The organism is Furfurilactobacillus entadae, assembly GCF_045862745.1.
In the GTDB taxonomy this organism is placed as follows: Bacteria; Bacillota; Bacilli; order Lactobacillales; family Lactobacillaceae; genus Furfurilactobacillus; species Furfurilactobacillus entadae.
The window spans coordinates 84,203-130,155 of the sequence record NZ_BQXN01000004.1 but is presented as its reverse complement, the minus strand read 5'-3'; the positions used below and the strand labels follow the sequence as shown (position 1 = coordinate 130,155).

Annotated in this window: 42 protein-coding genes and 1 rRNA gene (2 of these 43 running past the window's edge); 10 read left to right on the top strand and 33 right to left on the bottom strand. The window is 48.0% G+C overall.

The features are described 5' to 3' along the window. The 13 genes from ACKTR5_RS03295 to pth form a co-directional block, all read right to left on the bottom strand. Positions 1-29 (bottom strand): 16S ribosomal RNA (locus ACKTR5_RS03295) (its annotated part extends 212 nt beyond the left edge of the window); the annotation flags it as partial. Between the two features lie 591 nt (positions 30-620). Further along, positions 621-2,105 (bottom strand): lysine--tRNA ligase, encoded by a 1,485-nt coding sequence (lysS, locus tag ACKTR5_RS03290; RefSeq protein ID WP_407879160.1) that lies wholly within the window; start codon positions 2,103-2,105, stop codon positions 621-623. Between the two features lie 82 nt (positions 2,106-2,187). After that, the gene (gene dusB / locus ACKTR5_RS03285) at positions 2,188-3,198 is read right to left on the bottom strand and encodes a tRNA dihydrouridine synthase DusB (RefSeq protein ID WP_407879154.1); all 1,011 of its coding nucleotides are present in this window, start codon (positions 3,196-3,198) and stop codon (positions 2,188-2,190) included. Between the two features lie 36 nt (positions 3,199-3,234). Further along, positions 3,235-4,119, bottom strand: a complete 885-nt coding sequence (gene hslO / locus ACKTR5_RS03280) for an Hsp33 family molecular chaperone HslO (protein WP_407879153.1) — start codon at positions 4,117-4,119, stop codon at positions 3,235-3,237. Between the two features lie 137 nt (positions 4,120-4,256). After that, complete coding sequence (gene ftsH, locus ACKTR5_RS03275) at positions 4,257-6,371, bottom strand: ATP-dependent zinc metalloprotease FtsH (protein ID WP_407879152.1); 2,115 nt, start codon at positions 6,369-6,371, stop codon at positions 4,257-4,259. Between the two features lie 216 nt (positions 6,372-6,587). After that, positions 6,588-7,133, bottom strand: coding sequence for a hypoxanthine phosphoribosyltransferase (hpt, locus tag ACKTR5_RS03270; protein ID WP_407879150.1), 546 nt, complete (start codon positions 7,131-7,133; stop codon positions 6,588-6,590). Then, the gene (tilS, locus tag ACKTR5_RS03265) at positions 7,126-8,502 is read right to left on the bottom strand and encodes a tRNA lysidine(34) synthetase TilS (protein WP_407879149.1); all 1,377 of its coding nucleotides are present in this window, start codon (positions 8,500-8,502) and stop codon (positions 7,126-7,128) included. The genes hpt and tilS overlap by 8 nt, the downstream gene beginning before the upstream one ends. 88 nt (positions 8,503-8,590) lie before the next feature. Further along, complete coding sequence (locus tag ACKTR5_RS03260; RefSeq protein ID WP_407879147.1) at positions 8,591-9,064, bottom strand: S1 domain-containing RNA-binding protein; 474 nt, start codon at positions 9,062-9,064, stop codon at positions 8,591-8,593. Positions 9,065-9,171: 107 nt separating this feature from the next. Beyond that, positions 9,172-9,555, bottom strand: a complete 384-nt coding sequence (locus ACKTR5_RS03255; RefSeq protein ID WP_407879145.1) for an FtsB family cell division protein — start codon at positions 9,553-9,555, stop codon at positions 9,172-9,174. Between the two features lie 170 nt (positions 9,556-9,725). Further along, positions 9,726-10,010, bottom strand: a complete 285-nt coding sequence (locus ACKTR5_RS03250; RefSeq protein WP_407879143.1) for an RNA-binding S4 domain-containing protein — start codon at positions 10,008-10,010, stop codon at positions 9,726-9,728. Between the two features lie 20 nt (positions 10,011-10,030). Next, positions 10,031-11,644: a putative polysaccharide biosynthesis protein gene (locus ACKTR5_RS03245; protein WP_407879141.1), complete on the bottom strand. Its 1,614-nt coding sequence runs from the start codon at positions 11,642-11,644 to the stop codon at positions 10,031-10,033. Between the two features lie 2 nt (positions 11,645-11,646). After that, complete coding sequence (gene mfd, locus ACKTR5_RS03240; RefSeq protein ID WP_407879139.1) at positions 11,647-15,186, bottom strand: transcription-repair coupling factor; 3,540 nt, start codon at positions 15,184-15,186, stop codon at positions 11,647-11,649. 73 nt (positions 15,187-15,259) lie between these two features. Then, positions 15,260-15,817: an aminoacyl-tRNA hydrolase gene (gene pth / locus ACKTR5_RS03235; protein ID WP_407879137.1), complete on the bottom strand. Its 558-nt coding sequence runs from the start codon at positions 15,815-15,817 to the stop codon at positions 15,260-15,262. Between the two features lie 273 nt (positions 15,818-16,090). Here pth and ACKTR5_RS03230 point away from each other — a divergent pair, with 273 nt between their 5' ends. Beyond that, positions 16,091-17,053, top strand: coding sequence for an L-lactate dehydrogenase (locus ACKTR5_RS03230; protein ID WP_407879135.1), 963 nt, complete (start codon positions 16,091-16,093; stop codon positions 17,051-17,053). 209 nt (positions 17,054-17,262) lie between these two features. Next, positions 17,263-17,901, top strand: a complete 639-nt coding sequence (gene cbpA / locus ACKTR5_RS03225; protein ID WP_407879134.1) for a cyclic di-AMP binding protein CbpA — start codon at positions 17,263-17,265, stop codon at positions 17,899-17,901. Between the two features lie 77 nt (positions 17,902-17,978). Here the strand turns inward: cbpA and ACKTR5_RS03220 are convergent, their stop codons facing one another. From ACKTR5_RS03220 to ACKTR5_RS03195, 6 genes are all read right to left on the bottom strand, one after another. Continuing rightward, positions 17,979-18,350, bottom strand: a complete 372-nt coding sequence (locus ACKTR5_RS03220; protein ID WP_407879132.1) for a type II toxin-antitoxin system PemK/MazF family toxin — start codon at positions 18,348-18,350, stop codon at positions 17,979-17,981. Positions 18,351-18,420: 70 nt separating this feature from the next. After that, on the bottom strand, positions 18,421-18,675 hold the full coding sequence (locus tag ACKTR5_RS03215) for a hypothetical protein (protein ID WP_407879130.1): 255 nt from the start codon (positions 18,673-18,675) through the stop codon (positions 18,421-18,423). Positions 18,676-18,794: 119 nt separating this feature from the next. Further along, on the bottom strand, positions 18,795-19,922 hold the full coding sequence (gene alr, locus ACKTR5_RS03210; RefSeq protein WP_407879128.1) for an alanine racemase: 1,128 nt from the start codon (positions 19,920-19,922) through the stop codon (positions 18,795-18,797). Between the two features lie 16 nt (positions 19,923-19,938). Beyond that, on the bottom strand, positions 19,939-20,301 hold the full coding sequence (gene acpS, locus ACKTR5_RS03205; RefSeq protein WP_407879127.1) for a holo-ACP synthase: 363 nt from the start codon (positions 20,299-20,301) through the stop codon (positions 19,939-19,941). A 255-nt stretch (positions 20,302-20,556) separates the two neighbouring features. Then, complete coding sequence (locus ACKTR5_RS03200) at positions 20,557-22,134, bottom strand: DEAD/DEAH box helicase (RefSeq protein ID WP_407879125.1); 1,578 nt, start codon at positions 22,132-22,134, stop codon at positions 20,557-20,559. Positions 22,135-22,405: 271 nt separating this feature from the next. Next, a complete protein-coding gene (locus tag ACKTR5_RS03195) occupies positions 22,406-23,791 on the bottom strand; it encodes a UDP-N-acetylmuramoyl-tripeptide--D-alanyl-D-alanine ligase (RefSeq protein WP_407879124.1) in 1,386 nt (461 codons plus the stop codon). Positions 23,792-24,034: 243 nt separating this feature from the next. Between ACKTR5_RS03195 and ACKTR5_RS03190 the strand changes: the two genes are divergently transcribed. Next, positions 24,035-24,502 carry a low molecular weight protein-tyrosine-phosphatase gene (locus ACKTR5_RS03190; RefSeq protein WP_407879122.1) on the top strand — a complete coding sequence of 156 codons (468 nt, stop codon included), beginning with the start codon at positions 24,035-24,037 and terminating at the stop codon, positions 24,500-24,502. Positions 24,503-24,714: 212 nt separating this feature from the next. Then, positions 24,715-25,947 carry a multidrug efflux MFS transporter gene (locus ACKTR5_RS03185; RefSeq protein WP_407879120.1) on the top strand — a complete coding sequence of 411 codons (1,233 nt, stop codon included), beginning with the start codon at positions 24,715-24,717 and terminating at the stop codon, positions 25,945-25,947. Between the two features lie 39 nt (positions 25,948-25,986). Here the strand turns inward: ACKTR5_RS03185 and ACKTR5_RS03180 are convergent, their stop codons facing one another. From ACKTR5_RS03180 to ACKTR5_RS03150, 7 genes are all read right to left on the bottom strand, one after another. Then, complete coding sequence (locus ACKTR5_RS03180) at positions 25,987-26,157, bottom strand: hypothetical protein (RefSeq protein WP_407879118.1); 171 nt, start codon at positions 26,155-26,157, stop codon at positions 25,987-25,989. Further along, positions 26,145-27,386, bottom strand: a complete 1,242-nt coding sequence (locus tag ACKTR5_RS03175) for an MFS transporter (protein ID WP_407879116.1) — start codon at positions 27,384-27,386, stop codon at positions 26,145-26,147. Before ACKTR5_RS03175 ends, ACKTR5_RS03180 begins: the two co-directional genes overlap by 13 nt. 104 nt (positions 27,387-27,490) lie before the next feature. Then, complete coding sequence (locus ACKTR5_RS03170) at positions 27,491-27,736, bottom strand: type B 50S ribosomal protein L31 (RefSeq protein WP_407879115.1); 246 nt, start codon at positions 27,734-27,736, stop codon at positions 27,491-27,493. Positions 27,737-27,848: 112 nt separating this feature from the next. After that, entirely contained in the window at positions 27,849-29,132 is a 1,284-nt protein-coding gene (locus ACKTR5_RS03165; protein ID WP_407879113.1) for a UDP-N-acetylglucosamine 1-carboxyvinyltransferase, read from the bottom strand. A 245-nt stretch (positions 29,133-29,377) separates the two neighbouring features. Then, positions 29,378-30,991 carry a CTP synthase gene (locus ACKTR5_RS03160; RefSeq protein WP_407879111.1) on the bottom strand — a complete coding sequence of 538 codons (1,614 nt, stop codon included), beginning with the start codon at positions 30,989-30,991 and terminating at the stop codon, positions 29,378-29,380. A gap of 180 nt (positions 30,992-31,171) precedes the next feature. Next, positions 31,172-31,771, bottom strand: a complete 600-nt coding sequence (gene rpoE / locus ACKTR5_RS03155; RefSeq protein ID WP_407879110.1) for a DNA-directed RNA polymerase subunit delta — start codon at positions 31,769-31,771, stop codon at positions 31,172-31,174. Positions 31,772-31,815: 44 nt separating this feature from the next. Beyond that, positions 31,816-32,385 carry a DUF1934 domain-containing protein gene (locus tag ACKTR5_RS03150; RefSeq protein WP_407879109.1) on the bottom strand — a complete coding sequence of 190 codons (570 nt, stop codon included), beginning with the start codon at positions 32,383-32,385 and terminating at the stop codon, positions 31,816-31,818. Positions 32,386-32,498: 113 nt separating this feature from the next. Between ACKTR5_RS03150 and ACKTR5_RS03145 the strand changes: the two genes are divergently transcribed. Genes ACKTR5_RS03145 through yidA form a run of 3 tightly spaced genes read left to right on the top strand, consistent with a single transcriptional unit; the run spans position 32,499 to position 35,551 of the window. After that, positions 32,499-33,335, top strand: coding sequence for a lipoate--protein ligase family protein (locus ACKTR5_RS03145; protein ID WP_407879107.1), 837 nt, complete (start codon positions 32,499-32,501; stop codon positions 33,333-33,335). A gap of 43 nt (positions 33,336-33,378) precedes the next feature. Beyond that, positions 33,379-34,752 (top strand): HD domain-containing protein, encoded by a 1,374-nt coding sequence (locus tag ACKTR5_RS03140; RefSeq protein WP_407879105.1) that lies wholly within the window; start codon positions 33,379-33,381, stop codon positions 34,750-34,752. Continuing rightward, positions 34,742-35,551 carry a sugar-phosphatase gene (gene yidA / locus ACKTR5_RS03135; RefSeq protein ID WP_407879103.1) on the top strand — a complete coding sequence of 270 codons (810 nt, stop codon included), beginning with the start codon at positions 34,742-34,744 and terminating at the stop codon, positions 35,549-35,551. The genes ACKTR5_RS03140 and yidA overlap by 11 nt, the downstream gene beginning before the upstream one ends. 88 nt (positions 35,552-35,639) lie before the next feature. Here yidA and ACKTR5_RS03130 read toward each other — a convergent pair whose 3' ends face one another. Next, positions 35,640-37,151: a helix-turn-helix domain-containing protein gene (locus ACKTR5_RS03130; RefSeq protein ID WP_407879101.1), complete on the bottom strand. Its 1,512-nt coding sequence runs from the start codon at positions 37,149-37,151 to the stop codon at positions 35,640-35,642. An 836-nt stretch (positions 37,152-37,987) separates the two neighbouring features. Here ACKTR5_RS03130 and ACKTR5_RS03125 point away from each other — a divergent pair. Further along, entirely contained in the window at positions 37,988-38,356 is a 369-nt protein-coding gene (locus tag ACKTR5_RS03125; RefSeq protein ID WP_407879100.1) for a hypothetical protein, read from the top strand. 60 nt (positions 38,357-38,416) lie between these two features. Here the strand turns inward: ACKTR5_RS03125 and ACKTR5_RS03120 are convergent, their stop codons facing one another. The 6 genes from ACKTR5_RS03120 to ACKTR5_RS03095 form a co-directional block, all read right to left on the bottom strand. Further along, a complete protein-coding gene (locus ACKTR5_RS03120; RefSeq protein ID WP_407879098.1) occupies positions 38,417-39,940 on the bottom strand; it encodes a hypothetical protein in 1,524 nt (507 codons plus the stop codon). Positions 39,941-40,141: 201 nt separating this feature from the next. After that, a complete protein-coding gene (locus ACKTR5_RS03115) occupies positions 40,142-41,644 on the bottom strand; it encodes an autotransporter outer membrane beta-barrel domain-containing protein (protein ID WP_407879096.1) in 1,503 nt (500 codons plus the stop codon). Between the two features lie 313 nt (positions 41,645-41,957). After that, positions 41,958-42,344, bottom strand: a complete 387-nt coding sequence (locus ACKTR5_RS03110; RefSeq protein ID WP_407879094.1) for a hypothetical protein — start codon at positions 42,342-42,344, stop codon at positions 41,958-41,960. A gap of 54 nt (positions 42,345-42,398) precedes the next feature. Then, a complete protein-coding gene (locus ACKTR5_RS03105) occupies positions 42,399-43,454 on the bottom strand; it encodes a DUF916 and DUF3324 domain-containing protein (protein ID WP_407879092.1) in 1,056 nt (351 codons plus the stop codon). A gap of 123 nt (positions 43,455-43,577) precedes the next feature. Further along, the gene (locus tag ACKTR5_RS03100) at positions 43,578-43,727 is read right to left on the bottom strand and encodes a WxL domain-containing protein (protein ID WP_407879090.1); all 150 of its coding nucleotides are present in this window, start codon (positions 43,725-43,727) and stop codon (positions 43,578-43,580) included. Beyond that, complete coding sequence (locus ACKTR5_RS03095; protein ID WP_407879088.1) at positions 43,714-44,280, bottom strand: WxL domain-containing protein; 567 nt, start codon at positions 44,278-44,280, stop codon at positions 43,714-43,716. Before ACKTR5_RS03095 ends, ACKTR5_RS03100 begins: the two co-directional genes overlap by 14 nt. A 743-nt stretch (positions 44,281-45,023) precedes the next feature. Here ACKTR5_RS03095 and ACKTR5_RS03090 point away from each other — a divergent pair. Continuing rightward, positions 45,024-45,542 carry an HdeD family acid-resistance protein gene (locus ACKTR5_RS03090; RefSeq protein WP_407879087.1) on the top strand — a complete coding sequence of 173 codons (519 nt, stop codon included), beginning with the start codon at positions 45,024-45,026 and terminating at the stop codon, positions 45,540-45,542. 56 nt (positions 45,543-45,598) lie between these two features. Beyond that, positions 45,599-45,953, top strand: partial view of a universal stress protein gene (locus tag ACKTR5_RS03085; protein WP_407879086.1) — the 5' portion only. The gene runs 110 nt beyond the window's last position; 355 of the gene's 465 nt are visible here — the first part of the coding sequence; the start codon lies at positions 45,599-45,601; the stop codon falls past the right edge of the window.

Here is a 45,953-nt window from a genome sequence, read left to right as displayed (position 1 = left end):
TCCTGAGCCAGGATCAAACTCTCAAATTAATGAGTTAGTTGAACGAACTCTTGTTTTTGTTACTTGGTTATAAAGTGAATTGACTTCACAAGTGTATTGTTTTGAACTTTCGTTCAAAGACCCTACACATTTGATTCGTCGAAACGTTGTTCAGTTTTCAAAGATCTACCACCGTCAGAACAAATTGGTTTGTATCAGACGACTTAATTAGAATACCAATCTTTCCTTGCTATGTCAACAACTAATTTCAATTAATTGTCGGCGAAAATTGAATTGGTATAGCTGTGAAAACAACTTGTTCAAAAGTGATAAGCTGTTTTGACAACGTTATTAAGAATAACAGGTTAGTCGGCTTCGGTCAAGGAAGAATTATCATTTTAACGATTTTCTCATTTGACGGCCAACTGTTCGTCGTCTGCTCCGTTGCATAAGCATTCAGAACCATCACGACGTCTGTTTTCAAACCGGTCAATCAAACAACCGGAATTACATCATACCATGTTAGGGTGTATTTGCAAGGGCTAATAAACGCTTTTCTTAAATCAATTTCACTAACGACCAAAGAAAGAGCCACCCCCCGGCGTAAACACCGGGGGGTGGCTCTTTCTTCATTTCAAAAACTAATCAGTTACATTGTCTTCTGCACGCATTGTTGGGAACAATAAGACATCACGAATTGATGCCGCATCGGTCAGTAGCATGACTAACCGATCGATCCCCACGCCAAGACCACCAGTTGGTGGCATGCCGTACTCCAATGATTCAACGAAGTCTTCATCGATCAACTGCGCTTCGTCATCACCGGCAGCACGTTCTGCGGCCTGTTGTTCAAAACGTTCCCGTTGATCAATTGGATCGTTTAATTCAGAGAAGGCGTTGGCAAATTCATTTCCAACGATGTACAGTTCAAACCGGTCTGTAAACCGGGCGTCATCTTCATTCTTCTTTGCAAGTGGTGAAATCTCCACTGGGTGCCCATAAATAAACGTTGGCTGCACCAATGTGTCCTCGACCTTATCTTCAAAGAACTGGTTAATGATGTGCCCCACTGACCAGAAGTCTTCGTAGTGAATACCATTGTCAGTAGCCAACTGCCGAGCTTCTTCAAGCGTCTTCGGCTCCCAGAAGTCAACACCAGTCTCCGCCTTAATTGCATCCACCATGTGGACCCGCTTGAATGGCTTAGCTAAATCTAGTGTGGTCCCCTGGTACGTTACAACGGCATCAGGTGCAACCGCCTTAGCGGCTGCCTTAAAGATTCCTTCAGTTTCATCCATGACATCATGAAAGTCCCAGTAGGCAACATATGACTCCAGCATGGTAAATTCAGGGTTATGTTTTGTATCCAACCCTTCATTACGGAAGACACGCCCGATTTCGTACACGCGTTCCATCCCACCGACGATCAGCCGCTTCAAGTGTAACTCAAGCGCGATCCGCAGGTACAATTCAATGTTCAGCGCATTATGGTGCGTAATGAATGGCCGGGCAGCAGCACCACCAGGGATGTTATGCAATACAGGCGTTTCCACTTCCTGGAAGTCTAAGCCATCCAAGTAGCGGCGAACGGCCGTAATGATCTTCGTCCGTTGTTGGAACCGTTTAAAGCTGTCATCATTAGCAATCAGGTCCAGATACCGTTGCCGATAAATCTGTTCCTGGTTTGTTAATCCATGGTACTTATCTGGTAATGGCCGTAATGCCTTACTCAAAAACGTCAACTTTTGGGCCCGAACCGTCAGTTCACCCATGTCTGTCTTAATGACGTCTCCGGTAATCCCGATGAAGTCCCCAAGGTCAGACCGTTTGAAGACGTGATACATTTCTTCGCCGACGACATCTTTTCGCACATAGATTTGAATCCGACCACTCCGGTCCTTCAGGTCAGCAAACCCAACCTTACCCTTACCACGTTTTGACATCATCCGCCCAGCAATGGTCACAACGTTCGCCTGTTCTTCCAGGGTCTCTTTGTCTTCATCACCAAACTGTTCACGGATTTGATCTGCTAAATGGGTCCGGTCAAACCGGTGACCAAACGGTTCAACGCCGTCTTCACGCAGTTCCTGCAACTTATCACGACGAACCTTCATCTGGTCGTTCATGCTTGCTTCTTGCTTTGCCAATTTAATCCCTCACTTCTGTCAATTTCTCACATTCACCATTTTACACTAAAACAGTGCCTGTTTAACGAACAACTTCTGAACTTTCCCGTTCACCGCGTTTTGCCAATTGGTCCAAGAACCCGTCAAAGATGTCGATCATCTCCTGTTGGGTCTCGGCATTGTTCAACGCAACTTTTGTCCGAGCAGAGTGTGAAATCCCCTTCAGGTAGTAAGTCGCTTGCCCACGGAATTCGTGAGAGCCAACGTGTTCACCCTTCAAGTCAACCAACCGCTGTAAGTGTTCCTTGGCCGTAGCCACCTTTTCTGCTGCCGTTGGTTCGGGGAGTAAGTCCCCTGTTTCGAGGTAATGAGCCATCTGCCCCAGAACCCACGGATTTCCTTCAGCGGCGCGACCAACCATGGCAGCGTCTGCGCCCACTTCGTCGATCATCTTCTTTGCGTCTTGTGGTGTCTGAACGTCCCCATTTCCCATAAACGGAATGTGGATTTGCTCAGCGACCTGATGAAGTACGTCCCAGTCTGAGTGACCCTCGTAAAATTGGAACCGGGTCCGGCCATGCATCGCTAGCGCGGCAGCACCACCACGTTCTGCGGCAAGTGCGTTTTCAACCGCGTACACATGGTCAGGATCCCAACCAGTCCGCATCTTGACCGTCACCGGCTTTTTAACGGCGTCTGTGACGTAAGAAACCATTTCATAGACCTTGTTAGGATCTAACAGCCACCGTGCACCAGCGTCCGTTTTAACCACCTTGTTTACGGGGCAACCCATGTTAATGTCAATGATATCTGCTTCAGTGTGTTGATCAACATACTGAGCTGCTTGAACCAATGTTTCCTTTGTTCCCCCAAAAATCTGGATGCTCATCGGGTGTTCTACTTCTTCCACCTTCATCATGGACAACGTCTTCTTGTTTTTGTACAGGATGCCACGGTCAGAAATCATTTCACAAACGACTAGGCCGGCACCAAACTCTTTACATATCACCCGAAACGCGGAGTTCGTAACTCCCGCCATCGGTGCGACAACGATCTGATTGGGAATTTCAATTCCGCCAATGTTCCACTTCATGTTTACTCCTCCAATGGGGCGTCTCTTACCAAAACGTTAGGCTTCACGATCAACTAACAGTTGCTTTAAGTCCGCTTCGCTAAACTGATATTTGTTTCCACAGAACCGGCAGACCGCTTCCGCACCATGACCTTCATCGATCATTTCTTGAATGTCGGCAGTTGGTAAACTGACCAAGTCACCGGCAAACTTTTCCTTTGAACAGTTACATTCAAAACTAACGGGAACCCGTTCCAAAATTTTCACCCGGTCCTCGCCAAACAGGTCGTTCAAAATGTCTTCTGGCGTCTTACCATCCCGTAACAGTTGGGAAACCAACGGCATTTCTTTCAACGTTGCTTCCAATTTTGTGATTGCTTCATCGGAAGCACCAGGAAGGACTTGGATCATAAAGCCACCAGCAACGCCAATGGTGTTGTCGTTTTCAACAAACACAGACACCCCAACGGCTGACGGAATTTGTTCGGATTGTGCCAGGTAGTACGTGAAATCATCACCGATCTCACCACTAACAAGGCCAACCTGACCCGTGTACGGTTGGTCTAAACCAAGGTTCTTAGTCACCGACAGGGCCCCGTTTTTACCCACGGCCCCACTAACATCAATGTGCCCCTGTTCGTTCAGTGGCAAATGCACGTGGGGGTTCATAATGTAGCCCTTTACGTGCCCTTGTGCATCCGCGTCCACAACGATCCCCTTGGCCGGGCCATCACCCTGCACCTTGACCGTCATGGTTTCTTGACCCTTCATCAGGGATGTTGCCAACAGGATGGCACCAGTCATGGTCCGTCCTAAGGCCGCAGATGAGGCACTCCACGTGTCGTGGCGCCGTTGCGCTTCCGCCACAACGTTTGTTGTATCCACTGCGTATGCCCGAAAGTTACCGTCATCAATAATACTTTTCACTAAATAATTCGCCATGTCATACTCCTCAAAAATTCTGAAAGCTAGTATACCGCATTTACCGGAAAAACGTTAGCCAAAGCTAACGTTTGCGTCATCATGTAAAGAAAAACACACCGTTTCGACGTAACCGCCAACGGTGTGTTTCGTAAAGACTAATCTTGATGTGAATCAGTTGAATCTGCTGCTTCACTCGCCGAACTAGCAGCGCTAGTTGCTTGGCTCGTTGTGTCAGCGCTTGTCTGACTTGCCGCAGATGTTGCTGGTTCATGTTCAGCAGCCCGCTGTGCTTCACGTTGTTCCAAAGCACTCTTCGCTTGTTCAAAGGTTGCTGCCTGTGGGTCAGCTTCAGGAGCTGCACTTTCAGGCATCTTTCCAGTCTTGAATAAACTTAAGATCTGCTTTTCATCCAACGTTTCGTACTTCAAGAGGGCTTCCGCAATCAACTTGTGTTGTTCACGGTGACTTTGAATAATGTTTTGTGCGTCTGTGTAACCTTCAGCAGTTAAACGACGAACTTCTTCATCAATCAAAGCAGCTGTTTCTTGTGAGTATGGTGGTTGTTGGCCATACTGAGCACCCAAGAATGGTTGGCCATCACTTTCCAGTGAAACCATGCCCAGTTTGTCACTCATCCCGTACTGCGTCACCATTGAACGGGCAATTTGTGTTGCCTGTTCAAAGTCATTTGAAGCACCAGATGATTCTGAATCAAAGATGATCTGTTCAGCAGCACGACCACCCATTAACCCGGCAATCTGTTCCTTCGCATCCTTCTTACTCATCAGCATCTGGTCTTCACGTGGCAACATGATGGCGTAACCGCCGGCACGACCACGAGGCACAATGGTTACTTTGTGGACCACCCGGGCGTCGTTAAGCACAAGCCCAACGATGGTATGCCCAGCTTCATGGTACGCCACGGTTTGCCGTTCATGATCAGAAATAACCCGATCATGCTTGGCAGGCCCGGCAATAACCCGGTCTTCCGCTTCATCTAAGTCGGCAGCGTCAATTTGCGTCTTCCCACGACGAGCAGCTAATAATGCGGCTTCATTCAACAGGTTCGCTAAATCAGCACCCACAAACCCAGGTGTTTGCTTGGCAATTTCCTTAAGGTCAACACTGGCAGCCAATGGCTTGCCTTCTGCATGAACCTTCAAAATTGCTTCACGGCCCTTAACGTCAGGACGACCCACAAGGATCTTCCGGTCAAACCGGCCTGGACGTAACAGGGCTGGGTCAAGGACATCAGACCGGTTAGTTGCGGCCATCACGATGACCCCTTCGTTTCCAGTAAATCCATCCATTTCAACCAGCAACTGGTTCAGTGTTTGTTCACGTTCATCGTGACCACCACCCATGCCAGTGCCACGTTGACGACCAACGGCATCAATTTCATCAATGAAGATAATTGATGGTGCACTCTTCTTGGCTTGATCGAACAAGTCACGAACCCGGCTAGCCCCAACCCCGACGAACATTTCGACGAAATCAGACCCAGACATGGAGAAGAATGGTACGCCAGCTTCACCAGCAACTGCCTTGGCAAGTAATGTCTTACCAGTACCTGGCGGGCCCTCGAGCAGAACACCGGCTGGAATGTGTGCGCCCAGCGTCGTGAACTTCTGCGGATCCTTTAAGAATTCAACAACTTCAACCAGTTCCTGCTTTTCTTCTTCTTCACCGGCCACGTCGCTAAAACGAACGGTGTTGGTCTTAGGATCTGCAGGCTTTGCTTTAGATTTCCCAAAGCTCGTGACACCGCCACGACCGCCGCCACCTTGACCAGCTTGGCCCATCATCATGTAGAAGAAGAAGATGATTAGAACAACTGGCAGGATCAAACTAATTAAGTTGATCCAGAAGCCACTTGATTCTTCTGCCTTTGTGTCCATCTTGACGCTGTGCTTGCTAGCTGCGTCAGTGATTTGCTTCACGCTGGCATCATTTTCCAGAACAGAAGTGGTAAAACTCTTCACCTTTGTGGATTGGCTTCCGCCTAGTCCTAGTGAAGAATTTCCTGTACTGGAGGCCTTTTGAGCAGTCCGGTAGTCCCCGGTGATCTTATAGACCCCACCGGATGGCTGAACCTGGAAGCTCTTGACCTTGTTTTGATTTAATTCCTGGACAAATTCGCTCGAGCGAATGTTTTGGGTCTGTGAGCCCGTGTTATTGCCAAAGAAGAAATACAAGATTCCCATAAATGACAAAAAGATCACGATCCAGAACAAACTGTTACGAACCGGCCCGTTACGGCGTGTGTTCATACAGTGCCTCCTGACAGTGTATTTCATTTCTTCATCCCATTAAAACGGGATAAAGCGGGGTTACCCCCTGCTAATGAATCATATAATAGCACAATTGACCTATCTTGACCAAACAAAAATGACGCCCACAACGGATTTTTTCAATCGCCCAGTAAAACGGGCGTGAAACCCGTTACAGTAACGCACCAATTTTCTGATTGCTCAGGCCGTGACTGCCTACTTGTCCTCTTCGTAAACGGACGGTTTTAACACCCCAACATACGGAAGGTTTCGATAAAACTCCTTGTAATCAAGCCCATAGCCCACCACAAATTCCTTTGGGAGTTGGAAACCAACGTAATCCGCCTTAGCAGGGACAACCCGGCCTTCTGGTTTATCAAGCAGCGTGCAGACTTTGATGTCCTTTGCGTGTCGCTTCTTTAACAGGTCGATCAAGTATTGTAGGGTCCGGCCCGTGTCGATAATGTCTTCCATGATGATGATATTTCGATCTGTCACATCAACGCTTAGATCATGGATCAGCTCAATTTCACCGGCAGAAGCAACCCCACCGTGATAACTTGAAACATCAACAAAGTCCATCTCTGCCATGATGTCCATTTCACGCATGACATCCACCGTCCATAAAATGGCACCCTTTAACACGGACACCATGATCGGCTTTTTATCCCGATAGTCCTCGGTTAGTTGCATTCCCAACCGGTGGGCTGCTTCTTTGATTTCTTCCGCACTGTACAACGTTTTTTCAATATCGTTATCCATACTCTACTCCTTGCATTGGTTTTAAACATAGTTCAATGACCTGACCGGACACGGCGGTTGCCGCCACTTTACGTCCAACCAACCATAACGGTGTTCCGGTTACTGTCGTCACCAGCAATTGCTGTGAGCGCTCTGCCGTCGCGACCTTTTGGTTGATCATAATCCGCCGAACACTTTGGTGACCGCCGTTTGCCAAGGCAAGCCGATCATCCCCTCGTGCTGGCCGAATAATTAACGGCCAGTCAGTTGGTGAAACTCGGACATGAACGCTTCGAAACGCCGGCCACATTGTGACGGTTTGCTCAGCTGACCACGCACCGATAGCACCCACTTCTGTCACTGACTGCCATTTGTTCAATGGTACCATAGTTTGTTGGTCTGGTAGCGTTTGAGCACGGATTTTTTGAGGACCAGATTCCCGTTTAACAAACATAATTTGATCGTAATGACGCTGCAATTGCCACCCGCGACCTAAATCAATGGTTGCTTGGGGGCGCATCGTCGGCAAGTTAACTGCAAGTCGCCGCCACACACTTGCACTAACAGAGACCTCTGGTGCACATTCACTAAACGCTGTTTTCAGTAATAAACTGGTCGGGAGTGCGTCACTCATCAACGCTTGTAAGCTCCCGTTAGCATGACTGACGACTTCATGGGCCTGTTTTCCCATAACCGCCATCATTTCTGCTAAGTCTGCTGCGTTCGCCACAAGGTCGTCATCAAACCGCGGATTTTCTGCCCGGAGCTGTGGCAGCACCTGGTGTCTCGTTCGGTTACGTAGAACCGTCAGCGACATGTTCGTTTCATCCTCAAAGCTCATCACCTGGTGATCATCCGCATACGCGCGAATGGCGGCTTTGCTGATTCCTAACAATGGCCGCACTAATCGTCCGGGGCCAAACGGGCGCTGCCACGCGATTCCAAGTGGTTCGGTAAAACTTCGGCCTTCGATCACCCGCATCATGATTGTTTCGGCCTGTTCATCCTGCTGGTGTGCGGTCATCAACACCGTTGCCCCATACTTTCTCATCACCCGCTCAAAAAAATCATAGCGAAACGCCCGTGCCGCTGCTTCGACACCCATTTGTGGGTGGTCTTCTTTGGGCCAGCTGGTCACCACTAACGGCACATCCGTTGACGCCAGCTGTGCCCGCAAACTAGCCTCTTCAACGTCGCTTTGAGCCCGCAATTGATGGTTAACATGTGCAACCACAAGCGTCGGGCGCTCACTTTTTGGAAGGTGGCGGAGCACATCCAGTAACACCATCGAGTCCACGCCCGTCGAGACCGCCACGACAACCGTGTCACTTGCCTGCCATAATCCGTGCATTTGGTTAGCTGCCCGGAGTTGCTGTCTAACTTCGTTCATGTTCGTTACCAGGTTCCACCTTTCTTTGGATTATAAAACGCCTGCCGCTCCTTAATTAGATAGAAGTGACAGGCGCTTTTAGTTCAATTTAACTTCGCCGGCCACCACGACCGCCACGTTTTCCTTCAGTATTATGCTTAATGGTCGCTAACCGTTGTTCACTATCCTTTAAGAAACTTGCCATCATCCCATCAAAACTGTTATCAACAGCATGGGGTTTCCGACCTGCGCCACGGTTGCTGCTTCTGTGTTCAGCCCGCGGTTCACGGTTCACTTCATGATGGTCATTGCTATGCCCATGGTGTTCACGTGCACTTGGTGCCGTCGCATTGTCAGCGGCTTGCTTGATGGATAAAGCAATTTTGCCATTTTCAATCGATAGCACTTTAACCGTAACTTCATCGCCCACGGTGAGTACATCGTGAATGTCCTTAACGTATTCATTGGAGACCTGGCTAATGTGAACTAAACCACTCTGGTGCTCGCCTAGATCAATGAACGCACCAAACCCAGTAATGCCTGTCACCTTACCCGAAACTTTGCTACCGATTGCCACTGCCATAAAAAGATTTATCCTCCTGAAGATTGCGTTGTTAACGCTTTAAAACATCATGATTGTACCATAAAACAGCCGCGGGCACCGCCCACGGCTGTTAATTGCTTAATTCTTTACTTCGCATCTGTCGGTAAATTATAAACGGTTTCCCCGTCTTTCGTGTACAGATATTTATCGCGAATTAATTTTTCTAAATAATCATCATTATTCAACTGACCCACCTGTTGGTTCAGCTTCGAATTTTTCTGCTTCGCCGTCTGCAACTGGGTGGTTGCTTGTGCGTTTTCGTGGTTCAGCTTCTTTAAGCTGGCCACATTCCGACCGTACGCCCAAAAACATAACACCATGGCCACAGCAAATGCCAGCAAAATCCGCCACATCCGCCCGCGGCGCCGTCGTGATAACTGTGCCTGCGTTTGGTTATGCGCAACTTCACTTGCCCGAAGCCGCTTCACATAATCATTATTCAGTTGATGAATCGAATGCTCATCTTGCATGCTATTTACACCTCAACTAGACGGGTCCGCAACTTTTGATAATCAACGTTATCCATTTAATGATTTCACCTAAAGTATAACAACGTCAATTTTAGATGTAAATGTCAAATACGTTACAGCTGTAAGGATTAACACTCTTTTAATGCGAACGTATTTTCGCATTTCAATCACTAATTATTTAGATCTTGATTCCGATAATCCTTAGCGTAGTCTTCCGAAACGATTTTATACATCTTTTCGGCATCCTCTTTTTTGGTCGTCTCTAACAGCTGCAAGACCTGAACCGTCAACGTTTTGTTCCCAAATGAAATAACAAGTTCATCGTTAACGTTCACGTTGCTGGATGATTTTCCCTTTGTCCCGTTAATGGTGATTCGGCCCTGGTCAGCAATTTCTTTGGCAACTGGCCGGCGTTTAATAATCCGTGAAATTTTTAAAAATTTATCTAATCGCATTTTATTATCCTCATTTTCACTTAATGAACTGATGGCCACTTCATCTTGGCCACCACTTTTAGTAACGTCTTACCACCTGGAAGCGTCAGCCACTCACGCGGCGTAAACAACCGGGTCCACAATGCGGCGCCAATGAACACGGCTACGCCGACACAGACACCGCCAGTTGTCACCACGACTGCTGCACCACGGCCCAGTCCCAACCACAACTGGATCTGTGTGCTGGCGGCCACGGCGCCAATGGCCATTAACGTCGTCACAAACCCAAGTTTACGGATAAACATTCCCCGCGTCAGGGCTTCTCGCATCGCTTCCGGACTTCCTAGCCACAATACACCTAACATGACGGCAAGGCTGACCACCGTTATGAAACTGGCCCCGTTGATGCCCCAGCGAACGACCGCACCGTAGTTTAATAGCCCCTTTACCGCCACCCCGCTGACCAACGCAACTAACGATAAGCGGTACTGGTTCATACTCTGCAAAATGCTGTTGTAGGTGCTGATCAAACTTGCAAACACGATGCTCAAACAGTAGATTGCCAACGCTAAACTCCCCGTTGAACTTCCAAATAAAACGTGGTTGATACTGGGCATCAACACCACAAGTCCTGCCGTCGCAGCCACTGATAATGCAAAGCTGACGTGAATCAGCATCGTCAACGTGGCTTGCACGGTGTGGGCCCGCCGGTTGGCAATGGCAGCGCTGAGTGTCGGCAATAACGTTGCCGAAAAACTGGTGGCCACGACCAACCCCAACTGAATTAAGGGTTGGGCCCGGTCGTAGACCCCCTTTAGTGACTTCGCATCATCTTGCGAGAGCCCCATGGTCACAAGGCCCCGTTTGACGGTGAATGAGTCCACCAACTGTAACAAAATGACCACGGCGGCAAACAGACAAATCGTGCCCCCCTCGCGCCACAGTCGTTTAACTAAAATCGGCCAATCGTAGGCCTGAGAAACGGCAACGGTCGGTGCTGAAAAGAGTTCTTGGTAGAACACCGCAAAAACAGCAACGGCAACCACAGCACCGAACAAAGCCCCACTCATTGCCCATGCACCCATTTTGTAAACGGGCCATGCGTGATGAGCAGCCCACCACGCCACCGCCACAATGATGGCGACCCGGACGACCTGCTCTAACACCTGAGAAATTGCGGTTGGTCGCATATCGAATTGCCCCTGGGCGAACCCCCGACCGACCGCCAGAAACGGCATGAACAGGTCCATGCCTGCCACAACTTGAATTAACGGGGTAAGGCCGCTATCACCCATTGCCCGGGCAATCAACTGAGCCCCGCCAAACAAACCAACGAACAACAGCACGCTGACGACAGCAAGGATCACAAAAATTCGTTTGGCCACCGTTTGTTGTTTTGCCCGATCGTCAATTTCCGCAATGAGCTTTGAAATAAAGACAGGCAACCCACTGAGCGCAAACGTCATCGCAATTCCATACAGCGGGTAAACCTGCTGATAAACATAAAATCCGGTGTTTCCGACCAAGTTTTGTAGTGGGATTCGGTAAACAGCACTCAGCACCTTAGCCACAAGTGCCGCCACAGACATCATTAACGCGCCGTTAATGAGCCCCCGTCGTTGACTTCCTTTTGGGCGCTGGGGCTTTGTGTTCATGGTTACTCCTTTCGACCCGTTTCTGTTGTGGCCATTGATGCATCCACAACCTGATCAGCTAACGCCGCCACAAAAGCGGACAGATCTGTTAACCAATCGGTCTCGGTCATTTTTGGCTGAATCACCAATTTGACCACCATTTTACCAGCGTTCGTTCCCACTGTCGCCCGTAACTTTGTTTTTGATAACGCCTTAAAGATTTCTTCACCGGAAAATTGCGCTGTCCCCTGCGTTGACAAGGTGACGCTGATAATGTCATCCTCACGCCGGATCTTGCTGACCAAGGCGGCATCCGCACTCATCTTCAAGTGCCCCACTGCCAATAAATTAGCCACTTCACGTGGGTAGTCACCGAACCGATCTAAGAGATCCTCGTCGACCTCAACGTACTGATCTTCATTTTCCAGCTCCCGAAGCCGTTTGTAAATTTCGATTTTTTGCCGTTGATCCTGAATGTAGGTCTCTGGCAAGTATGCTTCAACGCCCAGTTCCATTTCAGCATCAGACCGCACTTGAACCGTTTGTCCCCGCTTCTTAGCCACCGCTTGGGACAGCATCTGGGTGTATAGATCGTACCCCACAGAATCAATGAAACCGTGCTGTTGTTGCCCGAGCAGGTTCCCGGCACCACGAATGGACAGGTCCCGCATGGCGATCTTGAAGCCAGATCCTAACTCTGTAAAGTCACGAATGGCCTCCAACCGTTTCTCACTTTCTTCGGTCAGCACCTTGTTTGGCTGGTACGTAAAGTACGCGTATGCCACCCGGTTGCTTCGGCCAATTCGGCCCCGGAGTTGGTACAACTGGGAAAGACCCATGTGATCCGCATTTTCCACAAACAGGGTGTTGACATTGGGAATGTCGACCCCGGTTTCAATAATGGTCGTCGTTACCAGCACGTCGTATTCACCACGAATGAAATCGTAGAGAATAGTCTCTAACTGACTTTCTCCCATCTTACCGTGAATGTATCCGACACGCGCATCTGGAACCAGTTCACGAATCTGATCGACCACGTGTTCAATGTCATCCACCCGGTTGTGCAGATAAAAGACCTGACCACCGCGCGCCATTTCCCGTGCGATGCCGTCTTGTAAGGCTACCGGACTTGCTTCCATAACGTACGTTTGGATTGGATACCGGTTTGCTGGTGGCGTTTCGATCACCGACAGGTCCCGGACACCGATCATGGACATGTTCAACGTCCGTGGAATCGGTGTCGCCGTTAGTGTCAACACGTCAACGGATTCACGCATCTGCTTGATTCGTTCCTTATGTTTGACCCCAAACCGTTGTTCCTCATCGACCATCAGTAAGCCAAGGTCTTTAAACTCAACGTCTTTCGATAGCAGGCGGTGTGTCCCAACCACAATGTCAATTTCACCGGACTTTAACCCCGCGACCGTTTCCTTCACTTGTGCCGGTGTATCAAACCGGGATAAAATCCCGATCTTAACCGGAAAGCCCTCAAACCGGGCCGTCATCGTGTCGTAATGTTGCTGGGCCAAAATCGTGGTTGGCACTAGAAAGGCCACCTGCTTTTGGTCTTCAATGGCCTTAAATGCTGCGCGTAACGCCACTTCCGTTTTCCCAAACCCAACGTCACCCACTAACAGCCGGTCCATTGGCTTCGCCTTTTCCATGTCATGCTTAATTTCGTCCACACTGCGTAACTGATCCGGTGTTTCGACGTATGGAAAGGCCCCCTCAAACTCAGCTTGATAGCTATCATCCTTCGGGAACGCGTGACCCGTCTGGGATTCACGGGCAGCGTACAGTTCTACCAGTTCGTCAGCGATGTCTTCAATTCGTTTTTCAACGTTACGTTTGGTCTTCGCCCATTCGGTCCCGCCAAGTTTGTTGACCTTCGGCTTTTTATCCTCCGAGGACACATACTTTTGAATCAAGTTCAGCTGAGTCACCGGAATAAAGATCTTCGCGTTGTTTTGGTAATCAATCGTGATGTAGTCCTGGTGCACGCCATCCACTTCCATGGTCTGCATGCCTTCAAACCGACCGATCCCATGATTGACGTGGACCACAAAGTCGCCGGGTTTCAACTCCGTATAACTCCGCAGCCGTTCAGCATTAGCCAGTGTTTGCCGCCGGGCGCGCTTTTTGGTCACCTTCGCAAACATTTCTGCTTCAGTGATGACCACCAGTTTTCCGCTCGGCAGTTCAAACCCGTTTTGCAACGTGGCCGGAACGACCTGCACCGTGCCAGCCGTTAAATTCGTGACCTTATCCAAACCAGCCTGAATTTCAAAATCATGCAGGGTATCATTAACCTTACTGATCCGTTCTTCGTTGTTGACCATAATCACAACGGTTTGATCCTGCTTTTGCCACCGATCAACCTCCGTTTTCAATACGGGCAGTTGGCCAAAGAACTTCTGCATGTCTCGGACAGCAACGTTTGTCAGCTGATTAAACCGAACGTTTCCCATGCCCTTTTGGAACAGTGAAAAGAACAGTTGTGGTTGCTTGATGGCCCGCACCACATCACGAAAATCATGGCCAAACGTTTGCTCAGCCAGCATTTCGTTGGTTCGCAACCGATCAGTCACCCACCCAGCTTCATCTTCGTTGATTCGCCGATCAGTCTCTAACAACCTGGTGTAATCATCGATCAACACCAGCCCATCAGAATCAAGGTAATCAATCAAACCAGCCGCTTCTTGATAAAAGTGGCTGGCATACAAACTTAGTTCTGGTGTTGCACTGGGGGTGGCATCCGCCGCTGTCAGTGCGTCAAAGTGTGCCATAAAACTGGCCCGATCGTCCCCCGTCAGTGTTTCTGCCTGCGCCTTGACCAGTGCGCCTAACCGCGCTTTTCCGGCAGCCAGTTCGTCATCGGACACCACAAATTCTGTTGCAGGCAACACGCTCACGGATTCAATCGTTTCCAGGCTCCGTTGGTTTTCTGGATCAAACGTCCGGATGGAATCAACTTCTGTATCAAAAAAGTCGATCCGGACGGGATAATCAGCATTCAGCGGGTAAACGTCCATAATGGACCCCCGCACAGCATAGTCACCAGGCCGCGCCACAAGTTGTTCGTGGGCATACCCCATTTCATGCAGCTTGTTTTGGAGCGCCTTCATGTCGTAATCCTGCCCACTTGCAATGGTCACCGTGGCCGCCTTAAAGACTGCTGGTTGCGGTAAGTAACGCCGTAACCCAGCCAGGTCACTAACCACAATAACGGGCTGGTCCCCTTGCAAGGCATGGAGTGCAGCCACCCGATCAGCCCGGGATTCTGGGGAACTCGTTGCAATTTCCGTCGCAAGCATTTCTTCTGCTGGGAAATTAAAGACTTGCTCATCCGGGAGTAAGTTTTCTAAGTCATCAACAACCTGGCCGGCGTGAAACGCGGTGTCCGTCACAATCAGTAACGATTGCTGTAGTTCCGCAAACATCGTACTGACTAATAACGTTCGTGCGGAGCCAGCAATCCCGGCAATTAACTGACGACTTAAATTTGTTCCGGCAATAATCTGTTGATACTCTGGTGTTTGCCGAATAAAATCCTGTAATTCCATAAAAACCCTTTCGTTGAAAACGGCCGGCATCACTGCCGACCTCCCGCCGTCTGACACGGATAGTGCCAAGCAGCTAGTTAAATTCGTTCATCACTTCATCAAACTTTGTCCCGTCAAGCCACCGTTCGATGGCGCCCTGAGCGTCATCCATTCCAGCACGAATCCCCTCTTTTTGGGTGGCCGCAAAATGGCCGAGGACATAGTCGACAACGCTCATTTTGCTAGGGTGATCAATGCCGACCCGAACCCGTTTGAATGCAGGTGTGCCCACGTAAGCAATAATGCTCTTGATCCCATTATGTCCACCAGCTGACCCCTTTTGACGGAGCCGAATCTTTCCCACGGGGAGGTCCATATCGTCATGAATGATGACGACATCTTCCAAGGCCACGTTATAATAATCCATCAGTGGCCGAACAGCCCGCCCAGAATCGTTCATGTACGTCGTGGGTTTAACCAACAAAACCTTTTCGCCATTGATGAGGGCGGAGCCAACCAGTGCTTCTTGCTTGGCACGTTTAAACCGAACACCATATTCTTCTGCAATTTGATCCACAACCATAAACCCTACGTTGTGACGTGTCCGGTCATACTCTGGACCAATGTTTCCCAAACCAACAATCATCTTCATGCCAAGCATCCTCACTTTGTCGTTTTTAACCAATGCAAAAGTGCTGGACAGTCCGAATTAACGGATCGCCCAGCGAGTACGCATTGACGTGGTGGAAATTTGTCAACACCACGCAACTGTTATGTCCTATTGATAGCGTCCATTATAGCACAACGCCCGGTATGGAACACTTTTGGACGGCTTAACATTCAGCCGTTAACGCTATATTTATCATTGGTTCCTATGCTATAATGAGCACGGTTCGAAAAACTAACAAATCTTTTATTTGAAAGGATGATTATTTTGGCTGCAAATCATCAAAAAGTTGTACTTGTCGGTGACGGTGCGGTTGGTTCAAGTTATGCCTTTGCAATGGCACAACAAGGATTGGCTGAAGAATTCGTTATCGTCGACGTCTTAAAAGACCGGACTGAAGGGGACGCCTTGGACTTAGAGGACACCCTCGCATGGTTATCACCAAAGAAGATCTACTCTGGTGAATACTCAGACGCTAGCGATGCCGACTTAGTTGTCATCACTGCCGGTGCACCACAAAAGCCTGGTGAAACCCGTCTTGACTTAGTTAACAAGAACTTGAAGATCTTATCAACCATTGTTAAGCCAATCGTTGACTCTGGTTTCAACGGCATCTTTATCGTTGCTGCTAACCCAGTGGACATCTTGACTTACGCAACGTGGAAGTTCTCTGGCTTCGACAAGAGCCGTGTCATCGGTTCAGGAACTTCACTTGATACTTCACGGTTACGTGTTGCTTTGGGTAAGAAGTTTAACGTTGATGCCCGCGACGTGAACGCCTTCATCATGGGTGAACACGGGGACTCAGAATTCGCCAACTACGACGAAGCTACTATCGGTGGCAAGCCATTGTTGAAGATTGCTGAAGAAGCCGGCGTTACTCGTGACGACTTAGCAACCATCGAAGACCAAACACGGAACAAAGCTTACGAAATCATCAACCGCAAGGGCGCAACGTTCTACGGCGTTGCCACTGCCTTGATGCGGATTTCTGCCGCTGTTCTGCGTGACCAAAACTCTGTTCTGCCAATCGGTGCACCACTTGATGGTGAATACGGCTTGACAGATACGTTCATCGGCACACCAGCCGTTGTTAACGGCAAGGGGATTGACCACGTCATCGAAGTGCCATTATCAGCTGATGAAATGGCTAAGATGCAAAAGTCAGCCGCAACCTTAAAAGAAGTTCGTGAAAACGGCTTTAAGGAAACTGGCCTTTAATCATTTTGTTTAATCAAAACGGCGTTACACTCAATTAATTGGGTGTAACGCCGTTTTTTAATGTCCGAACATCTAGGATTATGCGCGGTTAAACGCCGCTTGTTCCCATGACGACCGCGTTCACGGAATTTTATCCCCCACCGTAACGACAACTGTGGTATGATAATGATAAATATTCTTACCATTTTTTAATATTCGGAGGTATTGCTATGCTTTTAAAAACTCTTGTGAAGCCCTACGACAGCATTACAACGGTCCGGGAAGACGCAACATTAGCCGAAGCACTCACCGTGCTTGAAGAATCCGGCTTCCGTTGTGTGCCCGTTCTGGATGAAACCGGCAAGATTTTCCGGGGAAACATCTACAAGATGCACATTTACCGTCATAAGTCTCGTGGTGGCGACATGGACTTACCCGTCACAAGCCTTTTAAAGAACGCGACCAAGTTTATTTCCATTAACGACGCCTTCTTTAAAATCTTCTTCTCCATCAAGGACCTCCCCTACATCGCCGTTCTGGATGAGAACAACTACTTCTACGGGATCCTTACCCACACCCGCTTGCTCGACATGCTATCACAAAGTTGGAACTTCAACGTGGGGAGCTATGTTCTAACCGTTGTTTCGCAGGGTGAGCGTGGCGATTTAGCCAACATCGCTAAGATCATCACGAAGTACACATCAATTGCTTCCTGTATGACACTTGACGTTCAGGCTGGTGAACTCGTCCACCGGACCCTCTTTACCCTCCCTGCTGATGTTGATAAAGAACGGTGCGAAAAGATCATTAAAGCCCTGAACCGCCATCACTTCCGCGTTTCTGAAGTTGAAGATCTCCGCATTGAATAGTGACCATTAACGAACGCAACGCAAAAAGCAGTCTTGATTGACATTTCCTGTCGATCAAGACTGCTTTTTTTAGATGCTTAGTTATCGTTACGCGCGACTAACCCAACACTGATTCCTAACGCCCGGTCCACCCGGTGCATAATGGCATCATCTAAATGGGTCACACGGTCACGCAGCCGCTGTTTATCAATGGTTCGAACCTGTTCCAACAAAATCACAGAATCCTTACCGATTCCCGTTGCAGCCGCGGGAATCCCGATGTGCGTCGGCATCTTTGGTTTGCTAATTCGTGCTGTAATGGCGGCCACAATTACCGTCGGACTATAGTGATTACCAATGTTATTTTGAATGATCAAAACGGGCCGCATGCCGCCCTGTTCGGATCCAACCACTGGTGATAAATCCGCATAAAATATGTCGCCCCGTTTGATATCAACTGGTGTTGCCAAGTGGGACACCTTCTCTTTAACGTATGTATTCGGAGCACAAGGCTCCTAGTTCCATGATAGCCGTTATTAACTAACGGTCAAGCGTTGCGGCTTCTGCTTCCGTTGCACAGAACTCATCAGCAATTTCTTCGTTAAGCTGACTCATGTCCGTGTACCCCTTCATCAACAGCGAGAAATCCGTGGCTTTTTGATCCACAAAAAAATGCGTCAGAACTTTTTCAATCAACTGATTTCGTTCCAGTCCAAAGAATTCACAATATGCTGTCAGTTCCGTCATTGTCTCATCACTCAGTGTTACTGGAACCTGCTGCGCGTCATTTGTCATTCCAACCGCCCTCGCATCATCACAAATTAGTTGTCACTCATTTTCTTTAATAGTTTAGCATGTTTTTCTGCGAAAATCTGGCTCCCCATCATTTTGTAACAAAGTCGCCTTCCAAGCGGTCAGTCATACACACGGGGCACCCGCATCCCCAAATTTGTCGCAATTTCATAATGAATCGTTTCTGCGTAAGCCGCCACGTCCTGCATGGTAATCGTGCGCTCACCGTCTTCACCAATCAGGGTCACAAGCGTATCAACGGGAAATTCATGCGGTAACCGGACCATCATCTGATCCATGCACACCCGCCCAATAATTTCACATTCACGACCATCAATCAGCACATGAAACCCTTGCATCCGGCGTGGATACCCATCCGCATAGCCAACGGGCAGGGTCCCGACCCATTCGTCCTGACTGGCCATGTAGGTCGCGCCATAACTAACGGACCGTCCGGCCTTGAGGTACTTAACGAATGCTAACTGGGTTGTTAACCGCATGGCTGGCCGCAGCGGGTACGGTGACTCGATCGTCCCCCCTGAAGGATTCAACCCGTAGATGCCCACCCCAAACCGGATCATATTTCCGTTACAGGCATCATGCCATAATGACGTAGCTGTGTTAGAAACGTGCACGTAGCGGGGCCGTTCTGGTAGCACATCCATAAAGGCCTGCCACCGTTCACACTGCTGGTTAAAGTAGGTTGGGTCGATTTCGTCAGCCGTCGCAAAGTGGGTAAAGATCCCCTCAAAAATAAACGTTGCTTGGTGCTCATTCAGGTATGCCACTGCCGTCGCTAGTTCGTTCGGGTACTGGAATCCGATCCGCCCCATCCCAGTGTCTAAACCAAGGTGAACTTTTAACGCCTTGGTGGCCGTTAATTCAGGCAGTGCCGCCGTCAACCACGCTGTACTGCCCACGGTTAGTGACACATCGTGGTCTGCGGCCAAGCGTGCCCACTTTGTTTCAGTAATCCCGAGAACCAACACCGGCACCGTAAAGCCAGCTTCACGCAATGCCAGTGCTTCATCTAAAATGGCCACACACAAGCCCGTTGCACCAGCTGCTAAACAGGTCTTCGCCATTTCTAACAGTCCGTGACCATACCCATTTGCCTTAATCACAGCAAACATCTCCGTGCCTGGCTTTGTTCGTTTAAGTTCTTCACCAATATTAGCCGTGATGGCCGTCCGGTCAATGTGAGCCACCGTCGGCCGGTGGGTTCCAATGATTTGTGCTAATTCTGCCATGTACTTTCCCCTCTACTCATTCCGCAGTTGTTTCTAAAATAACTTCTGTCATGACCAAACTGCCCGTGTGCGAAATGGACACGTGCGCTTGCCCAGCAAACGGATGGCGTACCACGTGTGGTTGACCAACCGCGTTATCTAAAACCTCAATGTCTTGAAACCCAACGTTTTTCCCAATTCCCGTGCCAAAGGCCTTACTGTACGCTTCCTTAACGGAAAACCGACCAGCCAAGAACTCATCAAACCGAGTCCCACTAAACGTTGCCAACACCTCACGTTCAGCTGGCGTTAGCACTTTTTTAATAAACGAGTCATGCTGCTTTGCAAGCGCCGCCACCCGGCTGATTTCTGTCAAATCAATTCCTACACCACTAATCATGGCTACCTCCTGCTTCGCGTCACAAGGCGTTAATCCCGCCTGCCGCCTTGATTGTCTAACCGAAATTATAGCATAATTTCCCGGTTGCTCGTGCGAAACCAACCGCAGTTAACCTGTAAACCCACCGGTCATGGATCAACCTCAACGCGCCATTTTACATCAGAAACAATAAAAAACCCGTGATCCACAGACAGTTAGTGTCCATCAATCACGGGTTCTTATCAGTTAAACGCGTTTAAACGTGCGTTAATTTGTTTACTTATGGTTGATTGAGTAGCTTCGCTTGCTGCTACCGCCATTACCACCGTTGCGGCTGCCGTTACTCCGACTGCCGTTGCCGCCGCGTGAACTTGGTTTGTGATCCCCATGTCCCCGACTGCTGTCACCACGGCTACTTCCGCCACGGTAACCGCCGCGACTGCCACCGTTACTCCGACCATTACGGTTGTTACCACGGTAACCACCACCATGACCTGAGCGACCATGACCGCCGTTACCACCGCCATGACGACGAGGTAATGGGCGTTCTGGTGTAATGTGAACAGGCACAGCATGTTCGTCACCAGGCGTCAGGTTACTTAATAATGCAGCAACAAGTTCTTGCGCATCGTAGTGATCTAACAATTCACTGGCTTCTTTTTCGAACTTCGTGGTGTCTGTCTGGTCAACCAGTTCAGCAACCTTCGTTTCTGCAGCAGCCAATTGACCGGCAAAGGCTTCAGCAGCCGAAGGTGGCTTCAATGGTAACATCCGCACCTTGGTCAACTTTTCAATTTCACGCAGGTAGTCCATTTCGTTTGGCGTTACGAACGTCAAACTTGTGCCATGATGTCCGGCACGGCCGGTCCGGCCGATCCGGTGAACATAGCTTTCAGGATCCTGAGGAATGTCGTAGTTGTACACGTGGGTGACACCAGAAATGTCTAAACCACGGGCTGCCACATCCGTTGCAACCAAGATGTCTAATTTACCATCCCGGAACTGCTTCAGAATTTGTGACCGCCGTTGTTGTGTCAGGTCACCATGAATCCCAGCAGCGTTGTAGCCACGGGCTTCTAGTCCCTTCGACAGTTCGTCGACCCGCCGCTTTGTCCGACCAAACACAATGGTCAGATCAGGCGCTTGAACGTCAAACAAACGTGTCATCAAATCAAACTTTTCAAATTCCTTTGACTTAACGTAGAACTGATCAACAAGGTCTGTTGTCAATTCCTTGGCCTTGATCCGAACTTCTTCGGGTTGGTGCATAAATTGAACACCAATCCGTTTGATCTTATCAGGCATTGTTGCAGAGAATAACAGCGTTTGCCGCGTTTCAGGAACTTGCTTGATGATGCTTTCGATGTCATCAAGGAAGCCCATGTCGAGCATTTCGTCAGCTTCATCCAAAACCAGTGTTTCCACGTGGTCCAACCGAACTGTCTTCCGGTTGATGTGGTCAAGCAACCGCCCTGGTGTCCCAACCACGATTTGTGGATGGTTCTTCAAGCTGTTGATTTGGCGACGAATGTCGGCCCCACCATAAACAACCTGAACACGAGCCCGTTCGTATTTACCTAACCGGTATAATTCTTCTTGCGTTTGGATGGCAAGTTCACGGGTTGGTGAAACGATCAGTGCTTGAACGTTCGGGTTGTTCACGTCGATCTTATCCAAGATCGGTAAACCAAAGGCTGCTGTCTTACCAGTCCCGGTTTGGGCCTGACCGATAACATCCTTACCGTCCATTACCAGCGGAATCGTCTGTTCTTGAATGGGCGTTGCTTCTTCAAAACCACTTTCGTCAATGGCTTTCAACAGGTCCTTTTTCAGACCTAGTTCTGCAAACTTCAAATTAGTTCCTCCTACAATCGAAAGGTTTCATCAACACTCACAAAAATCCGTCTGCGAACGCGTGAGGACGGCCGTTTCGATTTGTCTTTCTTCATTGTTTAGTGAGTTATTATCGTGGATGCGTCTAAAAACGCAACTGTACCAGTTTAACGCGTCACGCGTTGTTTGGCAACTAAGTTTGACTGGCAACCATGAATCAAAACGGCACCATCAGCTCCCTGTCGGTGAGCTAATGGTGCCGGACTTTATTTTCAATTATTTACGAAATCGGTTACTTTTTTTGCAAAGCTTCCAAGACGACGTCGAGATGTTCACCATGACTCGCCTTTAATAACACTTCATCCGTACTGGTGACGTCCGCCAACAAATCAGCAATCAGCTGGTCCTTCGCATCATCAGTGTAATAGTGGACGGCTGTGGCATCGTAACGATCAGCCACTGCTTCAGCTAATGCCTTCATGTGCGGCCCAACCAGGTACAATTCCTCAACCGTCTCAGGGTCTAGTGCTTCTGAAACAGAAGCATGAAGTGCATCCGCATTCACGCCAAGCTCCAGCATGTCACCCAGTACCGCAATGTGGCGGCCGATCGCTGGTGTCTTTGCAAACATCACCAAAACGTCTTTCATTGCCGTTGGGTTGGCATTATAAATGTCACTCAGGATGGCTTCTCCAACCGCTCCCGTTAACCACTGGGTGCGGTTAGCCGTTAGTTCAACGTTTGCCAACCCCTTGACGAGGTTAGCAGGTCGAATATGAAACAGGTTTCCAACCGTCAAGGCTGCCAGCGCGTTGTTCACGTTATACTCGCCCAGTAACGGCATACTAAACGTTTCATCCGGCCAAGCGTTCACCGTAAATGTTGTTTCATGAGTGGCGTTATCTTGTTTGATTGCCGTTGGGTATAGCGTATTCGCACTTCGCTGACCAAACGTTAGGCCATCATTTGCAACCGTTTCAGCCCGTTCTTGAAGTAAGGGTTCATCCCCATCAAAAACAAACCGGCCGTCTTCCTTCAATCCATGGGTGATTTCTAGCTTTGCATCCGCAATTTTATCCCGGGTTCCGAAAAACTCGATGTGCGCTTCACCAATCATTGTGATGACCGCCACATCTGGTTGAACTAACCGGCTTAATTCGTCCAACTGACCGAACCGATCCATGCCCATTTCAACGACCAGCACTTCAGTGTTAGCATCCATCGACAAAACCGTGAATGGCACACCAACCTCGTTATTGTAGTTAGCATAGGTCTTGACAACGTTAAACTCCGTTCCTAAAATGCTGGCGGTCATGTCTTTTGTCGTGGTCTTCCCGTTACTTCCAGTGATCGCAACCACTTGCGGATTGATCTTTTTTAACCAGTGCTGAGCCAGCGCCTGCATGGCCGCCAACGGATCGTCAACAACCAGTACCGGAAAAGCGGTTGGCATTGACGCTTCGTGGTCGCTTGCCCACAGGCTAGCAACTGCGCCGTGATCTTTTGCGCTCTCAATATAGTCATGACCATCATGGTCCGCAACGAGTGGCACAAATAAACCACCAGGCGTTAATTGACGACTATCAAAATTGACGGAAGTTACCGTTACATCCGCCCAATCGCCAAGTTCATTTTGTGCATCTACCGCCTTCGCGATTTCTGCCAATTGCATTTTCATTTGTTATCCTCACAGTGCATGGTTGCACATTCTACCGTTTGGTGATCATTTCATTCCTACTGGTCACCGTTTCCGTTAACCAGTTATTTAATCACAATCGGAGTAAATTATACCATGCTCACTAAACGGCAAGCAAATCACAACCTAGACCACGGCCCATTTTTCAAGCCGTCACCCTTGCGCTTCACCGCAACACACGGCAAAATAGAAGCACTACTTTGATTCAACATACGGAGGACCCTTATGCAAAATGTTCTATTCGTTTGCCTTGGCAACATTTGTCGCTCACCAATGGCCGAGGTCATCTTTACGCACATGGTTGACGAAGCCGGATTAAGTCACCAAATTCACGTTGATTCCGTCGCCACCAGCAACTGGGAGGAGAGCAATCAGGCTCACCCTGGCGCCCGTCACACCTTGGCCGAGCACGGTTTAAACGCCGAGTCCCACCGATCCCGACCCATTACACCACAAGACTTTGCGTGGGCTGACTGGATCATCACCATGGATCGCTCCAACCTGGCTAATCTAAAGCACATGGCCCCGGCAAACGCCCAGGCTAAACTCCACATGGCCTACGAAATTCTGCCAGATCGGTCTGACCAGGAAATTCCTGACCCGTGGTACTCCCATAATTTCGAACTGACCTACCGGCAGCTAAACGAAGTGTTGCCCGCCTGGTTGACTAAAATCAGCGCGGCTAATCAGTAACCGTCCACGAAGGATTGAAAACGCGGAAACGAACACAGGCCCTTTTTCTCTAAGGAATCCCCTGCCTGGACCCAAAACGTCCATGCAGGGGATTCCTTAGAGAAGTGGGCCTAACCGTGTTCGTTTCCGCTCTTTTTTTGAAATGGTGTAGAATAGTTTATTGTTTATCTGAAAAAATAATGCCACTCATCAAAGTAAAAGGAGGACCCCCATTGCTCAAAAAACTTAAACATCAATTATTTCGGAAACGGCTCCCCTGGGAACAAAACATTTTTGTCCTCTGGTTTGGCACCTTTATGGCCGGGATGGGCTTCAGTGAAATTATGCCCTTCATGTCACTTTACATCGACACCCTTGGCCATTTTTCCACCGCGCAGCTTAATTTTTATTCCGGGATCACCTTTTCTGCGACCTACTTTGTGACCGCCATCGCCTCCCCACTGTGGGGGCGGTTAGCTGACCGTAAGGGGCGCAAGTTAATGATTCTTCGTGCCTCTCTCGGGATGGCCATTGTTCTCGGTGCCATGGGACTCGTAACCAACGTCTGGGAATTAATTGCCCTTCGGCTGATTCAAGGGGTCTTCTCCGGTTATATTTCTAACGCTAATGCGCTGGTCGCCACTGAATCGCCCAAGGAACACTCCGGCCAGGCTCTAGGGACCCTGGTTACCGGTTTTACCGCTGGGAACCTGTTAGGCCCGCTTCTGGGTGGTGCTTTAGCTGCCAGTTTTGGCTATCGCTTTACGTTCTTTATCACCGGCGGCCTGTTGCTCATCGTGTTCTTCCTCAGCTGGTTCTTTGTTCACGAACACTTTACTCCGGTTGAAAAGACCGCGTTGAAGTCAACCAAAGAGGTCATAAAATCATTTGCCCACCCGCGGCTCATTTTTGCCATGCTCATCACGACGACCATCATTCAGGTTGCCAACCAATCCATCAGTCCGATCCTTAGTTTATACGTCCGGCAGCTTCTTCACGGTCACGGGTCCGTCTCACTCATTGCCGGGATTATTGCCGCGATTCCGGGAATTGCCACCATCATTGCGGCCCCACGGCTCGGCGTCCTCGGTGACCGCATTGGGACGGAACGGATCCTCACCATCGGCTTTATTTTTGCCATCTGTGTGTTCATCCCCATGGCGTTTGTTAAAAACGTCTGGGAACTCGGGTTCTTCCGCTTTCTCATTGGGATCTCTGATGCCACAATGATGCCCGCCGTCCAAACCCTGCTGGCCAAAAATTCGCCCATGTCGACGACTGGCCGGGTCTTCTCATGGAACCAAAGTTTCATGGCCATGGGGAGTATCATCGGCCCGCTGATTGGTTCCGCAGTTTCTGGAACCTGGGGTTACGGTGCCGTTTTCCTCTCGACAGGGGTGATTGTCGCCTTAAACCTTGCGCTCTTCACGTTTAATACGCACGATCTTCGTCAATCAGCCAACTAAAAAATGCATGATCACTCGAGCTGAGCGACCATGCATTTTTTAGTTGGTTCGTTTTTGTGCCTGCAAATGAAAATTAACCGTCGCAAGGATCAGCATGATGATTGCCAATACCAAAATCAGGATGAAATCATCGTGACCACCACGCGCTGTGGCGGCCGTTTTTGACAGGTGCCCTGCTTTGTTTTGACTAATCGCAATTAACGTTGCCATGATGGCCGTCCCGATGGACCCTGCATACTGTTGAATCGCGTTAAACGCCGCGTTCCCATCACCAATAACAGCCGGATCCCGTTAGTGAGCGTGTTACTAAATGTTAGGGAGAAGCCCACACTGTACACGATGTAGATCCCAAGCACCCAGCCCACGGAGAGGCGGCTGCCCATAACCACAAACCCGAGTATCGCCACCACTAAGCACGTTAGCCCCGTTAAAATTGGCAGTCGTGCGCCCCGTCGATCCAGTAACCCGCCGGCAAACGGCATCAAAACCGTTCGGAGAAGACTTCCTGGTAGTAACAATAAGCCAGCCGTCATGACGTTTGCCCCAATAACCAGCTGGGCGTAGTTTGGCAAGAGGAACCCCAACCCAATGTTGCTTAGCTGAAGGATCATGTAGGTCAAAAAGCTCAGAACAAACATCGGATTCTTAAAAATCGTCACATTAATGAGCGGTTGCGCTGTGTGACTGGCCCAAACAGCGTACAACCCTAGCGCTACCGCGCCCACCACGGTTAAACCAATGAACAAGCCACTGGCCCAACCGTGAATGGAGGCATCATTAAAGCCCAACGAAATTGTTACAAACGCCGCCGCAATCAGTAAAAAGCCAACGCTGTCAAAGTGAGCCTTGCTCGTGGCGTGCCGTTGCTGAATGTTAAAGTACCCAATGCAAAACGCCGCCAAAGCAATCGGTAAGATAATCCAAAAAATCGTCCGCCAACCAAGGTAATACGAGACCAGCCCACCATACGTTGGCCCAAGCGTTGGCGCCAAGCCGATGATGGTCCCACCGATTGCCATGCTCTGCCCCAGCTTTGCGTGCGGAATAAAATCGGTAATGATGCTAAACATCAGTGGGGTCGATAAACCCGTCGCGATTCCGCCAATCAACCGCCCCACCAGAAGTATGCTAAACGTTGGGGCCAACGCACACATCAACAACCCCACTAAAAAGAGGAGCACTGCCGTCGCAAACGCCGCACGGTACGTAAACCGTTTATGAATAAATGACGCCATGGTCATCACAAGGGCTGCCACCAATAAATAGCCCGTTGTTAACCACTGAACCGTGTCGATTTGGACATGGAACTGGGCCATTAACGTTGGAAACGTGACGTTCATGGACGTCTCCGTCAAAATACCGCAAAAAGACAGGAGCGCCGTCCCTAAAATTGCTAAAACCACGAAGCGTGGGATTCGATCTGTTGTTTCTGTTGCCATGATTCCCTCTCATTCTTTCGATTGTTCAACTAAATAAAAAACGCCCCGTCAGCGTAAAGTCGCAAACGGGGCATCGGTAAGATACCAAAATCATGTGGTTAAGCTTACTTCAAACCGTACTTCTTGTTAAACTTGTCAACAGCACCATCGGCTTGAGTGAACTTCTGCTTACCAGTGTAGAATGGGTGTGAATCTGAAGTGATTTCAACACGGATCAATGGGTACGTGTTGCCATCTTCCCATTCAGTGGTTTCTTGTGAAGTAGCAGTTGAACCTGACATAAACTTGAAACCAGTGGTTGAGTCCATGAACACAACCTGGTGGTAATCTGGGTGAATTCCTTGTTTCATTATGAATATCTCCTTTGCCATGAGTCATTTGCTGAGTCATAGTTTCTTATCATCAACCCATGTAATATACCATGAATCAAGATTGCTTGCAATAGAGCCAACGACAAAACGACTAGAACTCAAACACACCGGCATCCGTGTCCTCAAGGATCTGAACCACAGCACCCATGCCCTTCAGTTTTTCGGAAATCCGGTCATAGCCGCGTAAAATGTTCTCCGCGTTGGTAATGATCGTGTTTCCATCAGCCATCAAAGCGGCAATGACTAACGCTGCCCCGGCACGAATTTCGCCCGCCGAAACCGTTGTCCCCGTTAACGCCGTCGCGTGGTTAACCACGATCATGTTGTCTTCCAGCCGAATGTTCTCGCCCATGCGGTTTAATTCAGGGATGTGCTTTGTTCGTTCTGGGTAAATGGTGTCAATGATGATACTTGACCCCTCTGCCAAACTCATTAACGGCGTAATTGGTTGTTGAAGGTCCGTCGCAAACCCAGGGTACGGCATTGTCTTAACCTGAATTGGCGTCAGGTGCTTGCTTGCATGAACGTAAATGCTGTCTTCTTCGATATCAAGCTTCACGCCCATTTCGAGCAGTTTGGCTGTAAAAGCCTCCAAATGTTCTGGAATGACATTTTGCACGTTCACGCCATTTCCATAGGCTGCGGCCATGGAAAGATAAGTTCCTGCTTCAATCCGGTCAGGAATAATCGTGTGTGTGTTCGTTGCCTTTAAGCTTGGAACGCCTTCGATCCGGATCACATCCGTCCCTGCACCCCGAATTTTGGCCCCCATGTTGTTCAAGAACGTTGCCAAATCAATGATTTCTGGTTCTTTGGCGGCATTTTCAATAACCGTTAAGCCACTTGCTTTAACGGCCGCTAAAATGATGTTCATCGTGGCCCCAACGGACACAATGTCTAAGAAAATCCGGGCGCCGTGCAGACCTTCACTCGCGTCAATGTTGACCGAATCGCCGATCTCCGTCACCTGAGCACCAAGGGCTTTGAAGCCCTTAATGTGCTGGTCAATGGGCCGTGGCCCGATGTTGTCCCCACCAGGGAATGAAACGGTCGCCCGTTTAAACCGCCCTAGCAATGCCCCCATGAAGTAGTACGACGCGCGTAAACTCTTGATGGCCTTACCGGGAAGTGCATTTTCCTCAATGTGGGTTGGATCAATGTCCAAAACCCCATTTTCAAAACGTGAGGATACATTCATTGAATCTAAAATTGCCATTAGATTATGAACATCTAAAATGTCAGGAACAGAGTCAAATTGTACTGGTGTATCCGCCAAAATTGCAGCGGGAATCAAGGCCACGGTGCTGTTTTTTGCGCCACCGATGGACACAGACCCGCTAAGCCGGTGCCCTCCTTGGATGATCATTGATTTCATGCAGTCTAGTCCTCTTTCATTAATCCATTTCAGTTAACTTAATTACTTCTGCAGCTCAACCGTTTCCGGGAGCACGCAATTATCTACAATATTAATGAACACCAGACCAAAAAACAACTCTGTTTCGGCAATTTCCGATGTTTTTTAGAAATTGAAAATTAACCGGGTTAATTACTATTATTTTTATAAACAAAAAAATAACAGCCAGGACTAATGCCTGACCGTTATTTTCGGTTAATGCTTCATTAATTTTTAGCCATGTGTTCTTCATCGGCAGCTGCCACAAAGGCTTTAAACAGCCCCTCTGGACGATTTGGCCGTGATAAGAACTCAGGGTGATACTGAGCAGCCACAAAGAATTTGTTCGTTGGCAGTTCAACAACTTCCACCAACCGGTTATCTGGCGACGTTCCAGAGAAGACCAACCCTGCCGCAGCCATTTGATCACGATAGGCGTTGTTGAATTCGAACCGGTGCCGGTGCCGTTCAGAAATCACTTCTTCGTTGTTGTACGCCGCAGCCGCAACCGTTCCTGGTTTTAACTTACATGGGTACGCCCCTAACCGTTGCGTCCCCCCCATGTCGGAAACATCTTCTTGATCATGCATCAAGTCGATCACTGGGTATGGTGTGTCTGGGTTGATTTCCTTGGAGTTTGCGTCCGCTAACCCCACCACATCACGGGCAAATTCCACACACGCCATTTGCATGCCCAGACAAATCCCTAAGTACGGAATGTCGTTTTCACGAGCATACTTAATGGCCAAAATCTTTCCTTCGATTCCCCGGTTACCAAAGCCACCAGGAACGAGAATCCCATCGGCCCCTGCTAACACTTCTTCAACGTTATCCGCGTTGATTTCTTCAGAATTAAAGTGATTGATCTTAACGTCAGCATCCACCACATACCCGGCAGACTTGAGTGCTTCGTTCACAGAAATGTAGGCATCTTGCAGATCCGTGTACTTCCCAACCAGGTCGATCGTAATGGTCTTGTGCAAGTTTTGAACGTGTTGTTCTAATTCTTGCCATTCCGTCATGTTCGCTTCTGGCGTCGCAAGCTTAAAGTGGTCCAACACAATGTCATCCATGTGTTGTTCTTGCAGCGCTAACGGAATTGTGTAGACCGTTGGCACGTCCATTGATTCAATAACGGCTTCTGGTTCCACATCACAAAATGACGCAATTTTGTTTCGCATGGATTGTGTAATGTGTTGTTCGGTCCGAACCACCAGCATGTTTGGTTGGATGCCCAACCCCCGGAGTTCCTTTACACTGTGTTGCGTTGGCTTCGTCTTCATTTCACCAGCCGCGCGCAGGTACGGAATTAATGTGGTGTGAATGTAGAAAACATTGTCGCTACCCATGTCAGACTTCATTTCACGCAGTGCTTCAATAAATGGTAGGGATTCAATGTCCCCAACCGTCCCACCAATTTCAGTGATAACGACATCTGCGTCCGTCGTTTGACCGGCCCGCATGATTTTTTCTTTGATGGCATTCGTAATGTGCGGAATTACTTGGACCGTTGCACCAAGGTAGTCCCCATGACGTTCCTTTTGTAGAACTTCTTGATAAATTTTCCCCGTTGTGACGTTTGAGTATTTATTCAGGTTAATGTCAATAAAACGTTCGTAGTGACCCAAATCAAGGTCCGTTTCGGTCCCGTCATTAGTCACAAACACTTCACCGTGTTGGTAGGGACTCATCGTTCCTGGATCGACGTTGATGTAGGGATCAAACTTTTGAATCGTGATTTTAAGGCCACGGTTCTTCAAGAGGCGGCCAAGTGATGCAGCCACGATCCCCTTTCCAATTGACGAAACCACACCGCCGGTGACAAAAATGTATTTAGTCATCTAAATAAACGCTCCTTCTGTTTTTTTCGGGGATGCCATCAACAACGAAAAAGCTCCCAATTCCTAGGAATTGGGAGCCCTTAATTGCTCTTTATCGTGCCCGTTCATCTGAACGGTGCCCAAAAAATATAATAACGACTTCTAAGCATGAGGTCAAGCAGGAATTCTTATTTCTGCAAATTAGCCTTGATCATCATCATCATCGTCATCGTCGTCTTCATCATCCTCGTCATCTTCATCATGAAGTTCAGCGAGTTGACCTTCGATCCCATCAGGGAGTTCTTCATCGTCAGCGATGTTCTCAGTGTCTTCGGTATCATCATCGTCATCTTCGGACGCATCAGTGGTATCGTCATCTTCAGCTGCATCTTGACCGAAGTCATCATCTTCTGGATCGTCGTCATCGTAGTCGATCACGTCGTCGTCATCGGCTGCGTCAGCCAAGAACGCGTTAACCTTACGACGCTTCTTGCGCTTTGGTTGATCCTCATCTTCTTCACCATTGATTGTTGCTTCATCAATGGAGTCGAATGGATACCACGTCCGCAAGCCCCAGGTGTTGTCACCTAAGGAAATAAAACTACCGTCGACGTTTAAGTCAGTATAGAATTGTGCCAACCGTTCACGAATTTCTTCGTCACTCGTATCGAGATACTGTTGAACTTGGTTGGTGAGGTCAGCGAAGCTCATAGCTTCACCGTGTTGAGAGAGGATTGCATGGGCAACCTCAATCATTGACAATTCTTTTTTATTTTGACCTTCGAAAATTTTAAGTTCCAAAATCAGGCCCGTCCTTTCGAGAGTGTACACTTCATCATAAGGGGTTAAGCGGTAAATTGCAATCTTATTTGATAATCGCCCAGTAAACTTTCGCCGGCTAGTAGCTGATAATCAACGTTGATCCGCCCACTACTTAAATCGTCGGCCAACGCTGCGTTTAGTCCTGACGTTGCCACCTCGATGTTTAAGGGGCCATAGGCTGTTTGGTACGTGGTTTTCACTGCTTTACCTGCCAAAAAGTGCAACCGTAATCCGGTCTCACCACTCCGCGTTAGCAGTACATCATGATGACCATTTAGTTTAAAGGTCACCTGGGTTGTTTTCCCCTGATCTTCTTCTGCATAGCGTAAGTACGCACTGCCATTAATTAAAATCAACCGTCCTGGAACTGTAAAATCAAAGGTTTCCGTCTCGCCATCCTGCTTGATGTTTGTCACCAAGTGAACCGTGACGCCTTGCTCTAATCGTTCTGACACACTCATCCCCCGTTTCACACACGCGTCACCTGGACGATTATCATTAAAATCATCCGAAACGACAATATAAGCTAACAAGAAATTATAACGCATTTCGCTTAAATTACCACGTCGAACGGGTTGCGCCCAATCAACCATGCAAAACGACTCCAGATTCGGTATAATGAAAGCAGTTTATTGACCGTCACAATGGGAATGACATCCTGTTCATTACCCCAAATGACCAACTCAAAAGAAACCAGGTGATTTTCATGACGGACGCGCTTAGCCTTGCGCCAACCACCATGCTCCTATCCCAACACTTCAATCAGGCAGACGGACTCGCAACGTTTGCCCACATGAACGCCTTACTAAGTTTAATTGAACATGAAAACCAACCATTGCTTCACTTCTGGCGCTTAGATCATAACGTTATCTTAGGGCTCCGCGATGCGGATCTCCCCCACTTGGATGACGCCACAACGGTGTTAACTGATCACGGATACACGGGCTTTGTCCGCAATTCCGGTGGCTTAGCCGTCGTTGCCGATCAGGGCGTGCTCAACATCAGCCTCTTTTTCCCACCCAGCCTCGTTAAATTAGGGGTGGACGCCGCCTACGACCAAATGAAATTACTGGTTGACCGCGCGTTTCCAGAACTACCGATCGTCGCTGGTGAAATTAGCCGCTCATACTGTCCAGGAACCTACGACCTCAGTGTCAACGGCCACAAAATTGCCGGCATGTCACAACGCCGCCGGAACGGGGGCATTGTCGTGATGTTATACCTTAGCGTCAACGGCAGTCAAATTGACCGGGCCCAGCTGATTCATGATTTTTATGAAGCTGGCCTTGGTAATGAACAAAATCGGTGGAACTTTCCTGACGTGGACCCCGGCACGATGATGAACGTCGGGGACTTGTTACCCGAAACATTGACCATTGAAGCAGCTCGGCAACGGTTCATTGATGCTGCCAAACAATCGGGCACCCAGCTAGCTGAGCAACACCTCGCAACGCTGATGCAAGAGCCAACATATGCGGCACAGTTTGATTTTGAACAGCAGCGTTTGCTTCAGCACCAACCAGCAACACCAATGCACCCTTAAAGACCACTTATCGTTACGTCACCTTTGTCACCAGGAGGACCATATGGATTACCGCTACCAATCATTACCGCGCGAACGTGTCTTTCGCGACCCTGTTCACAGCTACATCGCCGTGTCATCACAGGTTATTTTGGACTTAATCGACACAAAGGAATTTCAGCGGCTTCGCCGGGTCAAACAACTTGGTGTGACCGAAGAAGTCTTCCACGGCGCTGAACATAGTCGGTTTGGCCATTCACTGGGTGTCTACGCCATTGCGCAACGCATCTGTGACACCTTTCAGCATGATTATCCATCCGTTGAACCAGGCGACGGCTTGTGGGATGACAACGAACGGTTGGTGACACTCTGTGCGGCCCTACTTCATGACATTGGTCACGGCGCATACTCGCATACGTTTGAACACATTTTCCACACTGATCACGAGGCCATCACTGCACAGATTTTGACCTCCCCGACCACGGAAGTTAACACCGTTTTGCGGAAGGTCAGCCCTGACTTTCCCCAGCAGGTGGCCAGCGTCATTCAACATACGTATCCCAATCCGCAGGTCGTTCAGATCATTTCCAGCCAGTTAGACGCTGACCGGATGGACTACCTCCTGCGTGACGCCTACTTCACAGGAGCCGACTACGGGCGCTTTGACTTAACCCGGATTTTACGGGTGATTCGCCCATTCAAAGGTGGGATCGCGTTTGATATTGACGGGATGCACGCGGTCGAAGACTACATTCTAAGTCGCTTCCAAATGTATCAACAGGTGTACTTCCACCCCGTTTCCCGGGCCATGGAAGTCATCTTAGACCACCTCTTGTTACGCGCAAAGGAGCGCTACGATAATCAGCCCGTGACACAAGAAGCATTTCGGCCACTATTATTGGAGCCCTTTTTCAACCACACCTGGACGCTGACGGATTATCTAAAACTGGACGACGGCGTGCTTAACACCTACTTTCTTCACTGGGCAGACAGCGATGACGTTGTCTTAGCTGACCTCGCAAACCGCTTTTTGAACCGACGGCCGTTCAAGTCCATTGAATACACTGCCACGACAGCGCCACTCTTGGCACCGTTGCGGGAGCAAATCGAAACAGCAGGCTATAACGTCACGTATTACACCGCCACAAACGATAGTTATGACCTTCCGTATAACGCCAATAACCGGCAATCCCACAAAGCCGCCGCAGAAATTTTACTCATGAATCATGACGGGACGACCAGCGAACTATCCGCACTAAGTCCCATTGTGGCAGCAATTACCGACCGCGAATTGGGCGACCAGCGTTTCTTCTTCCCGCGGGAAATGCTCACCGTCAACGCGGAAAATGACCTTTTTAGTCCCATCTACACCGAATTTCAAAGCTACATTATGAACGATCAACTTATTGACCCTAAAGGAGCGACCTATGACAATTAAACTCATTGCAATCGACATTGATGGAACCCTTTTGAATGAAAAAAACGAACTCGCGGCGGCAACCATTACCGCTGTTCAAGCCGCCCGTGACGCTGGCATCAAGGTTGTCCTCTGTACTGGTCGACCACTAACCGGCGTTAAGGATTACCTCGACCAGCTTGGCCTCATTGGCGCTGATCAGTACGTCGTGACGTTTAACGGCGCGCTAGCCCAAACTACTAGTGGTGACGTCTTAGTACACCACACCTTAACCTACACTGACTACCGTGAATTAGAAGCATTGGCTGAACAGTTTGGCGCCCATTTCCACACTGAAACAAACGACTACATTTACACGGCCAACAAGGACATCAGCCCCTACACGATTGCAGAATCTTTCTTAGTTAAGATGCCAATTCGGTACCGGAGCGTGGCTGAAATGCCCGAAGATTTGGTCGTCTCTAAGTGCATGTTTATTGACGACCCGGCCATCATTTCCCGGGCAGCAGCCAACCTCCCTCAAGCCTTCACGGACAAATTTTATTTTGTTCAAAGTGAACCTTTCTTCCTCGAAGCCATGAATAAATCTGCTTCAAAGGGGAACGCCATTACTGGTTTGGCAAAGGACTTACACATCGACATGGCTGACGTTATGGCGATCGGCGATCAGGGCAATGACCTTTCAATGATCACTGCCGCCGGATTGGGTGTTGCAATGGGCAATGCCATTGACGATGTCAAGGCTGCCGCACAGGCAATCACCTTACCTAATAGCGAGGACGGCGTGGCTGCGGCCATTAACAAATATGCGTTAAGCTAGGCAACACAAAAAAGCTTGTGGCATTATTTCGCCACAAGCTTTTTTATATCCAACTCATTAAGAGAACGGTTTCATTTAATCACATGCCTTAAAGGTATTGCAGGAGTGCAACGATCTTTTTAAAGTCAGCCTCTGACCCCAAATCCGTTAAGATGTAGGTTCGGTCAGCTTGTTCAATCGGCCGGTCCGAAAAATGATCGGATAAGTATAAATCGTAGTGTCGGTGGGGCTGGAATACTTCCACCGTTGCCTGAAGTGTTTGGTTCAAAAAGCTCTGGCACGCCTGAATAAACGGCTGGAGCCACATCGCGCCAATTCCCGGATCGACGGCAACCCGCAAGTGTGTCGCAAACAGATGCCGCGCGTTCAGCTGTAACACCACCATTAATTGAACTAAGTAATCCAAATTAACGTCGATTTCAAATTGTTCCTTCACCAACGCTGCAATCTTTTCAGACAGATCCTGAGCCCAATGAATAATCTGTTCGTTTTGTAAACGTTCATAGTACCGCCGCGTGGTGGCCGGTCGTAGCAGGTTAACGTGCCCTGGGAAAACAACGACATTCACCAACACATGGTACAAATACTTCAACGTGTACTGCTTTGTTTCAACACTTTGCTTTTTCAACAGTGACGTCATGTAGCGTTCCTGAATTTGGTGGGCCATTGCCACAAGTTGGTCCTCATCAGCCGGCGCCGTTAAGAGTGGCGTCCAAAAGTTGGATTTAGACGAGAAGATCTCGTGAGCTAAGCAAAACATCAAAAAGTGTTGCTTGATTCGCCGATTTAACGTCTCTGATGGTGGTAGTAACGCAGTTTGATCCATTAATGACCACAGTTGTTCAAACTGCGAATTATCGCGCATTAAATGACTCGTCATAATGGCATACGGCGTGGACCACCCCTCCAGGTCTTGTGACTGTGAGGCGTTCCGGCGGCGCGTCCGGATGATCAATAACCACGTGTACAGCTTGCGCGGTGCATCCACAGATAACTGAAGGTTCTGGTAATGCGGATCATCCGTTAATCGGCGCACGGCTTGTGCGGCACGTGTATTTTTTAGCAAATACCGTTTATAAATAAACTGATCTTTCGGGCAAACGTTCCACAACAACTCAAACAGCAAATGTTGCACGTTTACCTCATCACCAGTCAGTTCAAAGTGGGTGATTGTTACATTGAAGACTTCAAACAGCTCGTTCAATTCCCCAATCTTTCGATACAACGTGGCGACACTAAGGTTCAATTCGCGTGCTAGCTGAATGTTCGTTAAATTGTTATCCAAAACCAGATGCTCAATGAGCCGAATTTTAGCTGTTTGCAAGTAATACGGGAAAATAAGTGTCTTTAAACTAACCCGACCATTAATTTCAAACGTGACGGTGTTGTCGTCCCATTCAAATAAAACCCGGTACTTTTTTAGGTTTTCTTCCAAGACGTTTTTAATTGACTGCAGATCATCCATCAATAACCGGCGGCTGGAAAAGCGCATTTCTTTCGCAATATCGCCGATTTGGGCACGCCCATTATTCCGGTAAACGTACTGAAGAATCCTAATCTGTCGGCGTTCAAACGGTTCTAGCAAATCCTCTTTATTCATATGCTATCCAACCTCGTTAACAGGTGTTCACTGTCTCTTTAGTGAACAAGTAATTTAGTAAAGCAATTAGTTAAATAAAAACACTAATTATTACAACTACTCCCCCATCAGAGAAATAATTACTTGTTTAATTTTAACACGTTTCTTATCGTAAGCGTGTACAATATCGCTCCGCTTTATGAATTAATTCGCTTAATTATTGTGACCGTTCCAAACATTGAAAATCGACAACCCCCTTAATTTTCGCTTATTTCTCATTCATTTCCTTTGCAATCAACCCTGATCTGCCACATTATCGTTAGCATGAGCTTTACGTGAATCAAAGGTGGTACTAATGGTTGCCCGTTATTCATGCCAATATCATTTATTTTTTCAGCTTAATCATTCTGTTGTCTTGACCTTCCTTGTCAAATAAGGATTATTAACTAATAATGATGACATAATTTTGAACAGATAATCTGTTATGCTTGTAGACGAATCGACAGTGAATTGTCCGCAATTCAATCACCGAACTTTCCCAGTTTATGGATGACACGGTTGGATTCACACCACCGGCAATACCTCACTAAGTGTCGATTCAGGTTTACAACTGGATGTTTCACCGCTTCATGATCGCCACCGAGAGGAGGCGATGCCCATCACTTAAGAGACGATGTTTGTTCGTCGTGCTTGTCGGACCCATCAAACACATTAGGTTAGGCCGCCCCCTCGGATCGATGTCGATTGCTTTCCGGGAGGGCGGTTTTTATCGCCACAAAGGCGCACGCGCCGCCCATTTTTTATCCCATTACCCTTTATCTTTAAACGAACTCACTAAGAATTACGAGGTGTTGTTTATGATTGTGTCAAATGAACAACCGTCAATAAAGGCACTTGAACAGTTGGCGGCTAACCGGATTTTGGAGCAACAGGTGATTGAACGGTTACACGATTATCACCTTAGCCTAACCGAAGTGTTTTGCCTTGAATGTTTCCAAAAGCACCTCCGTGGCAACGAGATTGCTGATGAACAGCGGTTGACCCGGGGCGCAATTTCCACAGCCACTACCCATTTACTGGCCCAGCGGTTCATCGCACCAAACGGCCAGCTGAGACAAACAGATCGCCGATTCAAAGAGTACCACCTAACACCATCTGGTCAACGGATTCTGGCTGAAGCACTTGTTTGCATCAACAGCATCGTTGACGCAAGCCATGAGGACTAAATAACCGCATTACTGACGGTGACTTTCATCATCATTAGTAATGCGGTTATTTGGTTCGCATTAAGGCACATCGTTTAATGTCCATGAAATAATCCCCTTGTAAGTCCCTACGTACACATTGGGGTTCACCTGCAATAAGATTCCCTTTGTGCTTGACCACCCGCTTGCAATGTTAACGGTTGTTTGCCCGCCCTTATCAGCACTGGTTGCGACAACAACATCGTTATCGGTCAGTGGCGTGTCCATTGTGCCGTCGTTGTACACCAGCCCACCGGAAAGGATCCTATTGGTCCCTTCATCAACCAGTTCGGACGCTGAGGCCGTAACCGCCCAACCACTACCAGCACTCCGGGTATCCGTCACTTCAACTGTTGGTGTGACCGTTGGTGCCAGAACCTTCGTCGTTGTCGGAATTGAATCCGTCCCGTAATCAACCGCTTCAGAAACGGTGCCAAAGGAAAGCATGCCAGCAAACCGGGTTACCACGATGTTCACCTCACTGGAAGTCGCTGAATCCAACGTTGCGTAAATGGGGATCGTCAGATGATCACCTTCCGCTAACCCCTTAATTGCGGCGCCGATACCCGTTGTCTTTGAAGCAAACGCAATCCCTGCACTACTATTATTGTTGTTTTGATCAACCGCCGTAATGCCAGCTTGCTTGACCAGCCAGGCCACTGCGTCACTATCAGACATGCCACTGACGTTTTCATAATCACTCGGCTGCAACGTTACATCATTCGTCGTGCTACTGATGGCTAGTTTAGGGACGTATTTTACAGCCACCGTTGCGCTTCCTGCTGTATCAGTCGTATTTCCACTCTTAGGGCTTTCAGTCACCTTAACACTCGTTTTATCTTTCAAAGCACTGCCGACATTTAGCGTATAATTCAAATCGCTGTTAACCGTTGTCGTGGCACTGCTCGCGTCACTTGTGATCGTATCCCCGGCAAACGTCCCCTTCCCGGTAATCGTTGTGTCAGTTGTGCTAATCCCCGTGTCTGTAGTGTTCGCCACGGTTGGCTGGAGCGGGTAGAGAACGGTATTGTCAATTTTTACAAAACTAAAGTAATCGCTCTTATTCGTTGAAGACAGTTTAATCCCTAATCCAAGGTAAATTGGAAAACCAGCGTTGTTAAACGTTGCCTGATTAAGCGTAAATGTAGTTGGTGAACTCGCGTTGAAATTAATTGTATTCCCATTCGTAATCGGAAAGACCACGCCAGAGCTTGCCTGAATCCCAGTTGTAAAGCTATTGGCCGACGCAAATATAAACTTTGAGCCCGTTGAAAAAGTATCACCCAACGTCATTTGAAAACTCGTTGTCCGCTTCGTAACCTGACCATTAACAACATAGTTTGCCTTCAGATTACTTTCAGTTGGATACTTAACCGTCCCAACTGATCCGCCGGAGGAAATCACCCGCGCATTCGAAAAAGCGGCGCCGCTCGTTACCGGATCGTACTGCGTGTCACGACTCTCAGCCGCACTAACACCCATCAGTGACGTCAGCAACATAACCACTAAAACAACCGTACTCTTCATTATTAACTGAATATCTCGTTTGCTCGCTTTCATCTTCACTTCCTCACCTTCATGGGGACATGAGTCATCATTGACGCACAAATTTGTCATTTAGCATAATTAAAATTCCGATTATTACTTATTAATATCATACGATATTACCAATTTATAAGCAATTTTATCCTATTGGATTGCACCCTAACAGTCCACAAAAAAACATCATGTTATGGAAGTCACCTACCTTCCGCAACATGATGTTCTTTATTCTTCTGGTGACTCATTTAATATCCAACGAATTGTACCAAAATACTCGGAACCCGCGTAAACACCTGGGCTAACCTGTAAGAAAATCCCTTTCGAACCAGACCAACTGCTTGCGATATTAAATGTATTCTGACCTGCTGCCTTTGTTCCTGTTGCAATCGTTGTTGTTTCATCCGTCAAGGGTGTTGATGAACTCCCGTCATTAAACACGATCCCTCCTGGCAATTCCTTACCATCCTCATTAGATAGTGATGACGCACTCGCCATTAATCCCCAACGGCTACCAGTAGCACGTGTGTCAGAAACATCTAACGCTAGCGGGGTCGCCAGTGGCAGTGTCGTCGGTTTATTCGGGACTTCTGTCGTTCCAAAGTCAACCGCTTCTGAGACCGTCTCAAAGGTTATCATCCCTGCCGAACGTGTCACGGCAATTGCCACGTCAGCCGAATTTGTTGAACCCAACACCGCGTGAATTGGGATCGTCATGCTGTCGCCGATCCCTAGGGCCGCAATCTTGGCCCCAATCCCCGTTTGACTGGATGCAAAGGTAATCCCTTCACTGCTATTATCATTATTTTTATCAACTGCTGTAATGCCAGCCTGTTTAACAAGCCAGGCCACCGCGTCGGTGTCGGACATTGCACTAACACTCGTGTAATCATCCGGACTTAACGTTAACGCATTGGTCGTGGTATTGACGGAAAGATCTGGGACATGCGTAACAGAAACCTTTTTAGTCCCTGGCGTATCCATACCCTTCGTCCCTGTTTCAGTAACAGTTACATCAGATTTACCCTTTAAGCTACCAACATTCAGACTGTAAGTTAAATCACTGTTGACCGTGGCCGTGGCCCCGCTGGCGTCACTTGTAATGACGTCCCCTTCGAAGGTGCCCTTCCCGGTGATCGTCGTATCTGTATCCTTGACCCCTGAGCCAACTGTTGTTGTCACCGATGGTGCTAATGGGTACAAGATTGCCTTGTTGATTTGGCCAAACGCAAAGTAATCTGCACTCCGGTTACTTGGATACGTGATGTTCGTCGTCACACCAAGGTAGTAGGGACCGGTGCCTAGAATCTGCATCCATAACGCAACGCTCGTTGTGGTATTGAAGTTAACCGAAGAAACATTTCCGCTGTTCATCTGGTTACCTTGGCCACTAGTCGTCAAGCTCGGAATAAACAAGGCCGGTCTCGCAGAACTAATGGTATACGGCGATGTACTAAAAATTCCACTTTTGTAAGTCCCGGCAGAAAATGTTCCTGTCGTTGTCATGTTGACCTCGCTCGTCCGCATCGTAATTTGGCCATTGACAACATAGTTCGCCGTAACTCCCGTAATTGTCGGCCACGTCACCGTCCCCACCGGATTCGTGGATGATGTTTGTGAGCTTGAAAAAATCTGCTTATTAACGTTCGTTGTTAGTCCAGATGTAATCGGACTATACTGCGTATCACGGGCATCATCCGCGCTTGCCGTTGTTATCATTTGCGGTAACATTAGCAAAAGTCCACCACAGATCAATAATAAGATTTTTGCATAATTGTCGGTTTTCTTAAAAAAAGGGTTCATTTTACGCTCCTTTCCGTCTAAATCAACTGTTCCTCGCTCATCACACTTTTTTTACCATAACAACATTAGGCACGCTTTAGAAGTAATGGCGATGATCATATTTAATCCAACGATTGACTCGTTCAGTCTTCGATTCATCAAAACATTTAACGATTAAAATGTTGTTTTAACAACAACGAGCGGCAAACCGGTTTAAACGCCGGTCTGTCGCTCGCTATTTATTTTAAGCATTCAAGGTCTGTTACAGCTCGTCAATTTCGTCATCATCAGGATGGTGGTTCTGCCATACCGCAAAGGCCAACAGGCCCATAATTATCAGCTCGATCATGATCCACGCGTGAACGGTTGCCTTTTGACCCGTTTCGGGAAGTTCACCATTCACAGCGCGACCGCTAAAAAACGAATGTCCTGCTGGTGTTGTGCTTGTTTGGACGGTGGCCACCGTTCCACTAGGGATTTCAACGTTGCCATCCCCCATCGCTGCTTTAACTGACTCGGGTGTTTCGTAAAACGAAACGCGTGCCGTTGTTTGTCCATCATTATCTGCATGAACCGATTGTAGCTGTGCCCCTAGAAGTGCAAGCACCAGACTTGTACTTATTAATAGTACCACTTTGTTTGCTTTCATCTTAATCACCACTTAAGTCCACTCACCTTAAGTTGCCAAAGACTTAGCTAACGGCTAATGTTTCCGTGACTTTTTGCCGCGGTTGCGAATCAAGAAGAAAATCCAAATTCCGAGGAGCACTAAGATCAGCATCCCTAATGCACCACCGATAATGAACCACCAAATGCTGATTCCTTTGTTGTTAACATCCTTCTTGTTGTAAGTCTTGGCTTCTTGTTGGCTAATTGTAAAGTCCTTTGTAAAGTGCCAAGCGTGGTCGGCATTTTTAGCCGTAATGTCAACCTTATACTTACCTGGCTGCAATGTATCTTGGTTATATAACATTTGAATCCGGTAACCAGAGTTAGGCGCCATTTGCACATTCTTTTTGGTCAGCGTCTTCACTGTCTTTCCCGTTTGCTTGTTAATGATTTTTGATTTAACCGTCATGTTCGGGATGATTCTGGCACTGGTATTCCGGATGGTCGGGAAGACCCCCTTATGGGCGTTTGTCATCCCTGCAGAGACCGAACCCATGGCCATCGTGGGGTCCACCTCTTTATCTACGGTGTACTTCATCCCAATGACATATGAGTATTCATTCTGGATGTTCATGCTACCTTTAACGTTCCCAGTTGCCGTTTGATCGGTTCGTTTAAAGTACCAACCACCGAGAATAACACCCTTAAACTTATCATCTTTGGGCATGGTCACTTGCGCCGTGACTTCCTTATGGCCATTAGCAGGAACTGTGACAGTTGCAGGTCCCCGTAATTTCGTCAGGTCGCTCATTTTGTATTTTAGCGTTGAATCATACGTCTTCGTTGTCTTAACGTATTCAATGACCCCATTGCTATTGGTATACGCCGTATGAATGGCCGTTGATACCGTGATGTCCTTATTCGTTAAGTTATAGATTGTGGCCTTCAGTGTTTCTTCTTGTCCCGGCGTCATCTTGAGATCATAAAATGTATTATCTTTATGGATCTGATTATCCGGCAACTCAGCTTTGACACTATACCCAACATTGTTTGTTTTATCTGCCGCGTGCCCGCTAGTAACACCGCCAAAGAAAATCACCGTAATCGCAATGATGACCGTTAACCAAGACCCTACTGTCCGTTTCGACATGAATCCATTCCTCCAAATCGTCCCAAAGTTAATCTGTTCAGTATAGAAAAAGCCGAGCGTGAACTCGGCCTTCTATTTGTGATTATTATATCACGCGAACTATGCGATTATTTGGATCGAACTCTACTTGACCGCTGTAGCAGACAAAGTCCAGTTCATCGTTGTTGAGTAAGCTTCAGCCTTAGCAACGTTGGCTGGAACAGTCAACTTAATGGCAGATGGGTCCATTTGGTCGATCGTGATCCCTGACCCATTACCATCAGTGGCATTCATAACAGTTGCGGATGGAGTTATCTAATGCGTAGCCTGACAAGGCTGAAGAAGTGACCCCGTTACTAATCCCAGTATTGGTCGTGATTTGACTAGCAGCACCAGGTAACGTCAACGTTGCCCCAGTCAACTTGTCACCGCTCGTCGTTGCAAATTGGTCAGCTGCAACAGAGAGGTTCCAACCAGCGTTCGTCCCACGAGAATCAGCAACTTGAACGACAGCCTTACCATTCCACAACGTCTTTGAAGTGCTTGCGTCGTAATCATTCTTGTTAACCACATCAACTTGGTGTGAACCAAAGTCCAAACCGTTCGTTACATAAATCAATGATAAACCACTACCAGGCTTAGCACCGTTGTTTTTGTCAGTTCCTGGCTTAGTCGGATCCGTTGGGTCAACAGGGTTAACGGTTGTCGTTCCGGGTGTGAACGTGGCCGATGCATTCGTGCTCCCCGTTAAGTTAGCAGTGTCGTCAGCTGATGCTGAGATTGCTGGAACAACCATGGAAGCCAAAACGGCTGAAGTCATAAGTACCTTACCAATTACGTTTTTCATTTTGAATATCCCCTATGCTTTCTTGTCTTTATATCTGCCAGCAAGATGTCAAGCTTTCTTACTTGCTGTTTTTGATGACTAAATAATAGCAAGGTTTTTTTGGAAAAACAACAGATGTGTACAATTTAATTTCTCTAAACCCTTTTGCTTACAGGGTTTCTCTAAATAGTTTAGTTACTGAAATTTTTTATTTGATTTAGTGGGTTAATCGTTTGTTAAATCACAGAATTAATTAGCGTGCTTCAAATCGTTCCGCCGCAACCCTTGATGGATCAGTGTTTAAGTTGCCAAAGGCAGAATTCTAGCATTAAGTTAAAATTAATACATTAATTTTTACTCAGCGCGCATCTATTTTGCTTTAAACCGTTAAGATTAAATCGTTCTTAGAAAAAACGCGTTTATCCAGCTAACGAGTGCAACGGCCACTGTTAATCAATAAATCATGGCAAACCACCGGTATAGGCCACTTTTGAGCATAGCAAGCGTCAATTTTTTGATTTATTTCTACCATTAAATAGGATAATCATTATCGCCTTTTCGTTTTGACCTCATTTGGCTATGCCAGCTGAAAATTATTAAAACGCTCCAAAGTGAATTTTCATAAACGCGCGTCTCACTGGGTTATTGATAGGCGCCCGTCAAAATAAGTCATATAATGAAAGTGAACATTAAGTACAACGCTACCATTGTCCTGACAACAATGGCTAACGGCGTTAATTTATTACTCGAAAGGATCATTGTCTATGTATGAACGAAAACGATTTGACCCCTTTTCACTAATTGTTGGGATTCTTGCCGTCATTGCTTCACTCGTTGTTTTGCGTAACCCACTCGGAACGTTACGGGCTTTCATCGTCCTGATTGGAATCCTCGCGCTGCTTGAAGGGATCTTCAAGTTAGTTGAACGGCAAACGTTGCGACGGACCTTCAACTTTAACCCCACCGGTTGGCTCTGGGGTGGGATTTTTGACCTTATTTTTGGTCTTTTGATCTTATTTGTTCCTAGTTTTGGTGCAATTTATATGTGGCTCACACTAGCCATTTGGTTCATTTTAGATTCACTCTTCGAACTTTGGGCAACCCGCTTTATGCGTGGTAACGACAAGAGTTACTACTGGCTCAGCGTTTCATTGGCCATCCTTGGTGTCATCATTGGGTTTGCCCTTTTATTCAGCCCAGCCTTTGCGTTATCAACCGCAACATTCTTGCTGGCCTTTTACCTGATGTTTTTTGGGATCGCCCAAATCGTTCGATCATTCTAACCCATTGCGTTATGGCTTTACAAATCCCATAATTTAATTCAAAGAAGGATACTACCATGGAAAATTACTTACTTGTTGCTGTCGACACCTCACAAACCGCAACGGATGTTTTAGCCTACGCGATCAAACTTGCTAAGCTTGATCAGCTACGCATTCGCCTCATTAGCGTGGTTCATTCCACTTCTAATCCGTACAACATCAGTGTCACAGCAAACGACATTATTACACGTAATGTAACCATGAATGGTGAGATCAACGAAAGTAACCACTCACTAATCGACAACACAAAGCGGTACCTGACCCAGTTAGTGACTGAACAGGGCCTTGCCGAAACGGACGTTGATATTCAGGTCCTTCAAGGCAACACCAAGCAACAGTTGGTTCAATCTGCGTCAGAAGCGGACGTTCAAC

Coding starts and splice junctions, on each gene's coding strand:
- acpS (WP_407879127.1), bottom strand. CDS start 20,301: ATGATTAGTGGTGTAGGAATTGATTTGACAGAAATCAGCCGGGTGGCG.
- ACKTR5_RS03110 (WP_407879094.1), bottom strand. CDS start 42,344: ATGAAAGCAAACAAAGTGGTACTATTAATAAGTACAAGTCTGGTGCTT.
- ftsH (WP_407879152.1), bottom strand. CDS start 6,371: ATGAACACACGCCGTAACGGGCCGGTTCGTAACAGTTTGTTCTGGATC.
- ACKTR5_RS03140 (WP_407879105.1), top strand. CDS start 33,379: ATGGATTACCGCTACCAATCATTACCGCGCGAACGTGTCTTTCGCGAC.
- yidA (WP_407879103.1), top strand. CDS start 34,742: ATGACAATTAAACTCATTGCAATCGACATTGATGGAACCCTTTTGAAT.
- ACKTR5_RS03115 (WP_407879096.1), bottom strand. CDS start 41,644: ATGTTACCGCAAATGATAACAACGGCAAGCGCGGATGATGCCCGTGAT.
- ACKTR5_RS03215 (WP_407879130.1), bottom strand. CDS start 18,675: ATGACAAATGACGCGCAGCAGGTTCCAGTAACACTGAGTGATGAGACA.
- ACKTR5_RS03100 (WP_407879090.1), bottom strand. CDS start 43,727: ATGAATGCCACTGATGGTAATGGGTCAGGGATCACGATCGACCAAATG.
- ACKTR5_RS03190 (WP_407879122.1), top strand. CDS start 24,035: ATGCAAAATGTTCTATTCGTTTGCCTTGGCAACATTTGTCGCTCACCA.
- ACKTR5_RS03090 (WP_407879087.1), top strand. CDS start 45,024: ATGTATGAACGAAAACGATTTGACCCCTTTTCACTAATTGTTGGGATT.
- ACKTR5_RS03180 (WP_407879118.1), bottom strand. CDS start 26,157: ATGGCAACGTTAATTGCGATTAGTCAAAACAAAGCAGGGCACCTGTCA.
- pth (WP_407879137.1), bottom strand. CDS start 15,817: ATGAAGATGATTGTTGGTTTGGGAAACATTGGTCCAGAGTATGACCGG.
- ACKTR5_RS03145 (WP_407879107.1), top strand. CDS start 32,499: ATGACGGACGCGCTTAGCCTTGCGCCAACCACCATGCTCCTATCCCAA.
- ACKTR5_RS03255 (WP_407879145.1), bottom strand. CDS start 9,555: ATGCAAGATGAGCATTCGATTCATCAACTGAATAATGATTATGTGAAG.
- alr (WP_407879128.1), bottom strand. CDS start 19,922: ATGGCAGAATTAGCACAAATCATTGGAACCCACCGGCCGACGGTGGCT.
- ACKTR5_RS03165 (WP_407879113.1), bottom strand. CDS start 29,132: ATGAAATCAATGATCATCCAAGGAGGGCACCGGCTTAGCGGGTCTGTG.
- hpt (WP_407879150.1), bottom strand. CDS start 7,133: ATGGATAACGATATTGAAAAAACGTTGTACAGTGCGGAAGAAATCAAA.
- lysS (WP_407879160.1), bottom strand. CDS start 2,105: ATGAACGACCAGATGAAGGTTCGTCGTGATAAGTTGCAGGAACTGCGT.
- hslO (WP_407879153.1), bottom strand. CDS start 4,119: ATGGCGAATTATTTAGTGAAAAGTATTATTGATGACGGTAACTTTCGG.
- ACKTR5_RS03130 (WP_407879101.1), bottom strand. CDS start 37,151: ATGAATAAAGAGGATTTGCTAGAACCGTTTGAACGCCGACAGATTAGG.
- ACKTR5_RS03125 (WP_407879100.1), top strand. CDS start 37,988: ATGATTGTGTCAAATGAACAACCGTCAATAAAGGCACTTGAACAGTTG.
- ACKTR5_RS03195 (WP_407879124.1), bottom strand. CDS start 23,791: ATGAAAATGCAATTGGCAGAAATCGCGAAGGCGGTAGATGCACAAAAT.
- ACKTR5_RS03160 (WP_407879111.1), bottom strand. CDS start 30,991: ATGACTAAATACATTTTTGTCACCGGCGGTGTGGTTTCGTCAATTGGA.
- mfd (WP_407879139.1), bottom strand. CDS start 15,186: ATGGAATTACAGGATTTTATTCGGCAAACACCAGAGTATCAACAGATT.
- ACKTR5_RS03170 (WP_407879115.1), bottom strand. CDS start 27,736: ATGAAACAAGGAATTCACCCAGATTACCACCAGGTTGTGTTCATGGAC.
- ACKTR5_RS03245 (WP_407879141.1), bottom strand. CDS start 11,644: ATGAACACAAAGCCCCAGCGCCCAAAAGGAAGTCAACGACGGGGGCTC.
- dusB (WP_407879154.1), bottom strand. CDS start 3,198: ATGAAGTGGAACATTGGCGGAATTGAAATTCCCAATCAGATCGTTGTC.
- tilS (WP_407879149.1), bottom strand. CDS start 8,502: ATGAACGAAGTTAGACAGCAACTCCGGGCAGCTAACCAAATGCACGGA.
- ACKTR5_RS03105 (WP_407879092.1), bottom strand. CDS start 43,454: ATGTCGAAACGGACAGTAGGGTCTTGGTTAACGGTCATCATTGCGATT.
- ACKTR5_RS03230 (WP_407879135.1), top strand. CDS start 16,091: ATGATTATTTTGGCTGCAAATCATCAAAAAGTTGTACTTGTCGGTGAC.
- ACKTR5_RS03150 (WP_407879109.1), bottom strand. CDS start 32,385: ATGGTTGATTGGGCGCAACCCGTTCGACGTGGTAATTTAAGCGAAATG.
- cbpA (WP_407879134.1), top strand. CDS start 17,263: ATGCTTTTAAAAACTCTTGTGAAGCCCTACGACAGCATTACAACGGTC.
- ACKTR5_RS03260 (WP_407879147.1), bottom strand. CDS start 9,064: ATGGCAGTGGCAATCGGTAGCAAAGTTTCGGGTAAGGTGACAGGCATT.
- ACKTR5_RS03175 (WP_407879116.1), bottom strand. CDS start 27,386: ATGGCAACAGAAACAACAGATCGAATCCCACGCTTCGTGGTTTTAGCA.
- ACKTR5_RS03250 (WP_407879143.1), bottom strand. CDS start 10,010: ATGCGATTAGATAAATTTTTAAAAATTTCACGGATTATTAAACGCCGG.
- ACKTR5_RS03095 (WP_407879088.1), bottom strand. CDS start 44,280: ATGAAAAACGTAATTGGTAAGGTACTTATGACTTCAGCCGTTTTGGCT.